The organism is Streptomyces cavernae (genome assembly GCF_004023625.1).
Classification (GTDB): Bacteria; Actinomycetota; Actinomycetes; order Streptomycetales; family Streptomycetaceae; genus Streptomyces; species Streptomyces cavernae.
In genome coordinates, this window is the sequence record NZ_RPDJ01000008.1 from 228,131 (window position 1) to 284,684 (window position 56,554).

The 56,554-nt window shown below is 70.6% G+C and carries 51 protein-coding genes, 7 pseudogenes and 1 riboswitch (1 of these 59 only partly in view); of the genes and pseudogenes, 36 read left to right on the forward strand and 22 right to left on the reverse strand.

The window, feature by feature from the left end:
- Positions 1-242: 242 nt before the first annotated feature.
- From EF387_RS21205 to EF387_RS21230, 6 genes are all read left to right on the forward strand, one after another.
- Complete coding sequence (locus tag EF387_RS21205) at positions 243-932, forward strand: GAF and ANTAR domain-containing protein (RefSeq protein ID WP_128378169.1); 690 nt, start codon at positions 243-245, stop codon at positions 930-932.
- A gap of 130 nt (positions 933-1,062) precedes the next feature.
- Positions 1,063-1,482, forward strand: a complete 420-nt coding sequence (locus EF387_RS21210) for a CBS domain-containing protein (protein ID WP_128378295.1) — start codon at positions 1,063-1,065, stop codon at positions 1,480-1,482.
- Positions 1,483-1,560: 78 nt separating this feature from the next.
- The gene (locus EF387_RS21215; protein ID WP_128378170.1) at positions 1,561-1,788 is read left to right on the forward strand and encodes a DUF6480 family protein; all 228 of its coding nucleotides are present in this window, start codon (positions 1,561-1,563) and stop codon (positions 1,786-1,788) included.
- Between the two features lie 219 nt (positions 1,789-2,007).
- Complete coding sequence (locus EF387_RS21220; RefSeq protein ID WP_128378171.1) at positions 2,008-2,589, forward strand: TetR/AcrR family transcriptional regulator; 582 nt, start codon at positions 2,008-2,010, stop codon at positions 2,587-2,589.
- On the forward strand, positions 2,586-3,935 hold the full coding sequence (locus tag EF387_RS21225; protein ID WP_128378172.1) for an MFS transporter: 1,350 nt from the start codon (positions 2,586-2,588) through the stop codon (positions 3,933-3,935). The genes EF387_RS21220 and EF387_RS21225 overlap by 4 nt, the downstream gene beginning before the upstream one ends.
- Before the next feature lie 61 nt (positions 3,936-3,996).
- On the forward strand, positions 3,997-4,389 hold the full coding sequence (locus tag EF387_RS21230) for a four-helix bundle copper-binding protein (protein WP_128378173.1): 393 nt from the start codon (positions 3,997-3,999) through the stop codon (positions 4,387-4,389).
- Between the two features lie 501 nt (positions 4,390-4,890).
- On the opposite strand, the gene EF387_RS21235 is transcribed toward EF387_RS21230, so the two are convergent.
- Positions 4,891-5,460 carry a histidine phosphatase family protein gene (locus EF387_RS21235; RefSeq protein ID WP_128378174.1) on the reverse strand — a complete coding sequence of 190 codons (570 nt, stop codon included), beginning with the start codon at positions 5,458-5,460 and terminating at the stop codon, positions 4,891-4,893.
- A gap of 106 nt (positions 5,461-5,566) precedes the next feature.
- Positions 5,567-5,718, forward strand: a riboswitch (cobalamin riboswitch).
- A 38-nt stretch (positions 5,719-5,756) separates the two neighbouring features.
- On the opposite strand from EF387_RS21235, the gene EF387_RS21240 reads away from it, so the two are divergent.
- The 3 genes from EF387_RS21240 to EF387_RS21250 all read left to right on the forward strand — a co-directional run bounded on the left by EF387_RS21240 (position 5,757) and on the right by EF387_RS21250 (position 8,274).
- Complete coding sequence (locus tag EF387_RS21240; RefSeq protein WP_128378175.1) at positions 5,757-5,984, forward strand: CbtB domain-containing protein; 228 nt, start codon at positions 5,757-5,759, stop codon at positions 5,982-5,984.
- A 25-nt stretch (positions 5,985-6,009) separates the two neighbouring features.
- Entirely contained in the window at positions 6,010-6,774 is a 765-nt protein-coding gene (locus EF387_RS21245) for a CbtA family protein (RefSeq protein WP_128378176.1), read from the forward strand.
- Between the two features lie 309 nt (positions 6,775-7,083).
- Positions 7,084-8,274 (forward strand): acyl-CoA dehydrogenase family protein, encoded by a 1,191-nt coding sequence (locus tag EF387_RS21250; RefSeq protein ID WP_128378177.1) that lies wholly within the window; start codon positions 7,084-7,086, stop codon positions 8,272-8,274.
- A 68-nt stretch (positions 8,275-8,342) separates the two neighbouring features.
- Here the strand turns inward: EF387_RS21250 and EF387_RS21255 are convergent, their stop codons facing one another.
- Positions 8,343-8,615, reverse strand: a complete 273-nt coding sequence (locus EF387_RS21255) for a hypothetical protein (RefSeq protein WP_238431614.1) — start codon at positions 8,613-8,615, stop codon at positions 8,343-8,345.
- Between the two features lie 321 nt (positions 8,616-8,936).
- Here EF387_RS21255 and EF387_RS48435 point away from each other — a divergent pair.
- The 4 genes and pseudogenes from EF387_RS48435 to EF387_RS50055 form a co-directional block, all read left to right on the forward strand.
- A pseudogene (locus tag EF387_RS48435) lies at positions 8,937-9,126 on the forward strand (IS5/IS1182 family transposase); the annotation flags it as partial.
- Between the two features lie 326 nt (positions 9,127-9,452).
- The gene (locus EF387_RS21265) at positions 9,453-9,812 is read left to right on the forward strand and encodes a hypothetical protein (protein ID WP_128378178.1); all 360 of its coding nucleotides are present in this window, start codon (positions 9,453-9,455) and stop codon (positions 9,810-9,812) included.
- A gap of 278 nt (positions 9,813-10,090) precedes the next feature.
- A complete protein-coding gene (locus tag EF387_RS21270) occupies positions 10,091-10,813 on the forward strand; it encodes a glycosyltransferase family 32 protein (RefSeq protein ID WP_162467179.1) in 723 nt (240 codons plus the stop codon).
- 56 nt (positions 10,814-10,869) lie between these two features.
- Positions 10,870-10,986, forward strand: a pseudogene (locus tag EF387_RS50055) (IS630 family transposase); the annotation flags it as partial.
- 58 nt (positions 10,987-11,044) lie between these two features.
- Here EF387_RS50055 and dgoD read toward each other — a convergent pair.
- Positions 11,045-12,190: a galactonate dehydratase gene (gene dgoD, locus EF387_RS21280; RefSeq protein WP_128378180.1), complete on the reverse strand. Its 1,146-nt coding sequence runs from the start codon at positions 12,188-12,190 to the stop codon at positions 11,045-11,047.
- Between the two features lie 214 nt (positions 12,191-12,404).
- Between dgoD and EF387_RS21285 the strand changes: the two genes are divergently transcribed.
- On the forward strand, positions 12,405-12,785 hold the full coding sequence (locus EF387_RS21285; protein WP_338058118.1) for a carbohydrate kinase family protein: 381 nt from the start codon (positions 12,405-12,407) through the stop codon (positions 12,783-12,785).
- A gap of 141 nt (positions 12,786-12,926) precedes the next feature.
- Positions 12,927-13,067: pseudogene (locus tag EF387_RS21290) on the forward strand (beta-propeller fold lactonase family protein); the annotation flags it as partial.
- A 10-nt stretch (positions 13,068-13,077) separates the two neighbouring features.
- On the opposite strand, the pseudogene EF387_RS49770 reads toward EF387_RS21290, so the two are convergent.
- Positions 13,078-13,217 (reverse strand): annotated as a pseudogene (locus EF387_RS49770) (IS630 family transposase); the annotation flags it as partial.
- Positions 13,218-13,229: 12 nt separating this feature from the next.
- Between EF387_RS49770 and EF387_RS21300 the strand changes: the two are divergent.
- Both EF387_RS21300 and EF387_RS21305 read left to right on the forward strand, forming a co-directional pair.
- Positions 13,230-13,718: pseudogene (locus EF387_RS21300) on the forward strand (amidohydrolase family protein); the annotation flags it as partial.
- A 125-nt stretch (positions 13,719-13,843) separates the two neighbouring features.
- Positions 13,844-14,473 (forward strand): TetR/AcrR family transcriptional regulator, encoded by a 630-nt coding sequence (locus tag EF387_RS21305; protein ID WP_128378182.1) that lies wholly within the window; start codon positions 13,844-13,846, stop codon positions 14,471-14,473.
- A gap of 25 nt (positions 14,474-14,498) precedes the next feature.
- Here the strand turns inward: EF387_RS21305 and ccrA are convergent, their stop codons facing one another.
- From ccrA to EF387_RS21335, 7 genes are all read right to left on the reverse strand, one after another.
- Positions 14,499-15,779 carry a crotonyl-CoA carboxylase/reductase gene (gene ccrA / locus EF387_RS21310; RefSeq protein WP_128378183.1) on the reverse strand — a complete coding sequence of 427 codons (1,281 nt, stop codon included), beginning with the start codon at positions 15,777-15,779 and terminating at the stop codon, positions 14,499-14,501.
- 33 nt (positions 15,780-15,812) lie between these two features.
- Positions 15,813-17,201 (reverse strand): aldehyde dehydrogenase family protein, encoded by a 1,389-nt coding sequence (locus tag EF387_RS21315; RefSeq protein ID WP_420802607.1) that lies wholly within the window; start codon positions 17,199-17,201, stop codon positions 15,813-15,815.
- Positions 17,202-17,206: 5 nt separating this feature from the next.
- Positions 17,207-19,321, reverse strand: a complete 2,115-nt coding sequence (locus tag EF387_RS21320) for an acetate--CoA ligase family protein (RefSeq protein WP_128378185.1) — start codon at positions 19,319-19,321, stop codon at positions 17,207-17,209.
- 119 nt (positions 19,322-19,440) lie between these two features.
- A complete protein-coding gene (locus EF387_RS21325) occupies positions 19,441-20,814 on the reverse strand; it encodes an aspartate aminotransferase family protein (RefSeq protein WP_128378186.1) in 1,374 nt (457 codons plus the stop codon).
- Between the two features lie 198 nt (positions 20,815-21,012).
- Positions 21,013-21,273: a hypothetical protein gene (locus EF387_RS21330; RefSeq protein ID WP_128378187.1), complete on the reverse strand. Its 261-nt coding sequence runs from the start codon at positions 21,271-21,273 to the stop codon at positions 21,013-21,015.
- Between the two features lie 133 nt (positions 21,274-21,406).
- The gene (locus tag EF387_RS49455) at positions 21,407-21,529 is read right to left on the reverse strand and encodes a hypothetical protein (protein ID WP_274388950.1); all 123 of its coding nucleotides are present in this window, start codon (positions 21,527-21,529) and stop codon (positions 21,407-21,409) included.
- Entirely contained in the window at positions 21,519-21,965 is a 447-nt protein-coding gene (locus EF387_RS21335; protein WP_128378188.1) for an extracellular solute-binding protein, read from the reverse strand. The genes EF387_RS49455 and EF387_RS21335 overlap by 11 nt, the downstream gene beginning before the upstream one ends.
- 213 nt (positions 21,966-22,178) lie before the next feature.
- Between EF387_RS21335 and EF387_RS21340 the strand changes: the two genes are divergently transcribed.
- Positions 22,179-22,847 (forward strand): Type 1 glutamine amidotransferase-like domain-containing protein, encoded by a 669-nt coding sequence (locus EF387_RS21340; protein ID WP_128378189.1) that lies wholly within the window; start codon positions 22,179-22,181, stop codon positions 22,845-22,847.
- A gap of 193 nt (positions 22,848-23,040) precedes the next feature.
- Here the strand turns inward: EF387_RS21340 and EF387_RS48445 are convergent, their stop codons facing one another.
- The 3 genes from EF387_RS48445 to EF387_RS21360 all read right to left on the reverse strand — a co-directional run bounded on the left by EF387_RS48445 (position 23,041) and on the right by EF387_RS21360 (position 25,276).
- Entirely contained in the window at positions 23,041-23,862 is an 822-nt protein-coding gene (locus EF387_RS48445; protein ID WP_238431616.1) for a class I SAM-dependent methyltransferase, read from the reverse strand.
- Positions 23,852-24,199 carry a hypothetical protein gene (locus EF387_RS21350; protein ID WP_128378296.1) on the reverse strand — a complete coding sequence of 116 codons (348 nt, stop codon included), beginning with the start codon at positions 24,197-24,199 and terminating at the stop codon, positions 23,852-23,854. Before EF387_RS21350 ends, EF387_RS48445 begins: the two co-directional genes overlap by 11 nt.
- A 498-nt stretch (positions 24,200-24,697) precedes the next feature.
- A complete protein-coding gene (locus EF387_RS21360; RefSeq protein WP_128378190.1) occupies positions 24,698-25,276 on the reverse strand; it encodes a dihydrofolate reductase family protein in 579 nt (192 codons plus the stop codon).
- A 323-nt stretch (positions 25,277-25,599) separates the two neighbouring features.
- Here EF387_RS21360 and EF387_RS21370 point away from each other — a divergent pair, with 323 nt between their 5' ends.
- From EF387_RS21370 to EF387_RS21390, 5 genes are all read left to right on the forward strand, one after another.
- A complete protein-coding gene (locus EF387_RS21370) occupies positions 25,600-25,785 on the forward strand; it encodes a zinc ribbon domain-containing protein (protein ID WP_274388951.1) in 186 nt (61 codons plus the stop codon).
- 28 nt (positions 25,786-25,813) lie between these two features.
- Positions 25,814-26,254, forward strand: a complete 441-nt coding sequence (locus EF387_RS21375) for an Lrp/AsnC family transcriptional regulator (protein ID WP_128378191.1) — start codon at positions 25,814-25,816, stop codon at positions 26,252-26,254.
- Positions 26,255-26,376: 122 nt separating this feature from the next.
- Complete coding sequence (locus EF387_RS21380; RefSeq protein ID WP_128378192.1) at positions 26,377-26,946, forward strand: TetR/AcrR family transcriptional regulator; 570 nt, start codon at positions 26,377-26,379, stop codon at positions 26,944-26,946.
- Between the two features lie 40 nt (positions 26,947-26,986).
- Positions 26,987-28,168 (forward strand): GDSL-type esterase/lipase family protein, encoded by a 1,182-nt coding sequence (locus EF387_RS21385; protein ID WP_128378193.1) that lies wholly within the window; start codon positions 26,987-26,989, stop codon positions 28,166-28,168.
- 297 nt (positions 28,169-28,465) lie between these two features.
- Positions 28,466-29,446 (forward strand): Gfo/Idh/MocA family protein, encoded by a 981-nt coding sequence (locus EF387_RS21390; RefSeq protein ID WP_128378194.1) that lies wholly within the window; start codon positions 28,466-28,468, stop codon positions 29,444-29,446.
- A gap of 108 nt (positions 29,447-29,554) precedes the next feature.
- Here EF387_RS21390 and EF387_RS21395 read toward each other — a convergent pair whose 3' ends face one another.
- The 4 genes from EF387_RS21395 to EF387_RS21410 form a co-directional block, all read right to left on the reverse strand.
- The gene (locus EF387_RS21395) at positions 29,555-30,553 is read right to left on the reverse strand and encodes a Gfo/Idh/MocA family protein (RefSeq protein WP_128378195.1); all 999 of its coding nucleotides are present in this window, start codon (positions 30,551-30,553) and stop codon (positions 29,555-29,557) included.
- Complete coding sequence (locus tag EF387_RS21400; RefSeq protein WP_128378196.1) at positions 30,550-31,575, reverse strand: Gfo/Idh/MocA family protein; 1,026 nt, start codon at positions 31,573-31,575, stop codon at positions 30,550-30,552. Before EF387_RS21400 ends, EF387_RS21395 begins: the two co-directional genes overlap by 4 nt.
- A 348-nt stretch (positions 31,576-31,923) precedes the next feature.
- Positions 31,924-32,688 (reverse strand): SDR family oxidoreductase, encoded by a 765-nt coding sequence (locus EF387_RS21405; protein ID WP_128378197.1) that lies wholly within the window; start codon positions 32,686-32,688, stop codon positions 31,924-31,926.
- Positions 32,689-32,706: 18 nt separating this feature from the next.
- Positions 32,707-33,870, reverse strand: a complete 1,164-nt coding sequence (locus tag EF387_RS21410; protein ID WP_238431619.1) for a phytanoyl-CoA dioxygenase family protein — start codon at positions 33,868-33,870, stop codon at positions 32,707-32,709.
- A gap of 134 nt (positions 33,871-34,004) precedes the next feature.
- On the opposite strand from EF387_RS21410, the gene EF387_RS21415 reads away from it, so the two are divergent.
- The 5 genes from EF387_RS21415 (at position 34,005) to EF387_RS21435 (ending at position 40,880) form a co-directional block, all read left to right on the forward strand.
- Positions 34,005-35,042, forward strand: a complete 1,038-nt coding sequence (locus EF387_RS21415; protein WP_128378199.1) for a LacI family DNA-binding transcriptional regulator — start codon at positions 34,005-34,007, stop codon at positions 35,040-35,042.
- A 227-nt stretch (positions 35,043-35,269) separates the two neighbouring features.
- A complete protein-coding gene (locus EF387_RS21420; RefSeq protein WP_274388952.1) occupies positions 35,270-36,199 on the forward strand; it encodes an oxygenase MpaB family protein in 930 nt (309 codons plus the stop codon).
- On the forward strand, positions 36,181-38,394 hold the full coding sequence (locus tag EF387_RS21425; protein WP_128378200.1) for a serine/threonine-protein kinase: 2,214 nt from the start codon (positions 36,181-36,183) through the stop codon (positions 38,392-38,394). The genes EF387_RS21420 and EF387_RS21425 overlap by 19 nt, the downstream gene beginning before the upstream one ends.
- A 273-nt stretch (positions 38,395-38,667) precedes the next feature.
- Positions 38,668-40,254: a phytoene desaturase family protein gene (locus tag EF387_RS21430; RefSeq protein WP_128378201.1), complete on the forward strand. Its 1,587-nt coding sequence runs from the start codon at positions 38,668-38,670 to the stop codon at positions 40,252-40,254.
- An 11-nt stretch (positions 40,255-40,265) separates the two neighbouring features.
- Complete coding sequence (locus EF387_RS21435; RefSeq protein WP_128378202.1) at positions 40,266-40,880, forward strand: TetR/AcrR family transcriptional regulator; 615 nt, start codon at positions 40,266-40,268, stop codon at positions 40,878-40,880.
- Positions 40,881-41,122: 242 nt separating this feature from the next.
- On the opposite strand, the gene rox is transcribed toward EF387_RS21435, so the two are convergent.
- Positions 41,123-42,550 (reverse strand): rifampin monooxygenase, encoded by a 1,428-nt coding sequence (rox, locus tag EF387_RS21440; RefSeq protein WP_128378298.1) that lies wholly within the window; start codon positions 42,548-42,550, stop codon positions 41,123-41,125.
- Between the two features lie 501 nt (positions 42,551-43,051).
- On the opposite strand from rox, the gene EF387_RS21445 reads away from it, so the two are divergent.
- Positions 43,052-44,035 (forward strand): trypsin-like serine peptidase, encoded by a 984-nt coding sequence (locus EF387_RS21445; protein ID WP_128378203.1) that lies wholly within the window; start codon positions 43,052-43,054, stop codon positions 44,033-44,035.
- A 500-nt stretch (positions 44,036-44,535) separates the two neighbouring features.
- On the opposite strand, the gene EF387_RS21450 is transcribed toward EF387_RS21445, so the two are convergent.
- Positions 44,536-45,759, reverse strand: coding sequence for an FAD-dependent oxidoreductase (locus EF387_RS21450; RefSeq protein WP_128378204.1), 1,224 nt, complete (start codon positions 45,757-45,759; stop codon positions 44,536-44,538).
- A gap of 231 nt (positions 45,760-45,990) precedes the next feature.
- Entirely contained in the window at positions 45,991-47,850 is a 1,860-nt protein-coding gene (locus EF387_RS21455) for a serine hydrolase domain-containing protein (RefSeq protein ID WP_128378205.1), read from the reverse strand.
- 192 nt (positions 47,851-48,042) lie between these two features.
- Between EF387_RS21455 and EF387_RS21460 the strand changes: the two genes are divergently transcribed.
- The 4 genes from EF387_RS21460 (at position 48,043) to EF387_RS21475 (ending at position 53,339) form a co-directional block, all read left to right on the forward strand.
- Positions 48,043-49,152, forward strand: a complete 1,110-nt coding sequence (locus tag EF387_RS21460; protein ID WP_128378206.1) for an NAD(P)H-dependent flavin oxidoreductase — start codon at positions 48,043-48,045, stop codon at positions 49,150-49,152.
- Positions 49,153-49,192: 40 nt separating this feature from the next.
- Positions 49,193-50,743 carry an acyl-CoA synthetase gene (locus tag EF387_RS21465; protein ID WP_128378207.1) on the forward strand — a complete coding sequence of 517 codons (1,551 nt, stop codon included), beginning with the start codon at positions 49,193-49,195 and terminating at the stop codon, positions 50,741-50,743.
- 182 nt (positions 50,744-50,925) lie between these two features.
- A complete protein-coding gene (locus EF387_RS21470; RefSeq protein ID WP_128378208.1) occupies positions 50,926-52,419 on the forward strand; it encodes an acyl-CoA synthetase in 1,494 nt (497 codons plus the stop codon).
- Between the two features lie 62 nt (positions 52,420-52,481).
- A complete protein-coding gene (locus EF387_RS21475; RefSeq protein WP_128378209.1) occupies positions 52,482-53,339 on the forward strand; it encodes an alpha/beta fold hydrolase in 858 nt (285 codons plus the stop codon).
- Between the two features lie 278 nt (positions 53,340-53,617).
- On the opposite strand, the pseudogene EF387_RS21485 reads toward EF387_RS21475, so the two are convergent.
- Positions 53,618-54,561: pseudogene (locus EF387_RS21485) on the reverse strand (IS1380 family transposase); the annotation flags it as partial.
- Between the two features lie 260 nt (positions 54,562-54,821).
- Between EF387_RS21485 and EF387_RS50060 the strand changes: the two are divergent.
- The 3 genes and pseudogenes from EF387_RS50060 to EF387_RS21500 form a co-directional block, all read left to right on the forward strand.
- Positions 54,822-55,049 (forward strand): annotated as a pseudogene (locus tag EF387_RS50060) (transposase domain-containing protein); the annotation flags it as partial.
- Positions 55,049-55,288, forward strand: coding sequence for a transposase domain-containing protein (locus EF387_RS50065; protein ID WP_420802603.1), 240 nt, complete (start codon positions 55,049-55,051; stop codon positions 55,286-55,288). The pseudogene EF387_RS50060 and the gene EF387_RS50065, both read left to right, overlap by 1 nt.
- 132 nt (positions 55,289-55,420) lie before the next feature.
- Positions 55,421-56,554, forward strand: partial view of a vanadium-dependent haloperoxidase gene (locus tag EF387_RS21500; protein WP_128378212.1) — the 5' portion only. The gene runs 156 nt beyond the window's last position; only the first 1,134 of its 1,290 coding nucleotides appear in the window; it begins with the start codon at positions 55,421-55,423; its stop codon lies off the right edge, out of view.

Sequence of the window (56,554 nt, forward strand, 5' to 3'; positions counted from 1 at the left end):
CGCCACCATCTGTAACCCACCTGTCGCTGTCCGTGACTCGTCTGTCGTCAACCGTCATCAGCTGTCGCCACCGTCCTCACCGGGCACGGTCCCACGCCGTTCCCGTGCTGCCGGGCGGGCCGGACCGGTGGGCCGGAAGTGTGAGGCCGGGTGCGCAGCGGCGCAGCAGACCGAAGGGACGGGAGAGACGGTGGAAAGGGTGGGTAGGCGGCCTACCCGACGTGTGGGAGGTGGGAGACGGTATGGACTGGCGGGGATTCGCGCTGCGGATGGCAGACATGGCGCGGGACCTGCTGGCGCAAGAGTCGGTCGATGCGACGCTGGCGCGGATCACAGGCTCGGCCACCGAGCTGGTGGAGGGCTGTGACGCCTCCGGCGTGCTCATCCTGCGCGGCAGGAAGGTGGACACACTCGCGCCCACCAGTCAACTGGTCGTCGACAGTGACCAGTTGCAGGAGCGGCTCGGGGAGGGGCCCTGCTTCGACGCCGTCTCCTCGTCCGCGAGGGGAGGGGTGTTCCGTATCGCCGACCTCACCCGGGAGCAGACCCGCTGGCCCGCCTACGCCTCGCGGGCTGTCGCACTGGGCGTGGGCAGCATGATGGGCTTCCTGCTGTTCACCGAGGAGGAGGATCTGGGCGCGCTGAACCTGTACTCCCGCAGGCCCGGGGCTTTCACCGAGGCCAGTGAGATGGCCGGTTGGCTGCTGGCCTCCCATGCCGCCGTGGCCTTCTCCAGCGCTCGCGCGCACGCCCAGTTGGAGCAGGCCATCGCCACCCGGCACACCATCGGTGAGGCCATGGGCATCCTCATGGGCAGCCACCACCTCACGGAGGAGCAGGCATTCGACGTCCTGCGCCGCTACTCGCAGGAGAACAACGTCAAACTCCGGGAGGTCGCCCGCCGGGTCTGCGAACAGGGCAGTCTCTTCTGATCCCCGCGCGTACGGCGAACCGGAGGAGGAGACCGTCTGCCGAGGACGACGTGGATTTTCCCTCCTTTGGGTACCCGGCCGCCGAGCGGCGGTGGCAGGCATCGCCCCGGTACAGGGAGGAATGAACACAATGGCCCAGCACGTACGCGAGGTCATGACCATGGAGCCGGTGACGGTCGAACCGCGGACGTCGGTGACGACGGTGGCCCGAATGATGAGGGACGAGAACATCGGTGCCGTCCTGGTGACCGAGGGCGACCGGCTGCGAGGACTGGTCAGCGACCGCGACCTGGTGGTCCGGGCGGTCGCCGAGGGCGGCGACCCGGATCAGACCACCGTGGCCCGCGCGTGCAGCGAGGACCTGGTCACGGTGGGCCCCGACGACGACGTGGACCGCGCGGTCGAGCTGATGCGTGAGCACTCCGTCCGTCGGATCCCGGTCGTCGAGGAAGGGCATCCGGTCGGCATCGTCTCCATCGGTGACCTGGCCATGGAACGCGATCCCGGGTCGGCGCTCGGCGACATCAGCGCGGCGCGGCCCAACCAGTGACACCCGTGAAGCGCCGCCGGTGACGCCGGGAGGCATGCTCCGGCGGTCGCCGACGGCGGCAACCCTGAGGAGTACGCCATGACCACTCCTGATCCCGAGCCGCGAAGTACCCCTGGGCTCGAACCGGGAGGCGGGGTGCCACCAGGTGAGACCCCGCCCGGCGAGGGGGGTACCTCCGGCATCTCCCATCCGGAGCCGCCGGAGCTGCGCAAGGGCTGGGGCCCGATGCCGCTCGCCCTGATCCTGCTGGTGGTGGCCCTGATCGCGATCGGACTGCTCGCCATGGCGGTGGCCCTGATCGTCTGAGAGCTCCGAACAAAGGGGGCCCGGCTCGCGGCGTCCGGCACGCAACCCCCAAGTTCTCGGTTCGCTCGAACGGGGGACCGCATACCGCGTTGTCTGAAGCCCCTGGTAGCTCCATGGTCAACGACCGCCCGTTGCCTGCCTGTTGATCCTTTCCCGCAGGAGTAGACACTGTCAACCCAAAGGGTAGACAGTGTCTACTCCTGCTGTTAGACAGGGGTCATGGATGATCGGGAAACCCCGGACCGGGAAGCGGGACTGCGGCAGCGGTTGGTCGCGGTCGGCGTGGAACTGGTGACCACCGAGGGCATGCAGGCGCTGTCGTTGCGGGAGATCGCCCGCCGGGCCGGGGTGTCGCACGGAGCGCCGCGCCGGCACTTCCCCACACACCTCGAGCTGTTGTCCGCCATCGCCCGCGAAGGCTTCGCCGAGCTGGCCGCCCGGGCGACCGCGACCGGCGACGAGCCCGACCCGCGCGCCCGGCTCACGGCGCTGGCGCACGCTTATGTCGACTTCGCCCTGGCCAACCGCGGCATGTACGAGCTGATGTTCCGCCACGATCTGCTGGAGAGCGACCGCCTCGGCCTGCGGGAGACCAGCCTGCCGCTCTTCCGGCTGCTCGGTGAGCTGATCACCCGTGTCCGTCCCGACGCCGACGCCGCGGTCGTCGCGGGCGCACTCTGGGCGAACCTGCACGGCATCGCCCAGCTCTGGAACTGGCGCAGCCTCCAGCTGCCCACCGGAGCCGACGACGTGCGACCGCTGGTCTCGGCCGCGCTCGAGGCCCATCTGGGGCCCGCGTGAGGCTCACTCTCGTCTGCAGCGTCACCGGCGCCGTCATCGTCGCCCTGGACGGCACCGTGCTCAGCGTCGTCCAGCCCGCCCTCCAGCGCGATCTGGACGCCTCCGTCACCCAGGTCCAGTGGACCAGCACCGGCTACCTCATCGCGGTGGCGAGTCTGCTCGTCCTCGCCGGCCGCCTGGGCGACCGGTACGGACACCTGCGGATCTTCGCCATCGGCATGCTCGGCTTCGGAGCCGCCTCGGCCGGGATCGGCCTCGCACCCGGCATCGGCTGGGTGATCGGCCTGCGCGTGGCTCAGGGCGTCTTCGGCGCGCTGCTGCAGCCGGCCACGCTCGGCATGCTGCGTGCCGCGTATCCGCCGGACCGGCTCGGCACGCCCATCGCCCTGCGTACCAGTGCCATCGGCGTCGCGGCGGCGGCCGGTCCGCTGGTCGGCGGCGCGCTCGCGACCCCGTTCGGGTGGCGCTCGGTGTTCTGGCTGAACGTGGTGCCGGCGGTGGTCCTGGGCGCTCTCGCGCTCGCCCTCGCGCGGGAGGCGCGGGTGGCGCCCGACCGCGGTGGCGCCCCGCGGGTGGGGCTCGATCTGCCCGGAGCGGGACTGCTCGCGATCACGTCGGCGGGCCTGGTCCACGCCCTCGCCGGGGCGTCCGGCACAGGCTGGCCGACGGCCGCGGGCACGGCCCTCACGGTCATCGCCGGAGCCGCGTTCGTACGCCACCTGCGGCGCACACCGGACCCCCTCGTCCCGCCCGCGGTGCTGCGGTCAGGCACCGTCGCCGCGGCCTTGGCCGTGCTCGTCGCCGCCTCCGCGGCGATGTTCGGGACGCTGTTCGTGGCCACGTACTTCCTGCAGGACGTCCTCGGCCTCGACCCGCTGCGGACCGCTCTGTGGGGGCTTCCCGGGCCCGCGATGATGGTGCTGGGCGCTCCCCTCGCCGCCGTGTCGGCACGCCGCCACGGCCCCCGGCGGACGGTCGGCGGCGGGATGGTGCTGCTGGCCCTGGGCATCGGACTGTTCGCAGGGCTCGACCGGACGGCGACGGCTCCCGCCGTCGGCGCCTGCTTCGTCCTGATCGGCGCCGGGTTCGGCGCCGTGATGATGACCGCGACGGCCGTCGTCGTACGGCATGCCGCGGTTGCCCACGCCGGGGTGGCGGGCGGACTGCAGCAGACGGCCATGAACATCGGCCCGATGCTCGGCGTCGCCGCCGCGACCGCCCTCATGGCCCGCGAGGCGAACGGTGCCGCCGGATCCCCGCTGCTGCCCCTCGCGGCGGTCGCCGCCCTCGGCGCGTTCCTCGCGATCCGGCTCCCGGCGCCCGTCCTGCCCGAGCGGGACCCCTGAAGGTCCTGGTTTGGCCCACAATGCCGCGGCTACCCGTGCGGGCAGAAAGGAGACGGGCCCTGTGACATCCGCGGCGAACCAGAACCAGACAACCGATCAGCAGGTCCTCATCCGCTTCCTTGAGGACCGCTTTGCCTGTGCTCAGGCCTGCAGCGAGTGCGCACGGGTCTGCGCCCTGCGTGCGAGCCACGCCGACCCGGACGGACCGCCCGACCAGGAGCGGCTCCGCCGCAAGGCCATCCTGTGCACCGAGGTCTGCGACGCGACCTGTCGCCTGCTCTCCGAGGAGAGCCGCCAGGACGAGACCGGCATCCGACTCCAGGTCGAGTGGTGCCGGACCATGTGCCTCGAGTGCGCGCAGGCGTGCGACGGGTACGTGGACGCGGCGGACTGCGCCGCGGCGTGCCGGGCGTGCGCGCGGGCGTGCACGGACTTTCTCGCGACGCTGAACTGACGCGTGCGCCGCGCCTGCGCGTGGCGTGACTGACACGTGCACACAGCTGGGAAGCTGCTGCGCGGCTCGGACGGGCTGCGTGGCCCCGGGCTGTGTGGCTGGGACGGGCTGCGTGGCGTGGCTCGGAAGGGCTGAGTGGCCTCGGGCTGCGGGGCTTGGACGGGCTGCGTGGCCGCCGGGAACTGCCGCCTGGCGGGGACGGCGGGCTGCGTGGGCCGCGGCCTGTGGCGGCGGCTGCGCGGCCGAGGTGGAGGCTGCGCGGCTCCGACGGCGGCTGCACGGCTGCACGACGGGCCGGGCGGGGGTGCACCACTCCCGGCCCTTCCGCGGCCGTTTGCGCGGCAGCCGGCCCCGGGCGCAGCGGTGGGCCCTGGGTGTGTGGCAATCGGCCCTGGGCGCGGAAGCGGCCCAGGGCCGCCACTGGCCCTGGGCGCGGCAGCCGGCCCTGAGCGGCGCGGCCAGTCGCCGCGGCGGGCGGCTGCGCCGGCGAACCCCGCGTCCTCAACCACGCGGCCCCAGCGGCACCCCCACCCGCAGATTCCACCTTCCCATCCGCCCGCTGAGCTCCGTCATCGTCAGCGGCGGCACGTCGATCCGCCAGAACGCCTGCCCGGGAGCTCCCAGGACGTGCACGGCCGCGGCGCGTACGACCTCCGGTTCCACGACCGCCACCGTCCTGGCCGAGGCGTCCGCGAGGTCGTCCAGCCAGCGCGCCACACGAGTGCACAGCTCCTGCACCGACTCCCCGCCGTGGGGGGCGGCCGTCGGGTCGGCGAGCCAGGCCGCGACCGACTCCGGTTCCCCGGCCCCCACTTCGGCCAGCGTCCTGCCGCGCCAGCGCCCCACCGCGAGTCCGGCCGGTGCGGGCGGGGACGCCGGGTCCAGCGCCAACGCCTCGGCCGTTTCCCGGCAGCGCGCCGTGGGGGAGGTGAACGACCGGTCCGCGGCGGGTGGTTCGGCCGTACCGGCGGCCCGCAGTCCGGCGGGGTCCAGCGAGCACCCGTCATCGAATCGCGCTTCCCGCAGCGCCTTGTTGATCGCCGGTGAGATCAACATCACTCGGCTGTTCATAAGCCCCTCTCGCAGCTCAACACCCTTGTCCGCGGCCCCACTTGGCGGCGTGACCATGACACCCGTGCGCCCTACGCCGGTCCATGCGCCCTTGGCCACGCCCTCCGCTTCGCGGTACGGTCTCGTCGATATTGACGACGGCTCGGCGGAAGCCGGTGAGAATCCGGCACGGTCGCGCCACTGTAAGCCCGGTACGCACCACCCCACAGGGGCGATGCGCTCCGGGCAAGTCAGACCCGCTTCCGTCGTCCTGTGCACCACCGAGACGGGACGCGAGTTCCCCAGGAGGTCCTGCCATGGCGCAGTCCGTCGTCCAGCCGACCACAACCGCCGTTCCCACCGACGCCCCCGCCAAGCTCCCGATCGGCGCGATCGCCCCCTGGGCGGTCTTCTTCGGCGTCCTGATGCTGGTCCTGCTCTACTTCGTCGGCGCCGAGCAGGGCGCCACCGCGCTGGTCTCCGGCGAGGGCGTGCACGAATGGGTGCACGACGCCCGCCACCTGCTCGGCTTCCCGTGCCACTGACGGCGCGGCAGAAGCGAACGGGCTCATGAACTCCGTCACCGTCAGAAACCTCTTGGTGCGTGGCATGCTCGCGGGACTCGTCGCGGGCCTGCTCGCCCTGGTCGTCGCCTATTTCCTGGGCGAACCGCGTGTGGACGAGGCCATCGCGTTCGAGGAGGCGAACTCCCACGAACACGGCGGCACCGAAATCGTCAGCCGCACCATGCAGTCCACCGCCGGCCTGAGCACGGGTGTCCTCGTCTACGGGGTCGCGTTCGGCGGCATCGCCTCCCTCGCGTACTGCTTCGCGCTCGGCCGGATCGGCCGCTTCGGACCGCGCGCGAGCGCGCTGATGCTGTCGACCGCCGGACTGCTCGCGGTGTACGTCATCCCCTTCCTGAAGTACCCGGCCAATCCGCCCGCCGTCGGCAACCCCGACACCCTCGACCAGCGCACCACCCTGTACTTCCTGATGGTCGTGCTCGGTGTGTTGCTGGCCGTCGGCGCGGTGATCCTGGGCAAGCGCCTGGCACCGCGGCTGGGCAACTTCAACGCCACCATCGCGGCGGGCGCGTTCCTCGTCCTCGTCGTCGGTCTGGCGTACGCCTTCCTGCCGTCGTTCAACGAGGTGCCGGAGGGCTTCTCCGCCACCCTGCTGTGGCAGTACCGGCTGGCGGCCCTGGCCATCCAGGTGACCCTGTGGACCTCCTTCGGGCTGGTCTTCGGGTTCCTGGCCGAGCGGGTGCTCAACCCGCGCGCGGCCACCGAGGGCCGGTCGGCGGGTACGCGGCCGACTCCGGTCGCGCACTGAGCGGCCCCACAGCGGCCGATTCCCGTCACGTACCGAGCGAAGGGTCCCCGGAGCCACCGGGGACCCTTCGCCGTGCCGTCGTACGGTTACGGTGAGCGCCTCGCCTTCTGCCGGCAGCGCCATGATCGCGCAGGCAGCGCCATGATCGCGCGGACAGCCCCTGATCGTGTGGGCAGCGCGTGGCGGGGGCGCGGGGCATGGCGGGGCGCGGCGTATGGCCGGAGGGCGTGTCATCACCATTCCCTATTTCTGTAACACGTTCTACCGTGTGCGCCGTCAAGTCCGGCCGTGGGGAAGCCTGGAGGCGCCATGCATCTCGAATACACGCCCGAGCAGCAGCAGTTGCGCACCGAACTGCGGACCTACTTCGCCGAGTTGGTGCCGGACAACGCCTACTCGCGCTATGCGGACCCCGCGGCCCAGAAGCGGTTCTACCGCGACGCCATCCGCCGGCTCGGTTCCGACGGCTGGCTCGGGGTCGGCTGGCCCAAGGAGTACGGCGGGCGCGGGCTCACCCCCATGGAACAGTTCATCTTCTTCGACGAGGCCGCACAGGCGGGTGTACCGCTGCCGCTGATGGCACTCAACACGGTCGGGCCGACCATCATGCAGTTCGGCACCGAGGAGCAGAAGGCGTACTTCCTGCCGCGCATCCTTTCCGGCGAGATCGACTTCGCGATCGGCTACAGCGAACCCGACGCCGGAACCGACCTGGCGGCGCTGAAGACACGCGCGGTCCGCGAGGGAGACGAGACCACCGGCCACTACACGGTCAACGGCCAGAAGATCTGGACCACCAACGGCGACACCGCCGACTGGGTCTGGCTCGCCGTGCGTACCGATCCCGAGGCCCCACCGCACAAGGGCATCACGATGCTCCTGGTCCCCACCACGGACCCCGGTTACTCCTGCACCCTCATCAACACCCTCGCCTCGCACGACACCACCGCGAGCTACTACGAGAACATCCGCGTGCCCGCGTCGCACCGGGTCGGCGAGGAGAACAAGGGCTGGCGGCTGATCACCAACCAGCTCAACCACGAGCGGGTCACCCTGGCCGCGCACGGCACCATGGCGATCCGGGCCCTGCACCAGGTGCAGCGCTGGGCGATGGAGACCAAGCTGGCCGACGGCCGCCGCGTCGTCGACCTGCCCTGGGTGCGCCGCCGCCTCGCCCAGACCCACACCCGTCTCGACGCGATGAAACTCCTCAACTGGCAGATGGTGAACGCCGTCCAGCAGGGCACGCTCACCCCGCAGGACGCCTCGGCCGTCAAGGTCTACGGCTCGGAGGCGCGCCGGGACGCGTACGCCTGGCTGATGGAGATCGTCGCGGCGGCCGGTCCGCTGAAGGAGGGCTCGGCGGGCACGGTCCTCCACGGCGAACTGGAACGCGGCTACCGGTCGGCCGTGATCTTCACCTTCGGCGGCGGCAACAACGAGATCCAGCGCGAGATCATCGCCTGGATCGGCCTGGGAATGCCGCGCGTCCGCCGCTGAGCGGTTTGTGACGAGGATTTTTAGTTGGCACAAGAGAGGGGTAATTGACACCAAGATCACGGTGGTTCTCAGAGGTGACGGCGCATCACCTCGATGCACCTGTCCCGGGCCGCGTTTGATCGGTCCCGGGGGTACGGGGTTCCGAGGTTCATGCCGCTGTCGGTAGTGACCGGTGGCTGCTGCCACGCGAGGCCCATCTGCGCGTCGGCTTCCGCTCGCGCCGTGGCCACGAGGGTTGCGTAGGGACCCGCGACGGCCATGGCCTCGAACTGAAGCCACGCCTGGTGGAAGGTCATTCGTGCCAGCAAAGTGCTGACCTCGTCGGTGAGTTGTTGTCGCACGGCGGACAGGACTCGGGACGGCGCCGTATGCGGTACGGCATCTCCAGGTACTCCTCGACCGCCGTCAGCGCTTCGGCGAAGCTCTTGGCCCGGCGTTCCCTCCGTACGTCCGCTGGTTGAGGGTGTAGGTGAGGCTGCCTTGCTGGCCAGAGGCCTTACGTGCCGTCCGCTCCTGCTCACCCCGGCCGTCACCCTGACCCGCTGGTGGCAAGCCTGGACCGACAAGGACCCGCCGTCCGAACTCCAGGCCCTCCTCGACGCGGTCACCGCCGGCAGACCGCTTGATCTCTACCGCCCGGTCCGGGTGGATCCACGAACAGGAAGCTGCGGGCGGCGAAGAAACTCGACTGGTCGCGGGCGTTGATCGACTCCTCGCACGCGCGGGCGGCTCGGCGGGCCCAGAAGCGGGCCCAGCCCGGTCGACCGCGCACGGCCGGGCAGCAAGTGCCACGTCCTCACCGACGGCCAAGGCGTCCCGCTCGCGGTGCGCCTGACCGGCGGCAACCGCAACGCGAGCTTCTCGCCGACAGTGCGGTGTGCTGGGCACCGGCCACCTCGACGGCTGTGCGCGCGAGCGGGGCGGCGTTCTTGGCCTTGCGGTTCGTCAGACAGGTCTCGATGCGGCGGGCGTCGGTGCGGCGGATCGCGGCCGGCGTCTGGTAGCCGGGGTCGGCGCATCGCTGCGCGGCGATGTCAGCGGCAGGCCGATCGTGTCACACCGATGGAACGTAAAAGCAACGCGGGAGGTCCTGCTCCACCATGCGGGACGGTCCTAACATCGTCTCTTCTACGCGCATTGGAATCGGGGTGGGGGCTGTGCGTCGCAGAAGCCGGGTCGTGATGCGGTCGCGTCCGCGCTGGGGCTCAGCATCCCAACAGTGGACGCCTGCGGCGCGGAGTCCGGCTTCGACTCGGACCGTCAGCCTCACCGTCATCTCGACCGACTACGGCGCCAGCGTCCACAAGAACTCCCAGGCGAGCGGGGCCCGGGTCGGCCCGCTGTTCCAGTCCGAGCATCCGGGCATCCGCCCGGAGACCAAGATCTGCCCCGCGGGCACCGTCCACCCGAAGGTCGCCGAACTGGTCGAGCTGCGCAAGGCGCCCGACATCGTTCGGACCGACAGCTACGCCGAGTACGTCCAAGGACCTGCTCCGCAGTGTCGACGAACTAGGGCGGCTTCGGCGCTCAAGGCGTAGGGCGATCGCGTTGCCGCTCGACCGGAGGAGGCGGATGCGAGGCGCTGACCACGCCCGTGTGTCCACATTGCTGACCACCCGTCGCACGACACGGCCAGAGCGACGGCGAGGGCTGCTCCCAGGTCGTCCGCCGCCGGACCACGAGCGTAGGTCGGTGCACCCAACCCGTCGCCCAGCAGGCGGCGATTCCTCAACACCATGATCCGCTGAGAGGCACCGTGATCCGCAAGAGATTCCGCAGGTCTACCATCAACGCTGCGGATGCCGTCGAAGCAGGTGTGCCCAAGTTGATCCACGTCATCTGGATCGGCAAGAAGGCATTCCCCTACCGGGACAACTTCCACACCTGGAAGGAGCACAACCCCGACTACAAGGTCCAGCTCTGGACCGACAAGAGCCTCCCCGTACTGCACAACCAGTGGATCTACGACGCCCTCGCCGACCAGCCGCCTGCCATACGGGCCGACCTTCTCCGCCTCGAAATCCTCGCGCAGTACGGCGGCATCTACACCGACGCCGACTCCTGGTGCACCCAGCCCATCGCCCCCCTGGTCGACGGCCTGACCCTGTTCGGCATGACCGGCAACAAGGGCAACGTCCAGAACGCCACCCTCGGCACCGTCCGGAACCATCCCGCCTACCGCCTGATCGTCGAAGGCGCCGGGGCACGCTACCTCCGCCTGGCCTACGTCAAGCGCAACACGACCGAGAAGTACGAGGTCTTCGACATCTTCGGCACCCGCTACGTCACTCCCATACTGCGTTCCTTCCCTGACTTCACTCAGATCGACCAGGGTGCGGCAAAGGGAAGTCGCCGCCTGATATGCGTTGAGGGCCTGGACAACACCAGCGAGGCATACATCGTCCACGCCAACGCGACCAGTTGGAAGAAGGCGGGCAGCGACAACCGCCTCACGCTCACGCCGGCCCGTCCCGAAATGGCACCTCCGGTGCGACCCCGCGGCGGGCCGGGTTTAACGAACTACCCGTACTCAGGTTGAACTCTCGGTGTCCGCGGGCCCGTGACGGTTCTTGACCGCTACGGTACGACGTTCTCATGCGGCACGCGCATGGGGGCGGGCTGACGCCCCGGGAGCAGGAGAAGCGGGAGCGGGTGCGTCTGGAGGCGGCTGATAGTTTCGCTCGCAGGGAGAAGATCGAGGTCGTCGCAAGGGATTCTTCGGGTGACGCCGGACTCGGCCTCGTGTGACCGCCCGGGCGGGCCTGCCCCGCTACCAGGAGGCGAGTGAGCCGTCGGTGTTGCGCCAGACGGGGTTGCGCCAGCGGTGGCCGCGTTCGGCGGCGGCGCGGACCGCGTCCTCGTCGATGGTGATGCCGAGGCCGGGCGCGGTCGGGCGGTCGATGTAGCCGTCGCGGAAGGTGAAGGGTGTTGTGTCGGCGAGGTAGTCCAGCAGTCCGCTGCTGTCGCCATAGCCGATGCCCAGTGCTTGTTCCTGGATGAGGAAGTTGGGGATCGCGAAGTCGAGTTGCAGGCTGGCCGCGAGGGCGATCGGACCGAGTGGGCAGTGCGGGGCCACCAGGACGTCGTAGGCCTCGGCCATCGCCGCGATCCGGCGGGTTTCGGAGATGCCTCCGGCGTGGCTGATGTCGGGCTGGGCCACGGCGATGCCGTCGGAGAGTACGGAGCGGAAGTCCCAGCGGGAGTACAGGCGTTCACCGGTGGCGATGGGGATGGTCGTGGAGCGCACGACGGCGCCGAGGTCCTGGGTGAACTCCGGCAGCACCGGCTCTTCGACGAAGAGCGGCAGGAGCGGTTCCAGGAGGGGCAGGACACGGCGGGACATCGCTCCGTTGAAGCGGCCGTGGAAGTCCAGTGCCAGGTCGCGCTCCGGTCCGATGGTCTCGCGGACCACGGTCACGCCGTCCACGATGGCGTTGATCGCGGCGGGGGCGGCGAGGGGCTCCAGCTGGCCGCAGGGGTTGAGCTTGACCGCCGTCATGCCCTTGGCGACCTGCGTGGCCGCCGACTCGGCAAGTTCCTCCAGGGTTTCGCCGCCCACCCAGCCGTAGACGCGTACCCGGTCGCGCACGTGGCCGCCGAGGAGCTGGTGGACCGGGACGCCGTGGGTCTTGCCCGCGATGTCCCACAGTGCCTGGTCGATGCCGGCCAGGGCGCTGTGCAGGACGACGCCGCCGCGGTAGAAGCCGCTCTTGGCCAGCACCTGCCAGTGCTCCTCTATGCGGGCGGGGTCCTGGCCGACCAGGTAGTCGAACATCTCCTCGACACAGCGGGCGACAGTGGCCGCCTTGCCCTCGACGATGGGCTCTCCCCAGCCGGAGATGCCCTCGTCGGTGTCAACACGCAGAAAGAGCCAGCGCGGTTCGACGAGGAAGAGTTCGTAGCCAGTGATCTTCACGGTTACCTCCGGGGCCAGTGAGACCGAGCCGCTGTCGTACGACGAACTGCTGGAGATAGGCAAGAAGTGACCAAGCGCAGGCTCGGCAAGGTCAAGGTCTCACGGACTGAGCGCCTCGGTCCGCTCGCTTCTGTGGAGCGAGGCCGAGGCCAGGTATACGCTGCTGCCGCTGCTGCCGCTGCTGCCGCTGCTGCCGCTGCTGCGCAGGAGAGCCCTGGTCTTCGCGGGACCGCACGAGGCCCGGCTCGCGGTGCCTGGTACCGACGCCCCGGAGGAGCCGGCCAAGGGCATCTGCGACCTCGGCCCCGCCGGAGCCGTCAGCAAGCTGGGCGCCGAGGGCACCTTCGCCCTCCTCGACGGCCGGGAACACCGGCAGCCCGCCGTGCCCGTCACCGTGCACGACTCCGTGGGAGAGGGAGACGCGTTCGCCGCCGGATACCTCGCCGAACTGCTCGCGGGCGAACCGCCGGAGCAGCGGCTGCGGACGGCGGCCCTGCTCGGCGCCTTCGCCGTCAGCACCACGGGCGACTGGGAGGGCCTGCCCAGGCGTCACGAACTGGACGCGCTCGACCACCACGACGACATCGTCCGCTGACCACGGCGGGACGCCCAGGCCGACCACGCGCGGACAGCGCCACACCCATGTCCCGATCCAAGTAAGTACCGGGAACCCCCATGCCAACCCCCGCCTCCCCCGAAGTAGTACGGCAGCAGCGACACGGCACCCGGCAGCGTAGGCGTGCTCCGCCTCGACGCGGACGGACGCCCCGTGGAGCTGACCGATGTCGCCGTCCACGAAGGGGCGGGCCCGGTCGCCGGACGGCAGGAGGGCAGCCACGCCCATCAGGTGCTCGTCGACCCGGCGGGCCGTTACTGACTTCGGCTCGTCAGGGTGACGTTGGATCGTCCAGGGTCAGGCCAGTGCCCGCTATGAAACCGTCGATGGTGTCGGGCCGGTACTGAAGTCGCTTGAGCGGTTGCGGACGCGGGCCTCGAGTCGGTCGAGGGCGACCACGGCGAGGTTGGCGCAGATCGTCCACCCGACGACATCGCACGGTTCAGGGCACTGGACGCCGTCGCGAACATCCAGCCCCTGTGGGCCGCGCACGAACCCCAGATGGACGAGTTCACCATTCCGGTCATCGGCCCCGAGCGCGCCCGCCGGCAGTATCCCTTCGCCGCGCTCCGCGAGGCGGGGGCGAGGCTGGCTGCCGGCGGCGACTGGCCAGCGACCAGCCCCGATCCGATCAGCGGCATCCATGTGGCGGTCAACCGGCTCCTGCCCCACTCGAGGGCTGAGCCGTTCCTGCCGGGACAGCGGATCGCCCTCGATACCGCCCTGGCCGCCTACACGGCGGGATCCGCCTGGGTGAACCACCTCGACGACACCGGTTCCATCGTCGTCGGAAACCTCGCCGACCTGGTCGTCCTGGACCGCGACCACTGCGCCGGGCCCCCTGAGGAGATCTCCTCGACGAAGGTCACCGCCACATGCGTGGAGGGCTCGGCGGTTCACACGGCACCCTGACGTCCGAGGCGAGGGGACACAATCTGCCCGCCTGCGGCCACTAATAAACGTTCATGCGAATATTTGGGGGGCGGTAGGCTGGCAGGTGAGGGGGTCCGACGGGCCCGTCCAGCGGGAGGGCGAGAGTGCCACGAGGCAGATTCGCGGCGGAACAGGTCGACGGCAGGCGTGTCAGGCGCGCCGCGTCCGGGACCGAGGACCGACGGGACCAGATCCTGCGCGCCGCCGCCGACGTCATCTGCGAACGGGGCTTCGCCGACACCCGCATCGCGCAGATCGCCGACCGGGCCGGTGTCAGCGGTGCCACCATCATCTACCACTTCCGCACGCTCGACCGCCTGCTGGTGGAGGCTCTCAAGCACGCGGAGGAACAGTTCTACGCCTCCGCCGAGCAGGTTGTCGCCGACGGCGCCACCCCCGAGGAACGCCTGCGGCGCCTGGTCGAGTGGGTTTTCTCCGCGGAGCACGACAACCCCCAGCTCTGGGCTCTGTGGCTCGACACCTGGTCGCAGGCGACGCGCCATGAAGAGGTCGCGGCAACCCGTGCGGCACAGGACGAACGGTGGCGGGCCATGATCGCCGACATCGTCCGTGAGCTCCCGCTCGAACCGGGAGACGTCGAGCGCTTTTCCGTGGGGTTCGGCGCCTTCATCGACGGGCTCACCATCCAAGTCGCCCTCGACGACCCGAGCATGACACCCGGGTTCGCGTGCGAGCTGGCCCTGTCCTATGCGAAGGCCGCACTCGGACGGTGAGTCACGTGCGTTGCTCCCGCTCCCGTCAGGACGCGCCCGTACCGGGCCCGGGGGCACCGAGGAGGGCGACGACGTTGCCGAAGACATTCTCGCCACGCCCCATCGCCGCATGCGCCGCAGGGAGTTCGGTGAAGGCGATGGTACGTCCGAGGCAGGGATCGATCTTCCCCTCACGGACGAGGTCGTTGTAGGCGACGGCCTGGGCGTCGTTGGTGCCGTGTGAGCCCTGCAGACGCTTCTGCCTCGTCCAGTGGTAGCGCAGGTCGACGACGGCGTCGTATCCGGTGGTTCCCGCGCAGATGACGACCATGCCGCCCGGCTGGCAGACGAGGACGCTGGTGGGGATGGTGGCCGCGCCTGGGTGTTCGAAGACGATCGCGGGATCCTTTCGCTCACCGACGATGTCCCAGAGCCGCTTGCCGAAACGTCGTGCCTCGGCGGTCCACTCCTTCTGCCCGACCGAGTCGTCGACGAGGGGCGGGATGCCCCAGTGGGTGAATTCCCTGCGGTCGATCCAGCCGACAGCGCCGTGGCGTTCGCTGTACTTGCCGCGCTCCCCGTCCGAGACAACGGCCACCGGCGTGGCTCCGGCGAGCCGGGCGAGCTGCAATGCCTGGGTTCCCAGACCGCCCGAGCCGCCCCAGACGAGCACGACGTCGCCCTCCTGGACGGTGTTGCCGGCCCAGCCGTGGAGCATGCGGTAGGCGGTGGTGCCGACGAGTGTGGGTGCGGCGGCTTGTTCCCAGGTCAGATGGTCGGCCTTCGGGAGCACCTGGTGGGCCTGGACGCGGGCGAACTGGCCGAATGACCCGTAGTTCGTGTCGTAGCCCCAGATCCTGGCGCTGGGCGCAATCATCTGGTCGCGGCCCTCGACGATCCAGGGGTCGTCCGCGTCCCACCATCCCGGGTGGATGACCACGTGGTCGCCGATGGTGATGCCGGTGACATGGTCGCCGACGGCGTAGACGATGCCGGAGGCGTCGGAACCTCCGACGTGGAAGTCCTCGGTCTCGCCGCGCTTCTGGCGGGTGCCGATCTGGTCGACGGGGTAACCGCGGGCGGCCCAGACGTTGTTGTAGTTGACGCCGGCGGCCATGACGGCGACGAGTACCTCGTCCGGTCCGATGGCCGGGGTGGGCACGAGTTCGGGCCGGAACGCCCGGGCCGGGTCACCGTAGCGGTCGGGTCGTACGACCTGCGCGTGCATGTGTGTCGGCACCTGGCCCAAGGGGGGAAGGCTGCCGATGTCGACAGATGACAGGGTGGGAGTGGATACGGAACGCCGGTCGGCGTCTGTGGTGCTCATGTGCTGCCTCTCCGATGGAGATGTCTTGGCGGTTCAGGCGAGTTGGATGGCCTTGGTCTCCAGAAACTCCTCAAGGCCGTAGCGACCGAGTTCACGGCCGTTCCCGGACTGCTTGTAGCCACCGAAGGGCGCCGCGACGTTGAACTCGGCGCCGTTGACGTCGACCTGTCCGGTGCGAAGTCGCCGCGCGATCGCCAGGCCGCTTTCTGTGGTCGCGGCCCAGACGCCGCCGTGCAGCCCGTAGCGGCTGTCGTTGACGAGTGTGATCGCCTCGTCGAGGGTGTCGTAGGAGAGGATCACCAGCACCGGGCCGAAGATCTCTTCCTGGGCGATGGTCATCTCCGGGCTCACGTCGCCGAAGACGGTCACCTTCGCGTAGTTGCCGTTGGGCCGGTCGTCCGGATGCCCGAGTCCACCGGTGATCAGTGCGGCTCCGGCGTCGAGCCCGGCCGCGATGTGGGACTGCACGCGGTTGTACTGGTCCGGCGATACCAGCGGGCCCAGCTCGGGTTGGATCTCGGCGGCGACGCGGGCGGCGATCCGGGCGACGGCGTCCCTCGCGGAACGCGGGGTGATGAGGCGGGTCCAGGCGTTGCAGCACTGCCCAGAGTTGGTCATGCAGGAGCGCACGGTCGCTGTGACCGCCTGCTCCAGGTCCGCGTCGGGCGTCACCAGGCTGGCCGACTTGCCGCCGAGTTCGAGCGCGACCCGTTTGACGGTCGCGGCGGCGGCCTGGCCGACCAGGGCGCCCGCACGGGTCGATCCGGTGAAGGAGACCATGTCCACGTCGGTATGACGGCTCATCGCCTCCCCCACGACGGGGCCGGTGCCGAAGACCAGGTTGAACACGCCCGCGGGAATGCCCGCTTCGTCGAGGAGTTCGGTGAACCGGCAGGTCGCCAAGGGCGTCAGCTCGGCCGGCTTGGCCACGACCGTGCATCCTGCGGCCAGGGCCGGGACGATCTTGGCTACGAGCTGGTAGAGCGGGTAGTTCCAGGGCAGGATCGCGGCGACCACGCCGATCGGCTCCCGGGTGACGAGCGAGTTCCCGATGCGCTCCTCGTCGGGTTCGTGGGCGAGCTGCGCCACGTAGTCGTCGATGATGGCGATGGGTGTGCCGACATGCTCGCTCAGCGCGAACGCTTGCGGTGCGCCCATCTCCGTCTCGATGAGCCGGGCCAGCTCCTCGGCATGCGAGCGGAGGAGCTGGCCCAGCGCGCCGAGCAGCCGGGCCCGTTCGTCCCGTGGTGTTGCCGCCCAGTCGGGGAAGGCCGAACGGGCGGCGGCGACGGCCGCGTCGACGTCGGCGGCGCCGCCGGCGGGCGCCGATCCCACGACGAGGTGGGTGGCCGGGTCGATGACGGGTGTCCGGTCCGCGGTCGTCGGCGGGCACCAACGGCCGTTGATGTAGTGGCACTTGATGTCGGTCATGGTGAGTCCTTGTCGGGGGAAGCGTCGGCCGTGAGCACGATCAGTGCGTCGACCGCTCGGGCCACGCCGTCCGGAGCGCAGACGATGGGGTTGATGTCGATCTCGCCGATGCGTGGCGCGCCGCGCGCCAGGGCATCCATGGCCAGCAGTGCTACGGCCAACGGTGACTGCCACGTCTCAAGCCCGGACCGGCTGATCATGAGCCGCACCAGCTCGGGGGTGAGAGGGCCGACGAAGGTGACCGGTGTGGTGCTCTCGACCTGGGTGCCGCCACGGCCCAGGGCGTAGACCGGTCCCCAGACCGGATCGCGCACCATGCCGCAGAACACCTCAAGGCCTGGGGCGACCTGTTCGGCCACGAGCACGCGGCCGGCCAGTCGCGTCGCGGCGTCGCATACCGCTTCGGGGCCATTCAGGTTGAGCATGACGCCACCCGCGCGCGCCTTGTGGGCCGGGCCGTCCGTCTTGACGACCACCGGGAACCCGAGCGTCCTCGCCGCCTCGACGGCGTCGTCGGGCGACTCGGCGAGGAGGCGCCGGGCGAAGGCGACGCCGGTCCGTTCCAGCAGGGCCGAGGAGTCGAACTCGGAGAGCGGACCCGCGGGCAGCCCGGCCAGTCCGCCGGCGATGTCGGACGTGCGCGGGGGTGGCACCGCCGCCTTCGGCAGGCCCGCGCCCGCGGACCAGGCGGCGGCTCGGGCGATGGCCGTCAGGCCTGATCCGATGCCCTTGAGCAGGCAGACATCATGCTCGGCGGCATAGCGGGCCAGGGCTTCGGGAGGGTCGGTCTGATGCACCGTCGTCACCGCGGTGAAGGTGTTCGTACGACGGCCAGCGTCGGCCAGGGCGCGCACGACCGCGCCGCACCACGTCTGCTCGGTCTCGCCGCGGTGGCGCGACAGGTCGACCTGCCCGATGAGGAGGTCATACGCACCGGCGTCGGCCAGCGCTTGGATCGCGGCCGAGAACGCGGCCACCGGTTCGGCGATCGCCCACGGGTCGAGCGGGTTGCTCGTCGGCAGCAACGGATGGTCGGCGCGCAGTCGCCGCTGGATCGACTCCGGGAGAGCGGGAAAGGTCAGCCCGTTGCGCTCGGCGTGGTCACCCAGCAGGGCCGCTTCGGCTCCGGACTCGGTGACCGCGCCGATCCTCCCTCCGGTGGGCCGGCGTGCGGTCGAGAACACGCCGAGGAGTTCGATCATCTCCGGCAGGTCGTCCACCTGGAGGACACCGTGGGAGCGCAGCACGGCGGAGAAGGCCGCGTGCGACCCGACGATCGCGCCGGTGTGCGCGAGGGCGGCGCGGCGAGCCTGTTCGCTGCGCCCGATCTTCAGGCACACCACGGGCTTGCCCGCCTCGGCCGCGACGCGCAAGGCTTGGCGGAAGGCCTGGGGCCGCCGCACCGTCTCCAGGAACAGCCCGATCACCCTGGTCGCCGGATCGGCCGCGAAGTGGGCGACCCAGTCCGCGGCGTCACGGTTGAGTTCCGCGCCGCAGGAGACGACGCCGCTGAAGCCGTAGCGCGGGCCGAGCGCGAGGAACGCGTCGGCTATGGAGCCCGACTGGCTCACGATCGCGACCGAGCCCGGCAGGAAGGACGCGGGGATGGTCCCGAGCCAGGCCGAGGGCGAATCCGGGCTGGCGGAGCCCATGCAGTTGGGGCCGAGGACCGCGGCTGAGAAGGCCTCGGCGATCCGGTGCAACTCCCGCACGGCGGCCGGGCCGTCGGCTCCGGATTCGACACCGAGGCCGGGGACCACGAACGACCGCACGCCGAGCGCGAGAGCGTCCCGCATACTCGCCGCGATGGTCGCCGGGCCCACGGCGAGCACCGCGAGTTCGGGTGGTGCCGGCAATGCCGACAGCGACGGGACACACGGCAGTCCGGCCACTTCGGAGTTGCTCGGATGGATCCCTACGGCCTCGCCCGTGCCCCGTCGGACGTTGGCGACAAGTGCGAGGTTGCGCCGTGACGCGCCGACCAGCGCGACCGACCGCGGCGCGAGGATGGCGCGCAGGCCGCTGGTACGCAGCGCGTCGCGTGGGGCGGCGGTCGCTGGCTGGCTGCCGGGCGGCGTGGCGGGTCGGGTGGCGGACTGCGCACTGCTCATGGTTCTCCCGTCCGTTCCTCGTCGGGAAGTGGGTGATTGAAGGACTCAGCGGGTCGGGCGAGGTCGGCTGGGATTCGACAGCGCCCTGAAGGGGCGCGCCGAACCGCGCAGCGGAGCGCTCAGCGCGACACCGCCGCCACGAAGGTGCGGAAGTTCCGCGCGAACAGATCGATGTCCGCCTGGTCGTGCTGCGCCGACAGCAGCCACTGCTCGACCTTGCCCCACGGCGGAAGGAACGCCCCTCCGTTGTGCTGCACCAGCCAGTGCGCGTGGCTGTAGCGGTCGTCGACGCCGAGGAAGTCACGGAAGTCACGGACCCGCTCCGGCTTGAAGATGACGCACCCCTTGGCGCCGACACTGACGACGTTCCACCGCACGCCCGCGTCCGCGACGGTCTGCTCCATCTGCTGTTGCAGGGAGGAGGCGAGACGGTCGAGGCGGCCGTACGTCTCGTCGGTCAGCACCTCGGCGAGGGTGGCGCGGGCGGCGGCCATGGCCAGGGGGTTGCCGTTGAAGGTGCCGACCTGCTCGTAACGGCCGTCGACGATCGCGCCCATGACCTCGGCGGTACCGCCGATCGCGGCGACCGAGATGCCGCCGCCCAGCGCCTTGGCCAGGCACACGATGTCCGGTACGACGCCGTAGCGGGCCGTCGCCCCACCGGGTCCGGTGGTGAATCCGGTCTTGACCTCGTCGAAGGTCAGCAGTGCGCCGTGCCGGTGGAGCAGGGTGCGCAGGCCGTCCAGGTAGCCCGGGTCGGGAGGGATGATGCCCGCGTTCATCATGACCGGCTCAAGGATCATGCCGGCGATCCGGCCGCGGTGCTCGACGAGTGCCCGCTCGACCGCGGACAGGTCGTTGAAGGGGACGATCACGGCCAGATCGGTGATCGCCCGCGGGATGCCGCCGTTGGCGGTCACGCGGTTCGGGTGCTCGCGGCTGCCGATCTGTTCGGCGGCGGGCATCACCGAGACCTGCACCGAGTCGTGGTGGCCGTGGTACCCGCCCTCAAGCTTCAGGTACATGTCCCGGCCGGTCACGGCGCGCATCAGATGGATTGCGTCCATGGTGGACTCGGTGCCGGAGTTGCCGAACCGCCACAGCGGGAGGCCGAAGCGGCGCGACAGTTCCCGGCCGACCCAGATGGCGTCCTCGGTCGGCTGGGCGAAGTGGGTGCCTCGGCGGACCCGGTCGGAGACCGCCGCGACGATGGCCGGGTGCGCGTGGCCGGCGATCGACGCGCCGTAGCCGCCGTGCATGTCCACGTACTCGTTGCCGTCGACGTCGTACACCTTCGACCCGGCGCCGTGGCTCATCCAGACCGCCTGCGGCTTGGCGATCTGCCAGCTCGACGTCGCGCCTCCGGCGAGGTACCGGCTCGCTTCCTCGACCAGCTCCGCGCTGCGCGGCTGGCGCTTCAGAAAGATTTCCTGCTGCTCGGCGATCACCTCGTCGACGGTGTCGACGGAGGGTGAGTCCTGGGCTTGGGGCATGGGTGAACCTGACCTTCCCTGCGCATCTAATAAACGTTCATTTGAAAGTGTGGGAGCGAGTGGATGCGCATGTCAAGGGCCTACGGACCCGCACGGCACCCCGACCTACTTGGGCGCGGACACCCTGGACAGTAGACCTGCCGCGGCAGGGCCAGGGCGTCGTCTCCGGGGTGCAGGTTGGCCGCACCAGGGGTGCGGTTAGGCGATCCGGGCCACCTCCACCCGGCCCAGCGTGGTGGCCAGCAGCCGGCGGTGGCCCCGTTCGGCCCGAGGGCGCACCACCGCGTCGCTGCCGGTGACCACCTCCACGCGCACCTCGGCGGCAGCGCGGGCGTCAAGCTGGTCCTGCAGCATCTGCCGCAGCACTTCCGGCCCCGCGGCGGTGATGTAGTCCTCCACTCCTTCGGCGGTGGCCGCGGCCATGGCCGGTGCGGACAGATGGGCGAGCATCTCCTCCATCCGGGTGCGAGTGGCGGTGAACGGGGCGGGGGCCTGGGACGCGGACGTCTAAGGTGCCACCGGGTCTTCTTCCTTGCGCGGTCTGGCTGTTCACCCGACCAACAAGGAGAAGGCCCGTTCCCGTATCGGCAGGTCACCCGCTCGCCGCGGCACCTGAACGCGCCAGAGTGAACAGGCCGCCCGGGGTCCGCACCACCCGCCCGGCGGCAGCGGCCTTCTTCAACTGGTGGCGCACCCGCTCCACTTCACGGAGCACCGCCTGCGACCTTGGTGATGTCGGTGAGCATGCCGTCGGCGGCGAAGTTCGCCAGGTTCATCCCGTCCATCTTCGACGGACACGGGGCGGTGCCCGCGTTCACCGCGGCACGCAGCCTCTGGTACGCGGCCTCGCCCGCCGCGTTGACGAACTTGATCTGAGTGTCGGGGTGCTCCTTGTTCCACACCTTCGTCTGGGCCTCGATACCGTCGGTCCAGCTCCAGAACTCGAGCGTGACCTTGACCTTGATGTCGGCCTTCGCGGCGGAGTCGGAGCCCTCGCCGCTCCAACAGGCGGCCAGCACAAGGGACAGCGACGCCACGGCGGCAACCGAGGCGAGGGCGCGGGCCTGCCGCCCGCCCACGCCGTACGCCGCGCCGAACTGGCCCGCAGCGCTTGAACAGTGGGGTGAGCGAACCGACTTGGGGTCAGGCATGAACCGACGTCAGGCCGCGCACGGACGGAGGGCCACGCACTTCTGGACGGACGTCACGCGCTCCTGGAGGGAAGACGGATGCCCGACCGCCGACGGTCCCTCCTACGTCGGCCGGACCGATGACGACCCGGCCAACTGATGCGCCATGCCATGACTGTATTAGTGGATCCTGGGTTCGTTGCGCGCGCCCGTGAGTCGTGCTTGGCTCGCCCGATGAACTTTCTGTTGACCGCGAGTGGCCTGCGCAACGAGACACTGCGGGATGCGCTGCGAGACATGCTGGGAAAGCCGTTCGGATCGGCGAACGTCGTGTACGTTCCCACGGCGTCAGTCGCCGAGCCCGGGGACCACGGGTGGGTCGTCGCGGACATGAACCGGCTGCACGGCCTCGGCTGGCGGGAGTTCGACGTCCTGGAGCTGAACGGCCTGCCCCGGCAGATGGTGCTCGACCGGCTGCTCAACGCCGACGTCATCCATGTCGGGGGCGGCAGCCACTACCACCTCGCGCGCAGCATCACCGGCAACGGCCTGGCCGACGGCTTCCTCGAGGCGCTGGAGAACCGGGTCTATGTGGGGTTCAGCGCCGGCTCAATGATCTTCAGCCGTAATCTCACCGCACACTCCGCCGACGTCATCGGGGACACCACGGACCTCCACGTGCTCGGCGCGACGACCGTGGAGCCGCCGTTCGGCCTCTTCGACTGGTATCTCAAGCCGCACCTGTACTCGCCGGATTTCCCCGAGCGGGACGACGCCTGGGCTGATCGCATCGCCGCGCGGGCGGACTTCCCCATCTACTTCATCGACGACGAGACGGCCGTATGCGTCAGGGACGGCAAGGTGGATGTCATTTCTGAAGGCCGGTGGCGGTTCCATCCGTGACTCAACGCGTGATGGGGAGCCCCGGACAGGGCAGTGCGGCGCCCAGGGGCCGCATTGATGCGGAGCTGCCGGGGTGAGCACCTGCGTCAGGCGACTTGCGCGAGGTAGTACGGAGTGACGTCTTGCCGTTCGGCGGGACGGAGCTTGCGGCGGGTGAGCCGCCGGGTCATCAGCGTGACGGCCGCCCAGGTGATCAGTGACTCGCTCGTCTCGGGGAGGCGTTCGTGGGCGCGGCAGTGCCGGCGGGCGTGCATGGTCCACGATCAGGAGCGTTCCACGACCCGGCGGCGGGGAAGGACGACGAAGCCCTTTGCCTCACGAGGATTCGACGCCGACGAAGCTCTTGAGCGCGCCATGCTGGTTTTCTGGAAGCACGGCTACGAGGGGGCCAGCCTGACCAGCCCTGACCCACGTGCCAGAGCTGGAAGGTGATGGTTCGTTCTCCGCGGTCGACGTCGTCGACATGGTCGGCACGGTCGGCGATCCGGTGGACTTGTGGAGGTGTCGAAGCCGGGCGGTCGTGCACCAGGTCGTCATAGGGGCGTGTGCTCACCAGCAGCAGACCGGCGGGACGCAGGACGCGTCGCATCTCGGCCAGGGCGGCGTGCACATCCTGCTCTGTCAGCAGGTGAGGCAGCGAGTTGTCGGCGCAGACGACGGTGTCGAACCGGCCATCGGGAAACGGGAGGCCGGCTGCGGTCTCCTTGAAGCCGCAGGCATCCAAATAGTACGGACGCCAGTGCTCCTCGAAGTCGACGTGAAGCCATTGGCACTTTGCGGCACGGGCCTCATGGGCCGCAGTTTCGACAAGTGCGGCGCCAACTCCTTGCGCCCGGCAATGCCGGGCGACCACCGTGTCCAGGATGAAGGCGTGGACACCACCGTCCCAGACGACGTTGACGAAGCCGATCAGAGAATCGTCGTTCCACGCCCAGACCCAGCCGAGGCTGTGGCGCCCGAGTCGTGTTGGCCAGTCGGAAGGGCTTCTCGCTGTGGTGCGACGGTCAAATGCCATCCGAGTAACCGGGGTTGGGAGGTTGGCGGGGAGTCCACCACTCCAGGAGTCCCCACACCCCAAGGGCGAGCGCGGCAACGGCGGCGAGTACCGCGACCCAGGGTCGGTCCGACCAGCGGGTGGTCAACGCCCAGGCCAGAAGGGGCACCAGAGCACCGCCGAGCAGGACGAGCGGGAGATCGACGAACAGTACGCTCAGATCACGGGAATGGCCCTCGAACCCACCATTGACACTGATCGCGGCCCGTGGCGCCCACGCAAGGGCCGCAGTCGCTGCGCCCAGGCCGGCAAGGAGGCATCCGGCGCCGCAGGTGGTGGTGTTCGAGGAGGTGCTCATGTTTTCCGGCGAACGTCGGCTCATGTCGGTGACGGACGCCGGCGGCATGCTGGGTGGTTCCGTCGGGCGGTCGACCGCCTGCTCTCGGCTCGTGCGTGTGCCGGCGAGCCGGTGGGAGTCCGGACCGGTTTCGATGATGTCGCCGCCGAAGGTGAGGCGGTCGACGATGTCCGCGCAGAACCGGGTCGGTGAAGGTCTCATGTTCGACCAGTGCCCGTTCCCGACCCGTCTTCATGAGCGGAGCGTAGGGCTGTGAGGGCCTGGGTGAAGGCCGAGTCCCGAGATCCCTCCGCGACGCGTTGCGGCGCATGATCTTCGACAGGTTCTTGGCCCGGTATCCAGCTGACCGGCCCGACGACGCGGGGGATAACCCCACCCCCGCCTCGCCCAGCACGTCGGCTGACGCGTAGGCACACCCGTTGGGCCGGTCGGCATGTCGGTCAGCGGGGACTTCCGGTCATGCTCCGCCGCTTGACGCGATTGGGTACATGGATGGACTCAGACATGCAGTGTGGGCCGGTAGATGAGCTCTTGGATGTGGCCGTCGAGCGTCCGGCTCTCGATCAGCTCCAGGTCGAAGTCGGCCGCACCCTGGAAGATCGGGTCCAGTCCGGTCCGACCGGTGATCACAGGGAAGAGCGTCACCTGGACCTGGTCGACCAGACCGGCGGCCATCAGCGCCCGATTCATCGACAGGCTGCCGTGCGAGCGCAACGGCACCGCGGACTCCTCCTTGAGCCGGGTGACGACATCGACGGCGTCACCGCTCACGAGGGTCGCGTCCGGCCAGTCGAGGGGTCCTTCGAGTGTCGTCGACACCACCGTCGCCGGCATGTTCCTCATCCGTGTGACCCATGGGTCACGAACGTCGGACTCCTCGGTGCTCGTGGCCAGCATTTGCGCGAACGCCCGGTATGTGTTGGCCCCGAAGACCATCCGCTGCTCCTCGCCGTACTGGGCGAGTCGGTGCGCCAGGAGCTCGGGGCCTTGTTTGCCCCAGTAGCCGGTCCAGTTGCCGCCGGCGGCGCCGAAGCCGTCGAGGCTGGAAAAGACGTCGAACGTATAGGCAGCGGTCATGGTGCTCTCCCCGGGTGTGGGTGATGGCGTGCGGTTGATCGAGTGTGTGGATACAGACCGGAACCAACCCCGAGACTCATCGCCGTCGGATTCCTGGAGTCCGACCGTCCCGGACGCGGCCTCAAGCGCTGATGCGGCCCCAAGCGCTGACCGACGTCGAGCTGTGACGGTCGACGAGAATGACTCCCGAACGAGCTCGGTTGTCAAACGGCCCAGGCGCGAACGGAACAGCGCCGACACCGGCGATCGGCCGAGTACGATCCGCGACGTCGCGGCAAAGGCCGAGGTGTCCGTAGCAACCGTTTCTGAGTGCCGCTCGCCGGGTGATCGCAGTGGACGCCCGTAACACCTCCCGCACGTGTCCGCTCGCCGCCGGAGGCTGCGGGCACATCGCCAAGGAGAACCGCGTCACCCAAGCAAAGTTCGAGTGCGTCAAGTGCGGCCTGGTGGAGAACGCCGACACGGTGGGCGCGCTGAACGTTCTGCAAAGGGCCGGGTTGTTGCTCTGAGAGGCGCTCCGAGTGCAATGTTCCACGTGTGGATGCGACGGACAGAGCAATCATCGCCGAGTTGGAGCGCGACGGGCGGCTGACCAACGTCGAGCTGGCGAGCCGGGTGGGGCTGACCACAGGGCCCTGCCTGCGGCGGGTCCAGCGGCTGGAGGCCGACGGTGTCATCCGCGGATACCGGGCCGTCATCGACCCCGCCGCCGTGGGCCGTTCCTTCGAGGTCCTGATCGACCTAACCCTCGACGCCCAGGACGCGGAGACCGTCGAACGCTTCGAGCGGACCCTGACGCAGGCGGAGGAGGTCCTCGAACTGCGTCGGCTGTTCGGCAGCCCCGACTATTTCGTACGCGTCGCCGTCGCCGATCTGGCCGCCTACGAGACGTTCCTCAGTCAGCACGTCATGACCATCCCGCGCATCCGGAACGTCACCTCGCACTTCACCATGAAGACCGTGAAGCCCGCCCCGTGAGCATGTGGCCCGTCGGTCCGAGCGGGCAATAGGTGGGCTTTGAATGTCCCTAAACAGGATTACGACTTGCCTAAAGGCTTTAGGTAACTGCATAATTGTTTCTGGCGACAAGGGGAAGACCATTGGCACGGGTAGGACTGACCACGGAACGCCTGGCCCGGGCCGGCGCGGAACTGGCCGACGAGGTCGGCTTCGCGCAGGTCACCGTCTCGGCGCTGGCCAAACGGTTCGACGTCAAGGTCGCGAGCCTCTACTCGCACGTGAAGAACTCCCACGACCTCAAGACGAAGATCGCTCTGCTCGCCCTCGAGGAGCTCGCCGACCGGGGCGCCGCCGCGCTGGCCGGGCGGGCCGGAAAGGACGCACTGGCGGCCTTCGCGAACGTCTACCGCGACTACGCACGGGAACACCCCGGGCGCTATGCCGCGGCACAGCTGCGGCTCGACCCCGAGGCCGCGGCCGCCAGTGCGGGAGGCCGGCACGCACAGATGACGCGGGCGATCCTGCGCGGATACGACCTGGCGGAGCCCGACCAGACGCACGCGGTCCGGCTGCTGGGCAGCGTCTTCCACGGCTACGTCAGCCTCGAACTGGGCGGAGGGTTCAGCCACAGCGCCCCAGACACGCAGGAAACCTGGTCACGGATCATCGACGCCCTCGACGCCCTCCTGCGGAACTGGCCCACAGCGTGAAACTTCTGACCGTGACACTTCTGATCGACAGGCAGCGACAATGCACACCCATGACAACTGGATCACCACTCCCGTCACCGCGGACCTCCTGCGCGGCGCATTAGAGGTCGAGCGCACCGAATACGGCCTGCTGCCGCACCGGTTGCCCGCCCGGGCCCGCGCCCAATGCGCCGACGGACAACTGGCGATGGCCGAGTCCCAGCCCTCCGGCGTCCGGCTGGCCCTGCGCACCCGCGCCACCGCACTGGAACTGGACACGCTGCCCACCAAGCGGATCTACGCGGGGACCCCACCCCGCCCGGACGGTGTGTACGACCTGCTGGTCGACGGCCGTCCGGCCGGCCAGGCCAGTGTCCCGGGCGGCAACATCCTGACCATCGACATGGCCGCCGGCACCGCCGAGAAGCAGCCGGGTACGCCCGGCACCCTCCGCTTCACCGGCCTGCCCGAGGGCATCAAGGACATCGAGATCTGGCTGCCGCACAACGAGACCACCGAGCTCGTCGCCCTGCGTACCGACGCACCCGTCGAACCCGCACCGAACCCGGGCCGCAGGGTGTGGCTGCACCACGGCAGCTCGATAAGCCACGGCTCCGACGCCCCGAGCCCCACCAGCATCTGGCCCGCCCGCGCCGCCTCCCTCGGCGGTGTGGAACTGATCAACCTTGGCCTGGGCGGCAGCGCCCTGCTCGACCCGTTCACCGCCCGCACCATGCGCGACACCCCCGCCGATCTGATCAGCGTCAAGATCGGCATCAACCTGGTCAACCTCGACCTGATGCGCCTGCGCGCCTTCACCCCCGCCGTGCACGGTTTCCTCGACACCATCCGCGAAGGCCACCCGACCACGCCCCTGCTGGTCGTCTCACCCATCCTGTGCCCCATCCATGAGGACACCCCCGGCCCCGGGGCCTTCGACCTCGAAGCGCTCAGCACCGGGCAACTGCGGTTCAAGGCCATGGGCGATCCGGCGGAACGCGCCGCCGGGAAACTGACCCTGCGGGCCATCCGCGAAGAGCTGGCGCGCGTCGTGGCCGGGCGGGCGGTGGACGACCCGCACCTGCACTACCTCGACGGCCTCGACCTCTACGGCGAGGCCGACTTCGCCGAACTGCCGCTGCCCGACCAGCTCCACCCGGACGCAGCCACCCACCGCCGTATCGGCGAACGCTTCGCCGAACGTGCCTTCACCGCCGGCGGGCCCTTCGCGGCGCTCCCGTAGGGTCCCGGGTCCCCGGATGACGCGGCCCGTCTGCCGGGGCTCCCCGGCGGCGGCGTGCCACCGCGGCAGGCGGAGGTCATCACTGTGGCCGGGTGGTCGGCGACGCTCTGACGGTGCCCGCGCCCACGCCTGAGGGGGCGCCCCGCCTATAGGGTTGGTGATCGCCTCTCAGTACAGGCCCCGCGGCACAGGCCTGACGGCACACGCCCAAGGGGCACGTCTGACGGCACACGCCCAAGCACGAGCCTCACGGCACCCGGCACGGAACTCGGTAAACGCACCCGGTCAGGAAGAGACATGGCAGCTCAGCGACCCCTTGGCGTCTGCGTCGTCGGCACCGGCAAGATGGGCGGCGACCACGTCCGCAGAATCGACGAGGTGGTCGAGGGAACACGGGTCACCGCCGTCGTCGACGTCGACGAGGAGCGGGCCAAGGACCTCGCCGGACGGATCGACGGCTGCACCGCCTACCCGGAGGCCGCCGCGGCGATGGCCGCGTCGGACGTGGACGCCGTCCTCGTCGCCTCCCCGGGCCCCGCCCACGAGGCCACCCTGCTGGAGGCCTTCGCCCATGACCTCCCGGTGCTGTGCGAGAAGCCCCTCACGCCCGACGCGGCGTCCGCGCTCCGGCTGATGGAGGCCGAGCAGCGGCTGGGGCACCGGCGGGTCCAGGTGGGTTTCATGCGCCGCTACGACTCCGAGTACACCCACCTCAAGCGACTGCTCGACAGCGGCGACCTGGGCCGGACGCTGATGCTGCACCACCGCCACCGCAATCCCGCGCAGCCGCCGTGGTTCACCGAGCAGATGCTCGTCAACGACTCGGTGGTGCACGAGACGGACATCACGCGCTGGCTGCTCGACCAGGAGATCACCGCGGTCACGGTGCTGAAGCCGACCGCGAGTTCGTACGCTCCCGAGGGGATGCACGACCCGCAGTTCGTCCTCTTCGAGACGGAGGCGGGGTCCCTCGTCGACGTGGAGATCTTCGGACATTGCCGGTTCGGCTACCAGGTGCAGGCCGAAGCGGTGTGCGAGAAGGGCGTGGTACGGATCGGCGATCGGATCAGTCCCGACTACCTCGACCACTTCCAGGACGCCTACGACACCGAGGTCCAGGCCTGGGTGGACGCCACCCGGCGCGGCGAGGTCACCGGCCCCGGGATCTGGGACGGCTACGCGGCCGCCGCGGTCAGCGAGGCCGGGGTGCGGGCGCAGACCGAGGGCGTCCGGGTGCCGGTCGAGCTGGTCCAGCGGCCGGTGCTGTACGCCTCGTAATGCCCGACGGGTCGCCGGGCACGCGGTGAGAGCCTGTGTCGCATCCTCTGGGCCGGCGCCGCCCGCAGTGGGTGGAGGCCGCGAGGGCCGGCCTCCACCCCGGTCGGTTCAGCTCCGCGGTCGGGGCGCGAACCCGGCGGCCTCGTAGCACGCGTCGATGAGCCCCATCGTCGCCAGCGCGTCCTCCGCGTCGAGCGCCAGCGGCTCGCCACCCCTCACCCGGGCCGCGAACGCGTCGAGTTGGTAGCTGTACGAGGAGCGGCGGCCCAACTCCTCCGTCCTTTCGCCCGACCCCGTGCGCACCACGACCCGGTCGTCCCGGTGCGGCAGGACGAAGTCGACCGCCGTCGCCTCGCCCCGGCTGCCGACCACCCGGCAGGTCGCCTGCCAGCCGTCGTACGCCATGGAACAGCGCGCGGAGCCGGCCGCGCCGCCGGGAAACTCCAGCTCGGCGTCCAGCCACTCGTCGACGCCCGGCGCTACGGCCCGTTCGCCGCCGCGCGCCGAGACGAGCCGGGGCGCACCGCCCGCCCACGGCGCGAGCATCCGCTGTGCGTGCAGGGCGTAGCAGCCCAGGTCCATGACGGCTCCGCCGGCGAGCGGCAGCGACCAGCGCACGTCGTCGTCCGGCGGGGGCGGCATCGCCACCACGGTCTCCACCCGCCGCAGTTCGCCGAGTTCGCCCGAGGCCAGCAGCTCGTGCAGCCGTCGGGTGACCGGGTGGAACAGGTAGTGGAAGCCCTCCATGAAGACGGTGCCCGCCTCGGCGGCCACGTCGCGCACCTCGGCCGCCTCCGTCGCGTTGCTCGCCGACGGCTTCTCGCTGAGCACATGCTTGCCCGCCCGCAGCGCGGCCAGGTTCCACGGGCCGTGCAGCCCGTTGGGCAGCGGGTTGTAGACCACCTCGACCTCGGGGTCCGCGACCAGCTCGGCATACGAGCCGACCACCCGCTCCACGCCGTGGGCGTCCGCGAACGCCCGGGCGCGGTCCGGCTCGCGGGCGGCCACCGCCACCAGACGGTGCCCGCCCGACAGGGCCGGGGAGACGAGTGCTCGTTCGGTGATCCGGGCCGCGCCCAGGATCCCGATCCGCAGGGGCTCGCTCATCCCTGACGCACCTTGTCCAGGTCGCCGCGCACCTCGTCCATCGACACCAGCCGGTGCTCCTGTACCGACAGCGTGCACGCCTCCGCGATCAGGCTCGCCTCGATGGCGTCGGCCACCGTGCACGGGGAGGGGCTCCGGCCCGCCACGACCTCGGTGAACGCGGTGAGTTCGGCACGGTAGGCGTCGGCGAAGCGGTCCATGAAGAAGTTGTGCGGGGTGCCGGAAGGGAAGGTGGCGCCCGGCTCGACCGAACGCAGCGGCAGCTTGTCCTCCAGGCCGACCGCGATGCTGTCCTTCATGCCGTGCAGTTCCAGCCGCACGTCGTAACCCCGAGCGTTGTGCCGGGAGTTGGAGATCACCGCGAGAGTGCCGTCGTCCAGGGTGAGGATCGCCGACGCGGTGTCCACGTCGCCCGCCTCCGCGATGTACTCGGCACCGCGGTTGCCGCCCGCCGCGTACACCTCGGAAACCTCGCGGCCGGTCACCCAGCGCACGATGTCGAAGTCGTGCACCGAGCAGTCCCGGAAGATGCCCCCGGAGACGGCGATGTACGCCGCCGGCGGCGGGGCCGGGTCCAGGGTGGTGGACCGCACGGTGTGCAGCTTGCCGAGTTCGTCGCTCAGCACGGCCTTGCGCGCGGCCACACAACCCGCGTCGAACCGCCGGTTGTAGCCGATGTGGACTTCGACACCGCTGCCCTGCACCGCGCGCAGCACGGTGAGGCTCTCCTCGACCGTCTTGGCCACCGGCTTCTCGCAGAAGACGGGGATGCCCGCCTTGACGGCGGCCAGGATCAGCGCGGGGTGCGCGTCCGTGGCGGCCGCGATCACGATGCCGTCGACCCCGGCTGCGAGCACCGCCTCCGGCGAGTCGGCCGCGGTGGCGCCGAAGCGCTCCACCGCCGCGGCGGTGGCGGCGGCCACCGGGTCGGAGACCACGAGGGAGTCCACGGCGTCCAGTCCCGCGAGAGTCGCGGCGTGGAACGCGCCGATCCGGCCGAGGCCCAAGATACCGATGCGCATGGGGAGTTGCTCCTAGCTGTGAAGAGATGGCCGAACCGGGATCAGTCGGCCGAGCGGGGTCGGGCCGGCCGAACCGGGGTGAGCCGGAGGGGCCGGGTTGAGCGGGTCGAACGAGTGCGTGAGCCGGGCGGGGGTGGACGAGCCCGACGAGAGTGCTTCAGCCGGGCGGGGGACAGTGGGTCGAGCGAGAGTGCGTCAGTCGAGCGGGGGTGGAGTGGGTCGAACGAGAGTGCGTCGGTCGAGCTGGGTCGGGGGCGAGTCGAGCGAGAGTGCGTCAGCCGGGCGGGGGACAGTGGGTCGAACGAGCCTGGGTCAGCCGGGCGGGGATGCGGGTCGAACGAGTGTGGGTCAGTCGAGTCCGCCCAGGACGATCTGGTCCCAGTCGATCACCGAGCCGGTCACCACACCACTGCGGTCGGAGAGCAGGAAGACGACGAAGTCGGCGATCTCGTCCACCTGCCCGAGCTTGCCCATCGGCGCGCTCTCGGCGGCCTTCTCCCGCCAGTCGTCCCCGGCGCCGTGGAAGGCGCGCTGGATCGCGTCCTCGCCCTCGGTGTCGGTCCAGCCGATGTTGAGACCGTTGATCCGGATCCGGTCCCAGCGGTGCGCGTGGGCGGCGTTGCGGGTCAGCCCGGCGAGTCCGGCCTTCGCTGAGACGTACGGCGCGAGGAACGGCTGCCCGCCGTGGGAGGAGGACGTGATGATGTTGACGACGGTGCCCGGCGCCTCCCGGTCCAGCATGTCCCGCACCGCCGCCTGCATCGCGAAGAACGGCGCCCGCAGATTGACGGCGATGTGCTCGTCGAAGAGTTCGGGCGTGGTGTCCACCAGCGTGCCCCGTGAGGTGAGGCCGGCCGCGTTCACCAGGCAGTCGATCCGGCCGTAGTGGTCGACGACGTTCTCGACGCTGCCGCGCGCCTGTTCCGGGTCACGCAGGTCGGCCCGTACGAAGGTGGTGCCGGTGTCCGCGGCGAACTTCTCCCCGATCTCGATCCGCCGTCCGGTGAGGACGACATGCGCCCCTTCGCGTACCGCGGCGCGGACGATTCCCGCGCCGACCCCCTGGCTGCCGCCGTTGACGAGGACGACCTTGTCCTGAAGGAGTGGTCCCATGAGTTTGCGGCGTCCCTTTCAGATCTGGCGGCGCGCGGCGCCGGCCTGCAGTTCCCGGCGCAACGTCTCCGGGGTCCAGCCCTCGGCCACGGCACGCCACACGGTGTCCGCCTGGGACGGCGGCGCCAGCCCGTCGACCGGCGGGTCCAGGTCCAGGTTGGTGGGGAAGGGATAGCCGTCCGCGGCGGCGGCGACCACCCGGCGCAGCCAGCCCTCGGCGGCGCCCTCGGCCCTGCGGCGCAGCAGCACCGGGAAGACCGCGTTCGACACGCTCTGCCGGTCGACGGTCTCCATCGCCCGGCCGAAGGCGGAGGAGATCTGCAGCAGGTTCGCCATGCGCCTGATGTCCGCGGAGCGGTTGTGCCCGGCGGCGTGGAAGAGGGCGGGGTTGAAGAACACCGCGTCGCCCTTCTCCAGCGGCAGCTGGACGTGGTGCTCGTCGAAGTACGCGATGAACTCCGGCCGCCGCCACGCCAGATAGCCGGGCTCGTACTTCTGCGAGTGCGGCAGGTACAGCGTCGGGCCGGACTCCACGGGCATGTCGCAGTGCGCCACCGCGCCCTGCAGTGTCAGCACGGGGGAGAGGCGGTGGACGTGCGCCGGGTAGGCCGCCGCGCGCTCCTGGGAGAGGAAACCGAGATGGTAGTCACGGTGCGCACGCTGTGCCGCGCCGCCCGGGTTGACCTGGTTGACCTGCGAGGTGATCTGGTACCCCGGGCCCAGCCAGGCCTCGGCGACCAGCGCCAGCAGGTCGTTGCCGTAGTAGTCGGCGAACGTCTCCGGGTCCCGCACCGCCATCTTGTCCAGCGCGTTCCACACCCGGTCGTTGGCGCCGGGCTTCGCGAAGTGGTCCCCCCGGGAGGTGCCCGCCGCCCGCTCCTCCTCGATCAGCGCGGTGAAGACGGCCGTGGCTCGGTCCACCACGTCGAGGTCCGGGAACGCGCCCTTGATCACCACGATGCCGGGGCCGTCCAGGAGGGCGTGCGCCCACTCCGACCGCAACGCCACCGGGTCGGCCGACCGCAGCCGGTTCCCGTCGTAGAGCGGGACGTTGTGCTCGACGCCCTCGGCCAGCGGGTGATCACACGGATCGGTGCGGCGGCCGACCAGTTCACGGAAAGCGCCGAGGTCGCAGTCGTCCTCGCTCAGCCAAAACCCCGGTGCCGCCGCGGTGAGAGACAAGGCAGGGTCCTTTCCCAGTGACGTCGTCTCCGTCAGTCTTATGAAGACCGGGCCATCATTCAATGCGCAGAAACACATCAAAAAACCATCATCGACAATGGTGGTGATCCGTCACCGACGTCCGGGGAACAGCCATGGGACATCCGTATCCGATCCGCGAGATCGCCCGCCAGGCCGGCCTGAGCCAGGCCACCGTGGACCGTGTCCTCAACCAGCGCGGTGGTGTCCGGGAAAGCACGGTCCGCGAGGTGCACCAGGCGATCAAGGACCTGGACCGGCAGCGGACCCAGGTCCGCATCGGCGGACGCACCTTCATGATCGACATCGTGATGCAGACGCCGGCCCGGTTCTCCTCCGCGGTGCGGGACGCCCTGGAGGCCGAACTGCCCTCCCTGCACCCGGCGGTGGTCCGCTCCCGGTTCCACTTCCGTGAGGCCTGCCCGCCCGCGGAACTGGTCGGGATCCTGGACCGCATCGCGCGGCGCGGCTCGCAGGGGGTGATCCTCAAGGCACCGGACCTGCCCGAGGTCACCGCCGCCGTCAGCCGGCTGGTCGCGGCCGGGATCCCGGTGGTCACCCTGGTGACGGATCTGCCCGCCAGTCAGCGCTCGGCGTACGTCGGCATCGACAACCGGGCCGCCGGAGCGACGGCTGCCTATCTGCTCGGCCAGTGGCTGGGCGACCGGCCCGGCCACGTCCTGGTCACCATCAGCCGGGGCTCCTTCCGCAACGAGGAGGAACGCGAGATGGGCTTCCGCAGCGCGCTGCGCACCGCCCGGCCCGAGCGGACCCTGGTCGAGGTCACCGACAGCGACGGCCTGGACGCATCCCAGCGCGACCTCGTCCTGGCCGCGCTGGACCGGGACCCGGACATCGGCGCCGTCTACTCCATCGGCGGCGGCAACGCCGCGACCCTGGACGCCTTCAAGACCCTCGGCCGTGAGCCGGCCGTCTTCATCGCGCACGACCTCGACCAGGACAACACCCGCCTGCTGCGTGAACGCCGCATCTCCGCGGTACTCCACCATGACCTCCGCCAGGACATGCGGCGCGCCTGCCAAACGGTGATGCGAGCCCACGGAGCACTGCCGGACGAGGGCCCGCACCTGCCGTCGCCGATCCAGGTGGTGACGCCGTTCAACATGCCTCCGGAGGCGGCGGCCGAGAGCTGAGGAGACGCTGCCCGCTGTGGGAGGGCTGGGCGAGGATCGCTGTGAGAGGGCTGGGCGAGGACCGTTGCGTGAAGGCTGGGCGGCGCCCGCTGGGTGAGGGCTGGGCGACCGCCGAACGAAGCCCGCCGTGACTGCTGGACGGCCGCGCTGTACGGGGTGACGGGCGCTCTGCGGGCCCGGGGCGGCCGGGTCTTGCTGGGTGTGCCGGGCGCGGTCACACTGACCGGGTGGACGCGGACCCCGGCCTCTTCGGCCCTTCCTCGGTGACCTGGCAGGTGCACGGCGACCCGATGATGTGGGTCGCGGGGGTGCGCGCGCTCTACCTGCAGGCCCTGCACCCGCGCGCGGTCCGCGGCGTGCTGCAGAACTCCGACTTCCGCAACGACGCCTGGGGCCGGCTGATGCGCACGGCCAACTTCGTCGGCACCATCACCTACGGCACCAGCGAGGCGGCAGAGAAGGCGGGCGCCCGGATACGCAAGATCCACAGCATGCTGAAGGCGACGGATCCGGCCACGGGGGAGCGCTATCCGGTCGACGAACCCGAGTTGTTGCTCTGGGTCCACTGCGCCGAGATCGACTCATATGTCCAGGTCCTCCGCCGCTCCGGCTACCCGCTATCCGACGCCGCGGCCGACCGCTACATCGACGAACACCGTGTCGCCGCCCGCCTGGTGGGCCTCGATCCCGCCGACGTACCCGCCTCCCGGGAGGAACTCGCCGCCTACTTCGAGAAGGTGCGGCCCGAACTGGCCGCCGGGGACGAGGCACGAGAGGTCGACGACTTCCTGCAGCACCCGCCCGCACCCTGGCCCCTGATCCCGGCGCGTGAACTGCTGTGGCGGCGCGTGGCCCACCTGGCCTACGCCGCCCTGCCGCCTTACGCCCATGACCTGTACGGCAGGAGCGTTCCGCCGCAGGACCGCGTGGCCCGTCAACTGAGGGCCGCGGGTGCCGTGTTGCGCTGCGTTCCGGAACGTGTCCGCTGGCAATTGCCGCCCAAACACATTATCCGCGCCATGTCACGGCTCGGACCCGGCTCCCGCCCGGCCCCGTACAAAGTCGACCGAGGGCTCGCCATACTGGACGGGCCAGGGGAGGGCGCGGGGCGAGGCGACGACGGGGGTTGCGGCACGACATGGCGGACACCAGGCTGATCCAGGGCCGGTACCGGCTGCTCGATCTGATCGGGCGCGGTGGCATGGGCGAGGTATGGCGTGCGCGGGACGAGTCACTGGGACGGCAGGTCGCCGTGAAGTGCCTGAAACCCCTCGGGCCGCAGCGGGACCAGGCCTTCACCGGCGTCCTGCGGGAGCGCTTCCGCAGGGAGGCGAGAGTCGCCGCCGCGCTGCAGCACCGCGGCGTGACCGTGGTGCACGACTTCGGCGAGTCCGACGGCGTGCTCTATCTGGTGATGGAACTGCTCGACGGCCGCAACCTCAGCCAGCTCATCGAGGACGCCAAGGGGCACCCGCTGCCGGTGGCGGAGGTCGTGGAGATCGCCGACCAGGTCGCCGCCGCCCTCGACTACACCCACCGCCAGGGCATCGTGCACCGCGATCTGAAGCCGGCCAACATCATGCGGCTCAGCGACGGCACGGTGAAGATCTGTGACTTCGGGATAGCGCGACTCGGCCACGACATCGGCTTCACCACCCGGCTGACCGGTACCGGCATCGCCATGGGCACCCCGCATTACATGTCGCCCGAGCAGATCAGCGGCGGGCCCGTCGACCAGCGCAGCGATCTGTACTCCTTCGGCTGCGTGCTCTACGAGATCGCCACCGGGGCGCCGCCGTTCGACCTCGACGACGCCTGGGCGGTGCTCGTCGGACACCGCGACACCGAGCCGGAGCCGCCGCGCACCCACCGGCCCGAACTGCCCGAGTACTTCGACCGGATCGTGCTCGACCTGCTGGCCAAGGAACCCGAGGCACGGCCGGACGACGCCCGGGACCTGGCCCGGCGCATCGCAGCGGGCCGTACCGCACCCGGCTACGTCCCCACCGTCGTGGCCCCTTCCGTCCCGCCGCCGTCCGGGGAGCCGCGGCTGCCCTCCTGGACGCGCGGCATGACCACCGGCCACAAGGCCACCGGGGCCGGACTGCGCACCACCCCGCCGGACGCCGCGGCGGGCCTCACCGGCGACTGGACCGTCCGTGACCGCACGGCGGAACCGGTCCGCACCGAACGGCCCACGCCGGCGCCGGAGCTACTGACCACCCTGGCCGGGCGGCACAACGCGGGCCTCAGCCTGGGCCGGCTCGGCCGCTGGAGCGAGGCGGGCGAGGTGCACCGCGCGGTCGCCGCCGAGCGTGAGCACGCCCTCGGCCCCGACCACCCCGACACCCTCGCCAGCCGCTACGAGGTCGGCTTCACCCTCAGCCGCACCGGCCGACCCGCCGACGCGCTGCGCGAGTACACCCACGTGGCCCAGGCGCGGGAGCGGATCCTCGGTCCCGAACACGCCGACACGCTCGCCGCCCGCCAGGAGATGGCGTACGTCCTCGGCCAGTTGGGCCGCCACTTCGAGGCCCACCAGGTGTACACCTCCGTGCTCGCCGCCCGGGAGCGCGCGATGGGCGCGGACCATCCCGACACCCTGCGCTGCCGCCACAACCTCGCCTTCAACCTCTCCCGCCTCGGCCGGCTGGAGGACTCGTACCGGATGGCCTGCGACGTGGCCGCGGCCCGCGCCCGCGTCCTCGGCCCGAACCACCCGGACACGCTCGTCACGCGCTACGAGGTCGCCTACGCCCTGGGCCAGCTGGGCCGCTGGACGGAGGCCCTGGAGACCTACCAGGAGGTCGCCCAGTCGCGGGCCCAGGCGCTCGGCCCCGACCATCCGGACACCCTCGCGGCACGCTACGAGGTCGGCATCAGCCTCGGCCGGCTCGGACGCAGCGCCGAGGCCCTGGAGTTGTACCGGGCACTCATCGACGACCGCACCCGGGTGGACGGCCCCGCCCATCCCGAGACCCTGCGCGCGCGGCACGGGTTGGGGGTCAACCTCGGCAGGCAGGGGCGCTGGGAGGAGGCGCTCGCGGAGTCGCGCGACGTCTGTGCCATCCGGGAACGGGTCCTCGGCCCGGACCACCCCGACACGCTGGTCAGCCGCCGTGAGGTCGCCGTCGGCCTAGGCTGGCTCGGCCGCTGGGCGGACGCGCTCAGCGAGTACCGCCGGGTCGCCTCGGCCCGCGAGCGGGTCCTGGGCGCCGACCATCCCGACGCCCTCGCCAGCCGCAACGACGAGGCGCACTGCCTGGAACAGCTCGGCCGGGGCGCGGAGGCGGTGGAGCTGTACCGGAGGGTGGCGGCACTGCGCCAGCAGCGGGCGTCGGGCGGCCACTGAGGCACGGCCGCCGGATCCGCCGGATCCGCCGGCTCGTGCAGGGGCTGTACGGCGCGGGTGCGCTGATCGCCCCGCCGCAGCGCCCGCCGCCGCCCGCGGGCCGCCGCGCCCGCCGGCCCCCTCCGGGGCCACGGCCGGATGACCACGGCCGGGCGGCCCCTGCCGGATGGCCACCGCAGGGGGCCCCTCCCCGGACCACCCCGCCGTCAGGCAGCTCACCGCCACGTGGCTCGACCCCTGGCCGAGCTAGATCACCACGTGTTACGAAGAAGCATGTCTGCGAAGCCTGCGAACGAGGGACCCGCACACGAGGCCTATGACGCCGTGATCGTCGGCGGCGGTCACAACGGACTGGTCGCCGCCGCCTATCTCGCCCGCGCCGGGCGGTCCGTGCTGGTGCTGGAACGGCTCGGGAGCACCGGCGGCGCCGCCGTCTCCACCCGCCCCTTCGCCGGGGTCGACGCCCGGCTGTCGCGCTATTCGTACCTGGTCAGCCTGCTGCCGAAGAAGATCGTCCGGGATCTCGGCCTCGACTTCCGGGTCCGCACCCGCACCGTCTCCTCGTACACCCCCGTCGAACGCGCCGGCCGCCCGACCGGACTGCTCGTCGGCGGCGGGGAGCGGCGCACCCGTGAGGCGTTCGCCCGGCTGACCGGCTCCGACCGCGAGTACGACGCCTGGCAGCGCTTCTACGCCATGACCGGACGTGTAGCGCAGCGCGTGTTCCCGACCCTGACCGAGCCTCTGCCCACCCGGGACGAACTGCGCCGCACGATCGACGACGAGGACGCCTGGCGCACCCTCTTCGAGGAACCGATCGGCGCGGCGATCGAGCGGACTTTCACCGACGACCTCGTCCGGGGAGTCGTCCTCACCGACGCGCTGATCGGCACCTTCGCCGACGCCCACGACCCTTCGCTGCGGCAGAACCGCTGCTTCCTCTACCACGTCATCGGCGGCGGCACCGGCGCCTGGGACGTGCCCGTCGGAGGCATGGGCGCGTTCACCGACGCACTGGCCTCGGCGGCGCGCGCCGCCGGCGCGGAGATCGTCACCGGCCACGAGGCCGTACGCGTCGAGACCGACGGACGGTCCGCCGAGGTGGCCTACCGCACCGAGGACACCGACGGCACGGTGGCCGCCCGGCACGTCCTGGTGAACGCCTCGCCCCAGGAGCTCGCCGCGCTCACCGGCGACACCCCGCCCGCCCCGGCCGAGGGCGCCCAGCTCAAGGTGAACATGCTGATCGAGCGGCTGCCCCGGCTGCGCGACACCTCCGTCGATCCGCGAGAGGCGTTCGCGGGGACCTTCCACATCGCCGAGGGCTACGAGCAGTTGGCGACCGCGCACGCCCAGGCCGCCTCGGGCGCGCTCCCCGCGGCGCCGCCCTCCGAGATCTACTGCCACTCGCTCACCGACCCCACCATCCTCGCCCCGCACCTCGTCGAGCGCGGCTACCAGACCCTGACCCTGTTCGGTCTGCACACCCCCGCGCGACTCTTCGCCCACGACAACGACGTTGTCCGTGAAGAGCTGTTGCTGTCCACCCTGGCCCAGCTCGACGCCCACCTCGCCGAACCGATCGCGGACTGTCTGGCCACCGACGCGGAGGGGCGACCGTGTATCGAGGCCAAGTCACCGCTCGACCTGGAACGCGACCTCAGGCTGCCGGGCGGCAACATCTTCCACCGCGACCTCGCCTTCCCCCATGTCCAGGAGGGCACCGGCCGCTGGGGAGTGGAGACCACGCACCCGAACATCCTGCTGTGCGGCGCGGGCGCCGTGCGCGGCGGCGGTGTGAGCGGCATCCCCGGTCACAACGCCGCCATGGCCGTCCTCGAAGATCAGCCGCTGGGATAGGCTCGCCGTCGATGACTCCACGTCGTGGGGGCGGCACCCCCACCTTCACCGAGCAGGCCCGCCGCCGGCAGATCATCGAGAGCACGATCGACCAGATCGCGACGAAGGGGTACCCGGCGACGTCCCTCGCGGCCATCGCCGAGGCCGCGGGTATCTCCAAGGCCGCGGTCCTCTATCACTTCTCCTCCAAGGACAACCTCGCCCGGGCCACGTTCCAGTACGTGGTGGAGCGGTTCAGCGCCTACGTCACGGAGCGGACCGAGAAACAGCCCGACCCACGGGCCGCCCTGATCGCCTATGTGCGGGCGCTGATCGGCTATCAGCAGGCCAACCGGAGCCATGTCCGGGTGATCACCGAGATGCTGCTGGACGACGACGGCGGCACGCGGCTCAAGGCGCCCGGCGGCCATGACACCGGCGGACGCTGGAACGCCCTTGCCGCGCTCCTGACGGAAGGTCAGCAATCAGGCCACTTCCGGGACTTCGACACGCAGTTCGTCTCGCTGGCGATCGGTGGCGCGATCGACGGTGTGATCGCGCACTGGCTCGCCCACCCCGAACTCGACCTGGACGCGGCGGCGGACGAACTTGAGACGTTCACCCTCCTCGCCGTCGAGCGCCGCTAGGCCCTGTCGTCAAATTCCCGTCTGCCTCGCGACGCCCGGCACGCTCCCCCAAGCTCTTCGAGCAGGGGGACCCCCACTCGCCGCACATTTGACGACAGGACCTAGGCCGTCGGCTGCTTCAGGATCTCGATCGAGTCGGTCGCGCTGTCGTCGGCTGCTTCAGGATCTCGATCGAGCTGGCCGCGCTGTCATCGGCAGGGCCGGCAGCCCCACCCCTTCGGGACCCCGGGGCAGCCGCGCGCTCAGTCGACGGCAGCGCCGAACCACTTCGGCAGTCGGCCGAGCAGCTCCTGCTGGTCATCGCCCACCCACGCCACATGGCCGTCCGGCCGCAGCAGCACCGCGGGCGCGTCCAGTTCCTCGCTGACGTCGACGACGTGGTCGACCCGATCGGCCCAGCCCGCCACCGAGAGCCGGCCGGTCTGGTCGAGCAGCAGCCCGCGGCCGCCGTGCATCAGCTCGTAGAGACGACCCCGCTTCAGCTGCACGTCCCGCATCCGCAGGCCGAGCAGTTCATGGCCCTCGCCGAAGTCGTAGCGGACCCCGACCGCGGTGATCATCTCGGTCACGTACCGGTTCACCTCCTCGAAGTCCATCAGCTTCGAGAGCAGTTCCCGCAGAGCGGTCGCGCCGGGATCGGTCCCGAGCAGCGTGATCTGTGCGCGGGTGTTCTCCAGCACGCGGGCGGCCACCGGGTGCCGTTCGGTGTGGTAGCTGTCAAGGAGACCCTCCGGCGCCCAGCCGTTCACCTCGGCGGCCAGCTTCCAGCCGAGGTTGAACGCATCCTGCACGCCGAGGTTGAGGCCCTGCCCACCGGTCGGCGGGTGAATGTGCGCCGCGTCGCCGGCCAGCAGCACCCGGCCGACCCGGTAGCGCTCGGCCTGCCGGGTGGCGTCGCCGAACCGGGACAGCCAGCGCGGCGAGTGCGCGCCGAAGTCGGTGCCCGCGACGGCCCGCAGCTGCTGCTTGAACTCCTCGAGCGTCGTCGGGGCCGTGCGGTCCTCGGCCACCCCGTCGGCGGGCACGCCGACGCGGTACACGCCGTCCTCGAGGGGGATGGCGCCGAACCTCAGTTGGGACTTGCGGACTTCCTCGACGACGGCCGCAATCGCCGCCGGATCCTCGGTCAGCTCCATCTCACCCAGCAGTGTCTCGACCTTGGAGGGCTCACCGGGGAAGCCGACGCCGATCAGCTTGCGCACCGGACTGCGGCCGCCGTCGCAGCCGACGAGGTAGCGCGAGCGCAGGTGCGTGCCGTCCGCCAGTTGAGCCGTCACCCCGTTCTCGTCCTGGCTCAGCCCCACCACTTCGCAGCCGCGCCGGATCTCGGCACCGAGTTCGAGGGCACGCTCGTTGAGCAGCCGCTCGGTGACCGGCTGCGGGGTGGCGACACCGTACGGGTGCGCCGTGTCCAACCGGTCCGGCCACGGCTTGATGATGCCACCGAAAAGGCCGCCGACCTGGAACTTCTCACTGACCGCGAGGAATCGGTCCAGCAGACCGCGCTGGTCCATCATCTCGACGCTGCGCGCGTGCAGGCCCTGTCCGCGGGACTGCCCGGTCGGCTCGGTCAACTTCTCCAGCACGACCGTGTGCACACTGTGCAGCCGTAACTCACTGGCCAGCATCAGCCCGGTCGGTCCACCGCCGACGACGATCACGTCAATCAAAACAACCCTCATCTCCGCAGGTCCTGGCTTGGACGAGTGATTCTGCGGCACCACCGGGGCCTTGCCGCAAGGCCCCCTGTGAGCTATATGTTGAGAGTGGCAAGGAGCGCGTAACCTCCTTGCCTTTTTCTTTTGTAGTCCTCTGTCGTCCACTGTGGACGGACAGCGTCTTCGATCGGCCGCTCGGTGAACTACCGTCCGTGCCGACCGCGTTCGAGATGAGTGCGGGCGGGCGGGTGACCGTCACCCGCCTCTTGGCCGCCGCTCGGTTCGCGACTCGAACAGCGCGCGTCTCCCCGTCCGATCGGGCCTTCGTACAACTCCTCTCGTAAGCGTGACGGCGTCGTGAAAAGCCCCAGGTGGTGGGGTTGTTGCCGCACTGTCATATCAACGGCCCCGGTCTGCTCATGTGCGTCCCCAGCCGGAGCACATGACAGACCATGGTGCGCCTTCAGCTCACGCGAACGCCCAGGCGAAGCGACCGAGTAGGAGAGAGCCGACATGTCCGCACCGATCCCTCCGGAAGAGTGGCGTCCACACCTGGATCCCTCAGTCCGCGAAGTACCCGAAACCGCCCACGAGTTCCCGCCGCGACCCGAAGTGGTCGAGGTGGCTGAGGCCGAACTGACCGCACGAGCCGACGGTCCGGCCGAGCACGACGGCCACCGTCCCGACGACGCACCGCTGCGCCCGGTACCGAACCTCTTGCGGCCGGAGGGCGCCAGGCCGGCCATGTGGCGTCGCGTCTCCGGAACGCAGGACGAGGTGGGTGAGCCGTCCACGGTCTACCCACCGGACACCCGCACCGTCATCTTCGACACTGCCTACCCGTGGCGTACCTGCGGCCGCGTCGCCACTCCGGGGGGCTCCGCCTCGGGCGTCATGGTGGGACGCCGTCACATGGTCACCGCCAGCCACGCCATCCCCTGGCTCCCGGGAGGCGGGTCGGACTGGATCACCTTCACCCCGATGCAGTACGACACCAGCACGCCCTTCGGATCCGCCTACGTCACTCGCGTCTACTTCTGGCAGCGAGTGGTGGCATCGGACGGGATCTCGTCCAACGAGGCGGCGTTCGACTACGCGGTCTGCGTGCTGAACCACACCATCGGCAACACCACCGGGTGGATGGGATCACGCGAGTACGCGCCGGGTTGGAACGGCGGAGCGTACTGGGCGCACATCGGCTACCCGTTCGACATCGGCTCGAGCCTTCGGCCGGTCTACACGGCGAACGGCATCATGGACAGCACGGTGTCCGAGACCAGCGGCGGCCGAAGCGGGCTGAGGATCATGCACCGCAACGACATCCAGCGTGGCCAGTCGGGCGGCCCCTACTTCGGCTGGTGGTCGGGAGAAGGCTTCCCACGAGTGATCGCCGAGCAGAGCGCGGAGAACTGGGGAATGGCCGGCGGACCGAACGCCGCAGGCGGCGGGCGGTCACTGCCGGACCTGATCGCGCACGCGATCGCGGTCGAGCCCTGACCCACACCCAGGACACCGTATGACCGCTGGATCTTCCGACCACAGGTGGAAAGATCCAGCCACAGGCAGTTCCTCAGCCGCCCGCGCCGGTCGGCTCACCCTTGTCGTCCCGCTGACCGGCGGGACGACGCCACATCGGCCGCCGCCGGCCCTCCGGAGGGAGCATCGCAGGAGCGGTCCGTTCGGACCGCTCCTGCTCGGGGCCCGGCAGCCCCTGGTGTCCAACGGTGCCTTCGGATCCAACGGTGCCTTCGGCGCTCCCCGCGGGTTCCGTTTCCGTCACCTCGACGACGTCAGGACGAGGAGGGAACACGGGGCCCCGGTCCTCGTCGTTCCCGGAACCGACACGCGCCTCCCACTCGGCCGGCGGGATGGGATCGGACATCATCAGCCTCCTGGCCGGACGGAAGTCACATACCAGACACTACAAGGGCCGACGGGGTCCATGAAGTCATGGTGTCCGGCCCGTTCCGACGGCCGGCCGGACGGTGAACCGGGGCTCAGCGACGGGCGAAGGCGGGGGCGTGCTCGGGAAGTATCCCGACCCCTCCGATGTAGCCGGTGACCGTGTGCAGGGCGGGGACCCGCCGGACCAGCCGCAGGGGCAGCGGCAGCCGGTCGCCGCGCAGGGTGCCCGCGAGGCCGGGCCGCAGCAGCATCTCGTGCTCGGCGTGCTGGGACCTCTGGGTGAGGGCCGCGGGGAGGTTACGCCGTCGCTGCACCCGGGCCAGGTCCCGGACGCCGACCGTCCCCGCGCGCAGCGGACCGGCGAGCACCCGCGCCGCGGCCACCGCGTCCTGCACCGCGAGATTGACCCCGACGCCCCCGATCGGCGACATGATGTGCGCCGCGTCCCCGATGCACAGCAGTCCCTCCCGGTACCAGCGGCGCAGCCGCCCCATGGTGACCTCCAGAAGCTTCACGTCGTCCCAGGAGCCGATCGCGCCCAGCGCCTCACGGTCGAACCCGAGCAGTTCGCCGAGCCGGTCGCGGAACCACTCGATGCCGTTGGCGCGGAGCTTGTCGTCCGTGCCCTTCTCGATCAGATAGGAGGTCTGGTAGTAGTCGCCGCGGTCCAGCGTGGCCGCGAACTGTCCGTCGCGCACGGTCAGGGAGACCCGGCCCGCCTTCAGCGGATCGCGGGCGGGGACGCGGACCTGCCAGACGTCCATCGGCACCTCGAAGTACCGGGGGGTCAGTCCCGCCGCCGCGCGCACCCGTGAGTCCCGGCCGTCACAGGCCACGGTGAGGTCCGCCGCCAACTCGCCGTGCCTGCCGTGCTCGTCGGTGTAGCGCACCCCCGTCACGCGGCCCGAGGCGTCGGTGAGCAGACCGGTCGCCCCGGTCCGCATCCGCAGGGTGAAGGACGGCTCCTCGGCCGCCGCGCCCGCCAGCAGATCGAGGAAGTCCCACTGCGGGACCATCGCCACGTACTTGTGGCGGCCGGGGATGTTCCGCAGATGCCCCACGGTCACGCTCACGCCGTCGATGTCGATGCGCATGTCCTGAAGCTTGTGGAACGGCAGCCGCGCGAACCGCTCGGCGAGACCGAGCTCGTCCAGCAGCCTGAGCGTCGAGGGATGGACGGTGTCACCGCGGAAGTCCCGCAGGAAGTCGCCGTGCTTCTCCAGCACGGTCACCTCGACACCGGCCCTGGCCAGCAGCAGCCCCAGCATCATCCCGGCCGGCCCGCCGCCCACCACGCAACACGTCGTCCGCTCCACGCCCACGCCCTCCCCCTTGCTCCGTCAGTCACTTCGTAACACGCGACGGCGTCCGTCCGTGGCACATCCTAACCGCTCGGTCAGATATCTGACCGAATGGTCAGTCAAAGTCGATGTGGGTCGGACGAAGCCTGCGGGACGTGGACGGGGCGAAGCCGGTTGGAGGTGGGCGGGCGAAGCCGGTTGGAGGCGGGCGGGGTGAGGCCGGTCGGTCGCAGATGGGCGGGGGCGTCAGTCCGCGGACGGTGTCCAGCCCGACGCCTCGATGCGTGCGGAGTCGGCCGGACGTGCCTCGTCGAAGACGATCCGGCCGCCGTCGCGGACTTGGAGCCCGTCCACGTACCCGCCCCGGCCCACGTACGACCGGTCCGTCGTGTACCGCCAGCGCAGCCGCAGTCCGTCCGCCGGGGTGAGGTCGGCGCTCACCCGGTGCCAGACCCGGCCGGACCAGCCCGTGACCGTACCCGCCGGGTGCTCCGCGGGCTCCTCGCCGTCGTGCGCGGTCGTGAACGGGACCGGCCGCCAGGTCGCGCCGTCCGTCGACGCCTCCAGGAAGAGCGCGTCCGACTGCGGTTCGATGTCCCACCACAGGGCGCAGCGCAACCGGGCCCGGTCGCCGGTGATGTCCAGGGCGGGGAGGGTCAGCGTGGCGGAGGTGGCGCCCGCCATGCCGGAGAACCAGGCGGTGCGTCCGCGTGCGGGGCGGACGGGGACGGCGCGGGCGAGGTTGTTCGCGGCGGCGACCCGGGGTGCGGAGCCGGACCGCCACGTACGTACGGGGTGGACGGAGTTGCCGAGCAGGATCAGGAAGGAGTCGGTCGTCGGGTCGAGGACCATCGAGGTGCCGGTGAAGCCCGTGTGGCCGGCGGTGCGCGGGGTGGCCATGGCGCCCATGTACCAGTGCTGGTGGAGCTCGAAGCCGAGGCCGTGCTCGTCGCCCGGGAAAGCGGTGTTGAAGTCGGTGAACATCAGCCGCACCGACTCGGGCCCGAGGATGCGGGCCCTGCCGTACGCGCCGCCGTTGAGCAGCGTGCGGCCGAGCACCGCCAGGTCCCAGGCGCCGGAGAAGACGCCCGCGTGGCCCGCCACACCGCCGAGGCTGAAAGCGTTCTCGTCGTGCACCTCGCCCCACACCAGACCTCGCCGCAGCCCGGACCACGGCGGGCGGGCGTCCTCCGTCGCCGCGATCCGCGGCTTCCACGAGACGGGCGGGTTGTAGCGGGTGCTGTGCATCCCGAGGGGAGCGGTGATCTCGTCGTGGAGCAGCGAGTCCAGCGGGCGGCCGGTGATCTCTTCCAGGACGAGCTGGAGCGAGATCAGGTTGAGGTCGGAGTACAGGTAGGCAGTGCCGGGCGGGCTGACGGGCTTCTCGTTCCAGATGAGCCGGAGCTTCTCCTCGTACGTCGGAGCGTTGTAGAGCGGGATCCAGGCGCGCAATCCCGAAGTGTGGGTGAGGAGCTGACGGATGGTGATGTCCTGCTTGCCGGCCGTCCCGAACTCGGGGAGGTGGGAGGAGACCTTCCCCTCCAGCTCGAGCCGTCCGCGCTCCAATTGCTGCACGGCCAGGATCGACGTGAAGAGCTTGGAGACGGAGGCCAGGTCGAAGACTGTGTCCCGGGAGGCCGCGATCTGGTCGCCGGCCGGGAACTCCAGGCCGGTGTCGGTCTTCTCGTCGTACGCGCGGTAGCGCACCGCCGTGCCGATCGGCTGGTGCAGCGCCACCGTGCCGCCGCGCCCGGCGAGCAGTACGGCACCCGCGTACCAGGGGTGCTTGGGGGAGGGGCCGAGGAACGCCTCGGCGTCGGTGACCAGTTGCCGCAGATGCCCGGCGAGCAGGCCGGCGCGTTCGGGGGAGCCGTGCCGCAGTGTGGGGTGACCCCCGCCCGTGGGGCGGGCCGCCGCCGGTCCGGCGGGGAAGGGTGCGATGGTCAGCGCGCCCCCCAAGGCCAGTAACGCTCTTCCCAGTCGGCGTCTACCCAGTTGGCGTCTTCCCGGCCGGCTTTCTTCCGGTGGACGTTCTTCCGGTCGGCGTTCTTCGGGGTGACGGCCGCCCGGCCCGCCCGTGGTGTCGCCCGTTGCGATGTCGGTCATCGAGGAGCCTCCCGCCGCGCCGCCTGAAAGTATCTTTCCCGGTTCGCCGTGCGGGATGAAACATCCGTGTCAACCGGGGTGCGTGTCAACCGTGCCGGGCACTCCGCCGGACCGCCGCTGGACCGACCAGGAATCTGACGATGCATCAGAAAAAGTCTTCCGTCGTCCGGACGACTGCGGCATCCTGCGCCCATGCAGACGGAGCTGAGCAAGAAACTGGGAGTCGAGCACGCCATCTTCGGCTTCACGCCGTTCCCCGCCGTCGCCGCGGCCATCAGCCGGGCCGGTGGGTTCGGTGTGCTCGGCGCGGTCCGCTACACGGCCCCCGACGACCTCAAGCGCGACCTCGACTGGGTCGAGGCGCACGTCGACGGACGGCCTTACGGCCTCGACGTGGTGATGCCCGCCAAGAAGGTCGAGGGCGTCACCGTGTCCGACGTCGAGGCGATGATCCCCGAGGCCCACCGCCAGTACGTCAAAGACACCCTGGCCAAGTACGGGGTGCCCGAACTGGCCGAGGGCGAGGCGTCGGGATGGCGCATCACCGGCTGGATGGAGGAGGTCGCCCGCACCCAGCTCGACGTCGCCTTCGACTACCCCATCAGACTGCTCGCCAACGCGCTGGGCTCACCGCCCGCCGACGTCATCCAGCGCGCCCACGACCAGGACGTCCTGGTGGCCGCGCTGGCGGGCAGCGCCCGGCATGCCCGCAAGCACGCCGAGGCGGGCATCGACATCGTCGTCGCCCAGGGCTACGAGGCGGGCGGCCACACCGGCGAGATCGCCTCCATGGTCCTCACCCCCGAAGTCGTCGACGCCGTCGACCCGTTGCCGGTGCTGGCAGCCGGCGGGATCGGCAGCGGACAGCAGGTGGCCGCCGCGCTCGCCCTCGGCGCACAGGGCGTCTGGCTCGGCTCGATCTGGCTGACCACCACGGAGGCCGAACTCCCCTCGCCGAGGCTGATCCAGAAGCTGCTCGCCGCGGGCTCCGGGGACACCGTCCGCTCACGCGCCCTGACCGGCAAACCCGCCCGCCAGCTCCGCACCGAGTGGACCGACGCCTGGGACGACCCCGACGGACCCGGAACCCTGCCCATGCCCCTGCAGGGCCTGCTCGTCGCCGAGGCGGTATCCCGGATCCAGAAGTACGAGGTGGAGCCACTTCTCGGCACACCGGTCGGGCAGATCGTCGGCCGGATGAACAGCGAACGCAGCGTCCAGGCCGTCTTCGACGACCTCACCAAAGGCTTCGAGCGGGCCGTCGACCGCATCAACCGGATCGCCGGAAAGGACGGTCAGTGACCGGAAGGACCGACCAGTCAGCGACCGGAAGGAGCAGCCAGTGAGCCAGCCGCCCCCGGGCTTCTGGGCCCAGGCCACCGCGGACCCCGACCGCACCGCCCTCATCGCACCCGACGGCGAACAGTGGACCGCCGGACGTCTGCACGCCGCGGCCAACCAGCTCGTCCACGGGCTGCGCGCCGCCGGACTCCGGCGCGGCGACTCCTTCGCCGTGGTCCTCCCCAACGGCGTCGAGTTCTTCGTCGCCCACCTCGCCGCGACCCAGGCCGGCCTCTACCTCGTCCCCGTCAACCACCACCTCGTCGGCCCCGAGATCGCCTGGATCGTCTCCGACTCCGGCGCCAAGGTCCTCATCGCCCACGAACGCTACGCGGACGCCGCCCGGCACGCCGCCGACGAGGCGAAGCTCCCGGACACCCACCGGTACGCGGTCGGCGAGATCACGGGCTTCCGCCCCTACGCGCAACTCCTCGACGGACAGCCCGAGTCAGCGCCCGAGGGCCGTGAACTCGGCTGGGTCATGAACTACACCTCGGGCACCACCGGCCGCCCGCGCGGTATCCGCCGCCCGCTGCCCGGAAAGCTCCCCGAGGAGGCCTACCTCGGCGGGTTCCTCGGCATCTTCGGCATCAAGCCCTTCGACGGCAACGTGCACCTGGTGTGCTCGCCGCTGTACCACACGGCCGTGCTGCAGTTCGCGGGCGCGTCCCTGCACATCGGTCACCGACTGGTGCTGATGGACAAGTGGACACCCGAGGAGATGCTCCGGCTGATCGACACCTACCGCTGCACCCACACCCATATGGTCCCCACCCAGTTCCACCGCCTCCTCGCGCTGCCCGACGAGGTGAGGGCGCGCTACGACGTCTCGTCCATGCGGCACGCCATCCACGGCGCAGCGCCCTGCCCCGACCACGTCAAACGCGCCATGATCGACTGGTGGGGGAACTGCGTCGAGGAGTATTACGCCGCGAGTGAGGGCGGCGGTGCCTTCGCCACCGCGGAGGACTGGCTGAAGAAGCCCGGCACGGTCGGCAAGGCCTGGCCGATCAGCGAACTCGCCGTCTTCGACGACGACGGCAACCGGCTGCCGCCGGGTGAACTGGGCACCGTCTACATGAAGATGAGCACGGGCGGGTTCTCGTACCACAAGGACGAGACCAAGACGCGGAACAACCGCATCGGCGACTTCTTCACCGTCGGCGACCTCGGCTGCCTCGACGAGGACGGCTACCTCTTCCTCCGCGACCGCAAGATCGACCTGATCATCTCGGGCGGCGTGAACATCTACCCCGCCGAGATCGAGTCGGCCCTCCTCACCCACCCCGCCGTCGCCGACGCCGCCGCCTTCGGGATCCCGCACGACGACTGGGGCGAGGAGGTCAAGGCGGTCGTCGAACCCGCCCCCGGCTTCGAGCCCGGCGAGTCGCTGGCGGCCGAGATCCTCGCCCACTGCGAGCGCCAACTCGCCGGGTACAAACGGCCGAAGAGCGTCGACTTCATCGACGCCATGCCACGCGACCCGAACGGCAAGCTGTACAAGAGGCGACTCCGGGAGCCGTACTGGGAGGGGCGTACGCGGCCGGTGTGACGGGTGGCCCCGCCTCTCGTCCCGGGGAGGCGGGGCCATGCCACCGCCGTCAGGTCTTTCATGATCGGCCAAGCCGCCGGCCACGCGGGAACGCGCGGTCCGCCACGGACCCGCGATGCTTGACCCCGCTCGCGCCGCCGAACGAGGATCGCGGCAGCAACGGCTGACGAAGGAGCAGGTCGATGACGGCTGGACGCAGTGTCACGGTGGACGGTGTGCTCAGGCGCAGCGCCCGGCGGACCCCCGCCCGGGTGGCGGTCCGCTACCGCGACCGGGCCTGGGCCTACGCCGAGCTGGACGACGCCGTGTCCCGCGCCGCCCGGGTCCTGCTCGACAGCGGGCTGGAGCGGGGCGACCGTGTGGGTGCCTACGGCCACAACTCCGACGCCTACCTCATCGGCTTCCTCGCCTGCGCCCGCGCAGGTCTGGTGCACGTACCGGTCAACCAGAACCTGACCGGTGACGATCTGACGTACATCGTCGACCAGTCCGGCAGCGGGCTCGTCCTGACCGATCCGGACCTCGCGGGCCGGCTTCCGGCAGGAGTGAGGACCCTGGCCCTGCGGGACTCCGATGACTCGCTGCTCGCCCGCCTCCCGGGGAAGGACCCGTACGACGGGGAGGAGCCGCGCGGCGAGGACCTGACGCAACTGCTCTACACCTCGGGCACCACCGCGCTGCCGAAGGGCGCGATGATGACCCATCGGGCCCTGGTCCACGAGTACCTGAGCGCGATCACCGCCCTCGACCTGCAGGCCGGCGACCGGCCGGTGCACTCGCTGCCGCTGTACCACTCGGCGCAGATGCACGTCTTCCTGCTGCCGTACCTGGCGGTCGGCGCGGAGAACGTCATCCTGGACTCACCCGACGGCGACGAGATCCTCGACCTGATCGAGACGGGCCGTGCGGACAGCCTGTTCGCACCGCCGACCGTGTGGATCGGGCTGTCCAACCGGCCGGACTTCGACAGCCGCGACCTCAGCGGACTGCGCAAGGCGTACTACGGGGCGTCGATCATGCCCGTGCCCGTACTGAAGCGGCTGAAGGACCGGCTGCCCAAACTGGCCTTCTACAACTGCTTCGGGCAGAGCGAGATCGGCCCGCTCGCCATGGTCCTCGGACCCTACGAGCACAAGGGCCGGATGGAGTCCTGCGGACGCCCCGTCATGTTCGTCGAGGCACGCGTCGTCGACGAGAACGGCAAGGACGTGCCCGACGGTGAGCGGGGTGAAATCGTCTACCGCTCACCGCAGTTGTGCGAGGGCTACTGGGACAAGCGGGAGGAGACGGAGGAGGCCTTCCGCGACGGCTGGTTCCACTCCGGGGACCTCGCCGTACGGGACGAGGAGGGCTACTTCACCGTCGTCGACCGGGTGAAGGACGTCATCAACTCCGGTGGTGTACTGGTTGCTTCGCGTCAGGTGGAGGACGTGCTGTACTCACACGAGCAGGTGGCCGAGGTCGCCGTCATCGGCCTGCCCGACGACCGCTGGATCGAGGCGGTGACCGCGGTGGTCGTCCCCCGCGGCGAGGTCACGGAGGAACAACTCCTCGCCCACGCCCGCGAGAAGCTCCCCGGGTTCAAGGCGCCCAAGCGGGTCCTGTTCGTGGCGGAACTACCGCGCAACGCCAGCGGCAAGATCCTCAAACGGGAACTGCGGGAACAGTTCGGGTAGCCGCGCCGCGCCCTGAACGACCCGGTTGCGGTGGACCGGTGCGGGGCGTGAGGATCGGGCGCATGCCCACTTTCAGCGCCCCCGACGGCACCGAACTGGCCTACCACGTGCGAGGAGAGGGCGAGCCGCTGGTCGTGTTGCCCGGTGGGCCGATGCGGGCCTCCGTCTACCTCGGTGATCTGGGCGGGCTCGCCGCGCACCGCCGTCTCGTCCTGCTCGATCTGCGGGGGACCGGAGACTCGGCCGAGCCGGCGGATCCGGCGACGTACCGTTGTGACCGGCTCGTCGACGATGTCGAGGCGCTGCGCGCGGAGTTGGGCCTGGAGCGGATGGATCTGCTCGGGCACTCGGCCGGTGGCGCGCTCGCGACCCTGTACGCGACCCGGTTCCCGGAGCGGGTCGCGCGGCTCGCGTTGATCACCTGCAACCCCTGGGCGGTGGGACTGACGCCGTCGCCTGAGGATCGGCTGGCAGCGGGCCGGCTGCGGAAGGCCGAGCCGTGGTTCGAGGAGGCCTACCCGGCGCTGGAGGCGCTGTTCGGCGGGGGTCAGGTGACCGACGAGGTGTTCGACCGGAGCGCGCCCTTCTTCTACGGGAGGTGGGACGACCGGGCCCGTGCGCACGCGGCCGGGGACGTGGAGCAGGTCAACGAGGAGGCGGCCGAGGTGTACGGCTCCCCGGGCGCGTACGATCCGCCCGCCACAGGCCGGGCGCTCACCCGGTTCACCGCTCCGGTGCTGGTCCTCGCCGGCGAACTCGACGGCGGACCCACGCCCGACCTGGCCCGACGCCACGCCGCCCTCTTCCCTGCCGCCGAGCCGGCCGTGCAACCCGGCGGCGGCCACTATCCCTGGCTCGACGACCCGGAGTGGTTCGTGCGGCGTGTGGAGGGGTTCTTCGCCGCGCGTCATTCCGAGTGAGGATCGGGCGGCATCGCGCTCATTCACTGGCTGCCGGCGTCAGGGAAAGGTTCCAGAACCCCGGCGCAGTGGCCCACCGCGCCGGAGCAACTCGTCGGGGCTGCCTTCCAGCAGGTCGATGACGGCTGGCCGGTCGCCGGCCTCTGCCCTGACGTCGCCGCCCGCAATCGGGTGGTCGGCGGCTTGCGCGGCCCACGAGGCGAGGATGCGCAGACGGTCGTGGCTGGGTGTGCCGGGCTCGGCGGTCAGGGTGATGAGCTGCTGGTCGGGGTCGTCGGTGGAGGTGAGTCGCGGACGATCAGCCGCATTCCCTTCGGCCAGCCCCTCAGACAGTCGCCGGACAGTTCGGCGACCCAGGCGCCGTCGCGGATCTCGCCGCCCGGCTCGACGGCCACCTTCCATGCGGAGGTCGGGACCTTGAGAACGGCCTGGTGGATGGCGTCGGTGATGGTCATGCCGACCGAGTACGACAGCCACCGCCCTCGCTGGGCGAGCCAGGCGACGAACTCGTGGGTGCCGCCGCCGGAGTCGGTGCGGATCAGCGTCTGGCGCCCTCGCCGGTACTTCTTCGGCAGCTGGGCCAGGGCGAGTTGAGCCGTGGTGATGTGGTCGGCGGCGGTATTGCTGCCTGCGTTGCCCGGCCTGAGCAGTCCGGCCACCGGCTCACCGCTGCCACCTCTTCCGTGGTCGACGAACCCCATCAGAGGATGGTGTCCGAAGGTCTTCTCCCAGGTCGCGGTGGCGTCCTGCTTCTCGGAGTGAGCCAGCACGAGCACCCCGCCCAGGTCCACGATCACCTGCCCTGCAACATCCGGAGCCGCGGTCTTGGCCACGTTCCAGACACGCTCGCGGGCTTCGGCCCGCGCGGCCCGTATCGCGGACAGCGCCTTCGACCCCGCGGCGGCGAGGGTGTCGATCAGGCGGGAGACCGTCGGGTAGGAGGCCACTGGTCCGAACACGGCCGAATCGGCCCGCAGCATCCCGACATCCGCGAGGCAGTTCCCCCGCCCACGGCGACCGCGAGGGCCAGGTCCAGCAGGATCTTCCCCGGATCGTGCACCGCCCGCGGACGTCGCCATGGCATCAGTGCCGTCGATATCGCCTGGTCCAGCCCAGCCTTGCGGGCGGTCTCGACCAGCAGCACGGTCCCCGCCTGGGACACCACCCCGTGGCCACCGCCCTCAACGCGGACACGTGGATAGGACCCGATACGCTTCTTCACCCGGGAAGTGCCTCCGACGGTGGCAGGAACAAGGACCTCGACAATCCTCATTCGTGCTGGTCAGCGCAATGCCGGCTACTTAGCGTGTTACCGCAGGTGGCGAGGGTTGGGGAGCGAGTCTGTAAGGGCTCTGGCTCTGTGAGCTCTGCCCCGATTTGGGTGGTTGTCCGGCGAAAGCCCCACGCGGCAACCGGAGTTCTCCATAGACAGGAGATCGACCAAGATCCTTCTGTCGCACGAGGAACTCCGTTGGATGCTCAGTGTCGCACCCTGCCCGCAACAACCACCATTTCCTGGCCGGAGACCAGTCATCCTCTCCGCGGCCCGTCCCCGCTGAGCTGCGCTTCGGCGAACACGTACGCCTGGGCGTCCTGGCCGAGGTAATCACGCCTCAGGCCGTTGACGAAGTGATCGAACGGGCTGGAGCCCGCGAAAAGCGACGACGGCTCCTGCCCGCCCGTGCGGTGATGTATTTCGTCCTGGCGCTGTGCCTGTTCAGCAGCGCGGACCGTGCAGGACCTCCGGGTACGGGGCCGTACTGCGAATGCTTACGGAGCAGTTGCAGCACCTGCCGGGCTGGGGGATGCAGAAGCTTCCCACCAGCGCGGCGCTGACCCGGGCCCGACAACGCCTTGGGTCCAAGGCGCTGCAGTTGCTGTTCGAGGGGCAGTGCGGCCACCTGGCAGGGACGCCGACCGGGGCGCCTTCGCCTTCGGTCTGCGGCTGACAGCCTGGGACGGAACCGTCCTGGACGTCCCCAACTCGCCAGGGAAGAGCGCTGAGTTGTCGATGTAACGACAAAACTGACCCCTGCCTATAGGCTCGGACAATCTGTCACCGACAAGCCCATGGGGGTCTCGTGACACAACGCCCGCTCGCCGGATCATTCAGAGGGTTACGCCGTATCGCGGTCCTCACCGTACTCGCCCTGACCGTCCCACTGACGGCCACCACCGCCGAGGCACACAGCGGCGTGGAAGCCGCCCCGGGCAATCCCGTCATCGCCTGGAACATCCACGCCCAGACCACCATCCACGACACCGCCAAGCAGTCGCCCACCACCAGCACCCGCAGCTTCGCCATCGTGCAGGGCGCCGTGTACGACGCGGTCAACGCCGTCGCCGGCCGTCCGTACGAGCCCCTGGTCAGCGCGCCCCGCAGCCGCCCCGGGGACTCCACCGCCGCGGCGGTGGCCGCGGCCGCCCACGACACGCTGCTGTGGCTCTTCCCCGGGCAGGCCGAGTCGCTGAACGCCCGGTACGACGAGGCGCTGGCCGCGATCCCCGACGGCCGCGCCGAGGACGGCGGGGTGGCCGTCGGCAGGGCCGCCGCCGCGGCGATGACCGAGAGCCGCCGTGACGACGGCTTCGACCCCACCGCGCCCTGGACCGTCGGCACCGAGCCGGGCGAATACCGGCTCACCCCGCCCGGCTACGTCGGCGTCGGCGCCTGGGTGCCGAACCTGAAGCCGTTCGTCGTCCCCGACGCCGGCGCCTACCGGGTCAAGCCCCCGCCGGCCCTGACCGGCGCCGCCTGGGCCCGCGACCTGAACGAGGTCAAGAGCCTCGGCGCGGCCACCAGCACCGTCCGAACCGAGGACCAGACCGAGGCGGCGATCTGGTGGGACGACCCCCGGATGGTCGAATGGTCGATCACCCGGCAACTCGCCGGCGCGCACCGCCTCAGCAGCCTCCGGACGGCCCGGCTGCTCGCCATGGTGTACGTGGCCTCCGCCGACACCCTGATCGCCTGCTACAAGGCCAAGGCGCACTGGAACTTCTGGCGCCCAGTGACGGCCATTCCGCTCGCCGGCACCGACGGCAACGCGGCCACCGATCCCGACCCGGACTGGACGCCGCTGCGGGTGACCGCGCCGTCGCCGGAGTACCCGTCGGGCCACGCCTGCTTCACCACGGCGGTCATGACGGCCCTGGGGTCGTTCTTCGGCCGTGACGACCTCACGTTCGCCGCGTACAGCCCCGCCTCCGGCACG

Bases quoted from the DNA above. Each gene is read 5' to 3' on its own strand.
- EF387_RS21350 (WP_128378296.1), bottom strand. From the start codon at position 24,199: ATGAGCACCTCCTCGAACACCACCACCTGCGGCGCCGGATGCCTCCTT.
- EF387_RS21250 (WP_128378177.1), top strand. From the start codon at position 7,084: ATGCATCTCGAATACACGCCCGAGCAGCAGCAGTTGCGCACCGAACTG.
- EF387_RS21460 (WP_128378206.1), top strand. From the start codon at position 48,043: ATGCAGACGGAGCTGAGCAAGAAACTGGGAGTCGAGCACGCCATCTTC.
- EF387_RS21430 (WP_128378201.1), top strand. From the start codon at position 38,668: ATGTCTGCGAAGCCTGCGAACGAGGGACCCGCACACGAGGCCTATGAC.
- EF387_RS21205 (WP_128378169.1), top strand. From the start codon at position 243: ATGGACTGGCGGGGATTCGCGCTGCGGATGGCAGACATGGCGCGGGAC.
- EF387_RS21210 (WP_128378295.1), top strand. From the start codon at position 1,063: ATGGCCCAGCACGTACGCGAGGTCATGACCATGGAGCCGGTGACGGTC.
- EF387_RS21325 (WP_128378186.1), bottom strand. From the start codon at position 20,814: ATGCCCCAAGCCCAGGACTCACCCTCCGTCGACACCGTCGACGAGGTG.
- EF387_RS21245 (WP_128378176.1), top strand. From the start codon at position 6,010: ATGAACTCCGTCACCGTCAGAAACCTCTTGGTGCGTGGCATGCTCGCG.
- EF387_RS21435 (WP_128378202.1), top strand. From the start codon at position 40,266: ATGACTCCACGTCGTGGGGGCGGCACCCCCACCTTCACCGAGCAGGCC.
- EF387_RS21320 (WP_128378185.1), bottom strand. From the start codon at position 19,321: ATGAGCAGTGCGCAGTCCGCCACCCGACCCGCCACGCCGCCCGGCAGC.
- EF387_RS21475 (WP_128378209.1), top strand. From the start codon at position 52,482: ATGCCCACTTTCAGCGCCCCCGACGGCACCGAACTGGCCTACCACGTG.
- EF387_RS21400 (WP_128378196.1), bottom strand. From the start codon at position 31,575: ATGCGCATCGGTATCTTGGGCCTCGGCCGGATCGGCGCGTTCCACGCC.
- EF387_RS21220 (WP_128378171.1), top strand. From the start codon at position 2,008: ATGGATGATCGGGAAACCCCGGACCGGGAAGCGGGACTGCGGCAGCGG.
- EF387_RS21415 (WP_128378199.1), top strand. From the start codon at position 34,005: ATGGGACATCCGTATCCGATCCGCGAGATCGCCCGCCAGGCCGGCCTG.
- EF387_RS21425 (WP_128378200.1), top strand. From the start codon at position 36,181: ATGGCGGACACCAGGCTGATCCAGGGCCGGTACCGGCTGCTCGATCTG.
- EF387_RS21445 (WP_128378203.1), top strand. From the start codon at position 43,052: ATGTCCGCACCGATCCCTCCGGAAGAGTGGCGTCCACACCTGGATCCC.
- EF387_RS21395 (WP_128378195.1), bottom strand. From the start codon at position 30,553: ATGAGCGAGCCCCTGCGGATCGGGATCCTGGGCGCGGCCCGGATCACC.
- EF387_RS21235 (WP_128378174.1), bottom strand. From the start codon at position 5,460: ATGAACAGCCGAGTGATGTTGATCTCACCGGCGATCAACAAGGCGCTG.
- EF387_RS21335 (WP_128378188.1), bottom strand. From the start codon at position 21,965: ATGCCTGACCCCAAGTCGGTTCGCTCACCCCACTGTTCAAGCGCTGCG.
- EF387_RS21340 (WP_128378189.1), top strand. From the start codon at position 22,179: ATGAACTTTCTGTTGACCGCGAGTGGCCTGCGCAACGAGACACTGCGG.
- EF387_RS21215 (WP_128378170.1), top strand. From the start codon at position 1,561: ATGACCACTCCTGATCCCGAGCCGCGAAGTACCCCTGGGCTCGAACCG.
- EF387_RS21390 (WP_128378194.1), top strand. From the start codon at position 28,466: ATGGCAGCTCAGCGACCCCTTGGCGTCTGCGTCGTCGGCACCGGCAAG.
- EF387_RS21360 (WP_128378190.1), bottom strand. From the start codon at position 25,276: ATGACCGCTGCCTATACGTTCGACGTCTTTTCCAGCCTCGACGGCTTC.
- EF387_RS21455 (WP_128378205.1), bottom strand. From the start codon at position 47,850: ATGACCGACATCGCAACGGGCGACACCACGGGCGGGCCGGGCGGCCGT.
- EF387_RS48445 (WP_238431616.1), bottom strand. From the start codon at position 23,862: ATGGCATTTGACCGTCGCACCACAGCGAGAAGCCCTTCCGACTGGCCA.
- ccrA (WP_128378183.1), bottom strand. From the start codon at position 15,779: ATGAGCACCACAGACGCCGACCGGCGTTCCGTATCCACTCCCACCCTG.
- EF387_RS21385 (WP_128378193.1), top strand. From the start codon at position 26,987: ATGCACACCCATGACAACTGGATCACCACTCCCGTCACCGCGGACCTC.
- EF387_RS21240 (WP_128378175.1), top strand. From the start codon at position 5,757: ATGGCGCAGTCCGTCGTCCAGCCGACCACAACCGCCGTTCCCACCGAC.
- EF387_RS21470 (WP_128378208.1), top strand. From the start codon at position 50,926: ATGACGGCTGGACGCAGTGTCACGGTGGACGGTGTGCTCAGGCGCAGC.
- EF387_RS21330 (WP_128378187.1), bottom strand. From the start codon at position 21,273: ATGGAGGAGATGCTCGCCCATCTGTCCGCACCGGCCATGGCCGCGGCC.
- EF387_RS21405 (WP_128378197.1), bottom strand. From the start codon at position 32,688: ATGGGACCACTCCTTCAGGACAAGGTCGTCCTCGTCAACGGCGGCAGC.